At 71.6% G+C, this 55,768-nt stretch carries 54 protein-coding genes and 5 tRNA genes (1 of these 59 cut by a window edge); 32 read left to right on the forward strand and 27 right to left on the reverse strand.

The window, feature by feature from the left end; genetic code table 11:
• Positions 1–387 precede the first annotated feature (387 nt).
• Complete coding sequence (locus AB0N76_RS07860) at positions 388–2,115, reverse strand: hypothetical protein (protein ID WP_363554314.1); 1,728 nt, start codon at positions 2,113–2,115, stop codon at positions 388–390.
• 34 nt (positions 2,116–2,149) lie between these two features.
• Positions 2,150–2,878, reverse strand: a complete 729-nt coding sequence (locus AB0N76_RS07865) for a hypothetical protein (protein ID WP_363554316.1) — start codon at positions 2,876–2,878, stop codon at positions 2,150–2,152.
• A 274-nt stretch (positions 2,879–3,152) separates the two neighbouring features.
• Here AB0N76_RS07865 and AB0N76_RS07870 point away from each other — a divergent pair, with 274 nt between their 5' ends.
• On the forward strand, positions 3,153–3,419 hold the full coding sequence (locus tag AB0N76_RS07870) for a hypothetical protein (protein ID WP_363554318.1): 267 nt from the start codon (positions 3,153–3,155) through the stop codon (positions 3,417–3,419).
• A gap of 64 nt (positions 3,420–3,483) precedes the next feature.
• On the opposite strand, the gene AB0N76_RS07875 is transcribed toward AB0N76_RS07870, so the two are convergent.
• Positions 3,484–3,556, reverse strand: a tRNA-Lys gene (locus AB0N76_RS07875).
• Between the two features lie 184 nt (positions 3,557–3,740).
• Here AB0N76_RS07875 and AB0N76_RS07880 point away from each other — a divergent pair.
• On the forward strand, positions 3,741–4,322 hold the full coding sequence (locus AB0N76_RS07880; protein ID WP_363554320.1) for a hypothetical protein: 582 nt from the start codon (positions 3,741–3,743) through the stop codon (positions 4,320–4,322).
• Positions 4,323–4,461: 139 nt separating this feature from the next.
• Here the strand turns inward: AB0N76_RS07880 and AB0N76_RS07885 are convergent, their stop codons facing one another.
• Both AB0N76_RS07885 and AB0N76_RS07890 read right to left on the reverse strand, forming a co-directional pair.
• Entirely contained in the window at positions 4,462–5,628 is a 1,167-nt protein-coding gene (locus AB0N76_RS07885; protein WP_363554322.1) for a HAMP domain-containing sensor histidine kinase, read from the reverse strand.
• Positions 5,625–6,299, reverse strand: a complete 675-nt coding sequence (locus AB0N76_RS07890) for a response regulator transcription factor (protein WP_363554324.1) — start codon at positions 6,297–6,299, stop codon at positions 5,625–5,627. The genes AB0N76_RS07885 and AB0N76_RS07890 overlap by 4 nt, the downstream gene beginning before the upstream one ends.
• 145 nt (positions 6,300–6,444) lie before the next feature.
• On the opposite strand from AB0N76_RS07890, the gene AB0N76_RS07895 reads away from it, so the two are divergent.
• Both AB0N76_RS07895 and AB0N76_RS07900 read left to right on the forward strand, forming a co-directional pair.
• Positions 6,445–7,050, forward strand: coding sequence for a M15 family metallopeptidase (locus tag AB0N76_RS07895; RefSeq protein ID WP_363554326.1), 606 nt, complete (start codon positions 6,445–6,447; stop codon positions 7,048–7,050).
• A 146-nt stretch (positions 7,051–7,196) separates the two neighbouring features.
• Entirely contained in the window at positions 7,197–8,081 is an 885-nt protein-coding gene (locus tag AB0N76_RS07900) for an endonuclease/exonuclease/phosphatase family protein (RefSeq protein ID WP_363554328.1), read from the forward strand.
• Positions 8,082–8,099: 18 nt separating this feature from the next.
• Here AB0N76_RS07900 and AB0N76_RS07905 read toward each other — a convergent pair whose 3' ends face one another.
• Positions 8,100–8,678, reverse strand: coding sequence for a TetR/AcrR family transcriptional regulator (locus tag AB0N76_RS07905; protein WP_363554330.1), 579 nt, complete (start codon positions 8,676–8,678; stop codon positions 8,100–8,102).
• A 91-nt stretch (positions 8,679–8,769) separates the two neighbouring features.
• Between AB0N76_RS07905 and AB0N76_RS07910 the strand changes: the two genes are divergently transcribed.
• Positions 8,770–9,216 carry a DUF1772 domain-containing protein gene (locus AB0N76_RS07910; protein WP_363554332.1) on the forward strand — a complete coding sequence of 149 codons (447 nt, stop codon included), beginning with the start codon at positions 8,770–8,772 and terminating at the stop codon, positions 9,214–9,216.
• Between the two features lie 17 nt (positions 9,217–9,233).
• Here AB0N76_RS07910 and AB0N76_RS07915 read toward each other — a convergent pair whose 3' ends face one another.
• A complete protein-coding gene (locus AB0N76_RS07915; RefSeq protein ID WP_363554334.1) occupies positions 9,234–9,923 on the reverse strand; it encodes a nucleotidyltransferase domain-containing protein in 690 nt (229 codons plus the stop codon).
• Between the two features lie 120 nt (positions 9,924–10,043).
• Here AB0N76_RS07915 and AB0N76_RS07920 point away from each other — a divergent pair, with 120 nt between their 5' ends.
• Entirely contained in the window at positions 10,044–11,324 is a 1,281-nt protein-coding gene (locus AB0N76_RS07920; protein WP_363554336.1) for a crosslink repair DNA glycosylase YcaQ family protein, read from the forward strand.
• Between the two features lie 32 nt (positions 11,325–11,356).
• Positions 11,357–12,163, forward strand: a complete 807-nt coding sequence (locus tag AB0N76_RS07925; protein ID WP_363554338.1) for an SDR family oxidoreductase — start codon at positions 11,357–11,359, stop codon at positions 12,161–12,163.
• A gap of 16 nt (positions 12,164–12,179) precedes the next feature.
• Here AB0N76_RS07925 and AB0N76_RS07930 read toward each other — a convergent pair whose 3' ends face one another.
• Positions 12,180–12,638, reverse strand: a complete 459-nt coding sequence (locus AB0N76_RS07930) for a MarR family winged helix-turn-helix transcriptional regulator (RefSeq protein WP_363554340.1) — start codon at positions 12,636–12,638, stop codon at positions 12,180–12,182.
• Positions 12,639–12,806: 168 nt separating this feature from the next.
• Here AB0N76_RS07930 and AB0N76_RS07935 point away from each other — a divergent pair, with 168 nt between their 5' ends.
• Positions 12,807–13,535: a tyrosine-protein phosphatase gene (locus AB0N76_RS07935; protein WP_363554342.1), complete on the forward strand. Its 729-nt coding sequence runs from the start codon at positions 12,807–12,809 to the stop codon at positions 13,533–13,535.
• Between the two features lie 37 nt (positions 13,536–13,572).
• On the opposite strand, the gene AB0N76_RS07940 is transcribed toward AB0N76_RS07935, so the two are convergent.
• Positions 13,573–14,388: a hypothetical protein gene (locus AB0N76_RS07940; RefSeq protein ID WP_363554344.1), complete on the reverse strand. Its 816-nt coding sequence runs from the start codon at positions 14,386–14,388 to the stop codon at positions 13,573–13,575.
• Positions 14,389–14,625: 237 nt separating this feature from the next.
• Here AB0N76_RS07940 and AB0N76_RS07945 point away from each other — a divergent pair, with 237 nt between their 5' ends.
• The 4 genes from AB0N76_RS07945 to dcm all read left to right on the forward strand — a co-directional run bounded on the left by AB0N76_RS07945 (position 14,626) and on the right by dcm (position 20,064).
• Positions 14,626–15,345, forward strand: coding sequence for a hypothetical protein (locus AB0N76_RS07945; RefSeq protein WP_363554346.1), 720 nt, complete (start codon positions 14,626–14,628; stop codon positions 15,343–15,345).
• A 2-nt stretch (positions 15,346–15,347) separates the two neighbouring features.
• Positions 15,348–16,778 (forward strand): hypothetical protein, encoded by a 1,431-nt coding sequence (locus AB0N76_RS07950; protein WP_363554348.1) that lies wholly within the window; start codon positions 15,348–15,350, stop codon positions 16,776–16,778.
• Entirely contained in the window at positions 16,778–18,598 is a 1,821-nt protein-coding gene (locus AB0N76_RS07955; RefSeq protein WP_363554350.1) for a DEAD/DEAH box helicase, read from the forward strand. Before AB0N76_RS07950 ends, AB0N76_RS07955 begins: the two co-directional genes overlap by 1 nt.
• A 140-nt stretch (positions 18,599–18,738) precedes the next feature.
• On the forward strand, positions 18,739–20,064 hold the full coding sequence (gene dcm / locus AB0N76_RS07960) for a DNA (cytosine-5-)-methyltransferase (protein ID WP_363554351.1): 1,326 nt from the start codon (positions 18,739–18,741) through the stop codon (positions 20,062–20,064).
• Here the strand turns inward: dcm and AB0N76_RS07965 are convergent.
• From AB0N76_RS07965 to AB0N76_RS07975, 3 genes are read right to left on the reverse strand one after another with little or no spacing between them, the layout of a single operon-like run.
• Positions 19,996–20,457 (reverse strand): very short patch repair endonuclease, encoded by a 462-nt coding sequence (locus AB0N76_RS07965; protein WP_363554353.1) that lies wholly within the window; start codon positions 20,455–20,457, stop codon positions 19,996–19,998. The genes dcm and AB0N76_RS07965 overlap by 69 nt on opposite strands.
• A 54-nt stretch (positions 20,458–20,511) precedes the next feature.
• Entirely contained in the window at positions 20,512–20,970 is a 459-nt protein-coding gene (locus tag AB0N76_RS07970; RefSeq protein ID WP_363554355.1) for an RICIN domain-containing protein, read from the reverse strand.
• Between the two features lie 12 nt (positions 20,971–20,982).
• Positions 20,983–22,188 carry a low temperature requirement protein A gene (locus AB0N76_RS07975; protein ID WP_363554357.1) on the reverse strand — a complete coding sequence of 402 codons (1,206 nt, stop codon included), beginning with the start codon at positions 22,186–22,188 and terminating at the stop codon, positions 20,983–20,985.
• Positions 22,189–22,295: 107 nt separating this feature from the next.
• Between AB0N76_RS07975 and AB0N76_RS07980 the strand changes: the two genes are divergently transcribed.
• Positions 22,296–23,498, forward strand: a complete 1,203-nt coding sequence (locus AB0N76_RS07980) for a hypothetical protein (RefSeq protein ID WP_363554359.1) — start codon at positions 22,296–22,298, stop codon at positions 23,496–23,498.
• Between the two features lie 70 nt (positions 23,499–23,568).
• On the opposite strand, the gene AB0N76_RS07985 is transcribed toward AB0N76_RS07980, so the two are convergent.
• The 5 genes from AB0N76_RS07985 to crcB (AB0N76_RS08005) all read right to left on the reverse strand — a co-directional run bounded on the left by AB0N76_RS07985 (position 23,569) and on the right by crcB (AB0N76_RS08005) (position 29,177).
• Positions 23,569–24,414, reverse strand: coding sequence for a TIGR02452 family protein (locus tag AB0N76_RS07985; protein WP_363554361.1), 846 nt, complete (start codon positions 24,412–24,414; stop codon positions 23,569–23,571).
• Positions 24,415–24,571: 157 nt separating this feature from the next.
• Positions 24,572–26,950, reverse strand: a complete 2,379-nt coding sequence (locus AB0N76_RS07990; protein WP_363554363.1) for a DEAD/DEAH box helicase — start codon at positions 26,948–26,950, stop codon at positions 24,572–24,574.
• A gap of 259 nt (positions 26,951–27,209) precedes the next feature.
• Complete coding sequence (locus AB0N76_RS07995; RefSeq protein WP_363554365.1) at positions 27,210–28,034, reverse strand: hypothetical protein; 825 nt, start codon at positions 28,032–28,034, stop codon at positions 27,210–27,212.
• Positions 28,035–28,266: 232 nt separating this feature from the next.
• The gene (crcB, locus tag AB0N76_RS08000; RefSeq protein WP_363554367.1) at positions 28,267–28,641 is read right to left on the reverse strand and encodes a fluoride efflux transporter CrcB; all 375 of its coding nucleotides are present in this window, start codon (positions 28,639–28,641) and stop codon (positions 28,267–28,269) included.
• The gene (crcB, locus tag AB0N76_RS08005) at positions 28,638–29,177 is read right to left on the reverse strand and encodes a fluoride efflux transporter CrcB (protein ID WP_363554369.1); all 540 of its coding nucleotides are present in this window, start codon (positions 29,175–29,177) and stop codon (positions 28,638–28,640) included. Before crcB (AB0N76_RS08005) ends, crcB (AB0N76_RS08000) begins: the two co-directional genes overlap by 4 nt.
• A 70-nt stretch (positions 29,178–29,247) precedes the next feature.
• Between crcB (AB0N76_RS08005) and AB0N76_RS08010 the strand changes: the two genes are divergently transcribed.
• From AB0N76_RS08010 to AB0N76_RS08025, 4 genes are all read left to right on the forward strand, one after another.
• Positions 29,248–29,589, forward strand: a complete 342-nt coding sequence (locus tag AB0N76_RS08010; RefSeq protein WP_363554540.1) for a metallopeptidase family protein — start codon at positions 29,248–29,250, stop codon at positions 29,587–29,589.
• Positions 29,590–29,710: 121 nt separating this feature from the next.
• Positions 29,711–29,783: transfer RNA gene (locus tag AB0N76_RS08015), tRNA-Glu, on the forward strand.
• Between the two features lie 55 nt (positions 29,784–29,838).
• Positions 29,839–29,912, forward strand: a tRNA-Asp gene (locus tag AB0N76_RS08020).
• A gap of 28 nt (positions 29,913–29,940) precedes the next feature.
• Positions 29,941–30,014, forward strand: a tRNA-Phe gene (locus tag AB0N76_RS08025).
• A gap of 76 nt (positions 30,015–30,090) precedes the next feature.
• On the opposite strand, the gene AB0N76_RS08030 is transcribed toward AB0N76_RS08025, so the two are convergent.
• The 3 genes from AB0N76_RS08030 to AB0N76_RS08040 form a co-directional block, all read right to left on the reverse strand.
• Entirely contained in the window at positions 30,091–31,032 is a 942-nt protein-coding gene (locus tag AB0N76_RS08030) for a hypothetical protein (protein WP_363554371.1), read from the reverse strand.
• A complete protein-coding gene (locus tag AB0N76_RS08035) occupies positions 31,029–31,550 on the reverse strand; it encodes a SigE family RNA polymerase sigma factor (protein ID WP_363554373.1) in 522 nt (173 codons plus the stop codon). The genes AB0N76_RS08030 and AB0N76_RS08035 overlap by 4 nt, the downstream gene beginning before the upstream one ends.
• Before the next feature lie 150 nt (positions 31,551–31,700).
• Positions 31,701–32,069, reverse strand: a complete 369-nt coding sequence (locus AB0N76_RS08040; RefSeq protein ID WP_363554375.1) for a VOC family protein — start codon at positions 32,067–32,069, stop codon at positions 31,701–31,703.
• A 143-nt stretch (positions 32,070–32,212) separates the two neighbouring features.
• Here AB0N76_RS08040 and AB0N76_RS08045 point away from each other — a divergent pair, with 143 nt between their 5' ends.
• The 4 genes from AB0N76_RS08045 to AB0N76_RS08060 all read left to right on the forward strand — a co-directional run bounded on the left by AB0N76_RS08045 (position 32,213) and on the right by AB0N76_RS08060 (position 40,071).
• Positions 32,213–34,198 (forward strand): FAD/NAD(P)-binding protein, encoded by a 1,986-nt coding sequence (locus tag AB0N76_RS08045; RefSeq protein WP_363554377.1) that lies wholly within the window; start codon positions 32,213–32,215, stop codon positions 34,196–34,198.
• Positions 34,195–35,655, forward strand: a complete 1,461-nt coding sequence (gene pcaB / locus AB0N76_RS08050; RefSeq protein ID WP_363554379.1) for a 3-carboxy-cis,cis-muconate cycloisomerase — start codon at positions 34,195–34,197, stop codon at positions 35,653–35,655. The genes AB0N76_RS08045 and pcaB overlap by 4 nt, the downstream gene beginning before the upstream one ends.
• Before the next feature lie 313 nt (positions 35,656–35,968).
• A complete protein-coding gene (gene hrpA, locus AB0N76_RS08055; RefSeq protein WP_363554542.1) occupies positions 35,969–39,895 on the forward strand; it encodes an ATP-dependent RNA helicase HrpA in 3,927 nt (1,308 codons plus the stop codon).
• A gap of 102 nt (positions 39,896–39,997) precedes the next feature.
• Positions 39,998–40,071 (forward strand) — tRNA-Asp (locus AB0N76_RS08060).
• 389 nt (positions 40,072–40,460) lie between these two features.
• On the opposite strand, the gene bldC is transcribed toward AB0N76_RS08060, so the two are convergent.
• Both bldC and AB0N76_RS08070 read right to left on the reverse strand, forming a co-directional pair.
• Positions 40,461–40,667, reverse strand: coding sequence for a developmental transcriptional regulator BldC (bldC, locus tag AB0N76_RS08065; RefSeq protein ID WP_014137253.1), 207 nt, complete (start codon positions 40,665–40,667; stop codon positions 40,461–40,463).
• 490 nt (positions 40,668–41,157) lie between these two features.
• Positions 41,158–42,069 carry a hypothetical protein gene (locus AB0N76_RS08070; RefSeq protein WP_363554381.1) on the reverse strand — a complete coding sequence of 304 codons (912 nt, stop codon included), beginning with the start codon at positions 42,067–42,069 and terminating at the stop codon, positions 41,158–41,160.
• 254 nt (positions 42,070–42,323) lie between these two features.
• Here AB0N76_RS08070 and AB0N76_RS08075 point away from each other — a divergent pair, with 254 nt between their 5' ends.
• Complete coding sequence (locus AB0N76_RS08075) at positions 42,324–43,439, forward strand: Glu/Leu/Phe/Val dehydrogenase dimerization domain-containing protein (protein WP_363554544.1); 1,116 nt, start codon at positions 42,324–42,326, stop codon at positions 43,437–43,439.
• Between the two features lie 373 nt (positions 43,440–43,812).
• The gene (locus tag AB0N76_RS08080) at positions 43,813–44,076 is read left to right on the forward strand and encodes a DUF3073 domain-containing protein (protein ID WP_363554383.1); all 264 of its coding nucleotides are present in this window, start codon (positions 43,813–43,815) and stop codon (positions 44,074–44,076) included.
• Positions 44,077–44,272: 196 nt separating this feature from the next.
• On the opposite strand, the gene purM is transcribed toward AB0N76_RS08080, so the two are convergent.
• The 3 genes from purM to AB0N76_RS08095 form a co-directional block, all read right to left on the reverse strand.
• Positions 44,273–45,358: a phosphoribosylformylglycinamidine cyclo-ligase gene (purM, locus tag AB0N76_RS08085; RefSeq protein WP_363554385.1), complete on the reverse strand. Its 1,086-nt coding sequence runs from the start codon at positions 45,356–45,358 to the stop codon at positions 44,273–44,275.
• A 76-nt stretch (positions 45,359–45,434) separates the two neighbouring features.
• Entirely contained in the window at positions 45,435–47,018 is a 1,584-nt protein-coding gene (purF, locus tag AB0N76_RS08090) for an amidophosphoribosyltransferase (protein ID WP_363554387.1), read from the reverse strand.
• A gap of 311 nt (positions 47,019–47,329) precedes the next feature.
• Entirely contained in the window at positions 47,330–48,232 is a 903-nt protein-coding gene (locus AB0N76_RS08095) for a diacylglycerol kinase family protein (RefSeq protein WP_363554389.1), read from the reverse strand.
• Positions 48,233–48,358: 126 nt separating this feature from the next.
• Between AB0N76_RS08095 and AB0N76_RS08100 the strand changes: the two genes are divergently transcribed.
• Together AB0N76_RS08100 and AB0N76_RS08105 are read left to right on the forward strand one after the other, a co-directional pair.
• Positions 48,359–49,642: an adenylosuccinate synthase gene (locus tag AB0N76_RS08100; protein ID WP_363554391.1), complete on the forward strand. Its 1,284-nt coding sequence runs from the start codon at positions 48,359–48,361 to the stop codon at positions 49,640–49,642.
• Between the two features lie 118 nt (positions 49,643–49,760).
• Positions 49,761–50,363: a GNAT family protein gene (locus AB0N76_RS08105; RefSeq protein WP_363554393.1), complete on the forward strand. Its 603-nt coding sequence runs from the start codon at positions 49,761–49,763 to the stop codon at positions 50,361–50,363.
• Positions 50,364–50,366: 3 nt separating this feature from the next.
• Here AB0N76_RS08105 and AB0N76_RS08110 read toward each other — a convergent pair whose 3' ends face one another.
• Positions 50,367–50,492 carry a hypothetical protein gene (locus tag AB0N76_RS08110; RefSeq protein WP_363554395.1) on the reverse strand — a complete coding sequence of 42 codons (126 nt, stop codon included), beginning with the start codon at positions 50,490–50,492 and terminating at the stop codon, positions 50,367–50,369.
• On the reverse strand, positions 50,492–50,947 hold the full coding sequence (locus tag AB0N76_RS08115) for an ATP-binding protein (protein ID WP_363554397.1): 456 nt from the start codon (positions 50,945–50,947) through the stop codon (positions 50,492–50,494). Before AB0N76_RS08115 ends, AB0N76_RS08110 begins: the two co-directional genes overlap by 1 nt.
• A gap of 215 nt (positions 50,948–51,162) precedes the next feature.
• On the opposite strand from AB0N76_RS08115, the gene AB0N76_RS08120 reads away from it, so the two are divergent.
• The 7 genes from AB0N76_RS08120 to AB0N76_RS08150 form a co-directional block, all read left to right on the forward strand.
• A complete protein-coding gene (locus AB0N76_RS08120) occupies positions 51,163–52,059 on the forward strand; it encodes a helix-turn-helix transcriptional regulator (protein ID WP_363554399.1) in 897 nt (298 codons plus the stop codon).
• A 2-nt stretch (positions 52,060–52,061) separates the two neighbouring features.
• Positions 52,062–52,466, forward strand: a complete 405-nt coding sequence (locus tag AB0N76_RS08125) for a DUF397 domain-containing protein (RefSeq protein WP_363554546.1) — start codon at positions 52,062–52,064, stop codon at positions 52,464–52,466.
• A 68-nt stretch (positions 52,467–52,534) separates the two neighbouring features.
• Complete coding sequence (locus AB0N76_RS08130) at positions 52,535–52,729, forward strand: DUF397 domain-containing protein (RefSeq protein WP_363554401.1); 195 nt, start codon at positions 52,535–52,537, stop codon at positions 52,727–52,729.
• 422 nt (positions 52,730–53,151) lie between these two features.
• Positions 53,152–53,670, forward strand: coding sequence for a DUF6879 family protein (locus AB0N76_RS08135; protein WP_363554403.1), 519 nt, complete (start codon positions 53,152–53,154; stop codon positions 53,668–53,670).
• Complete coding sequence (locus tag AB0N76_RS08140; RefSeq protein WP_363554405.1) at positions 53,657–54,514, forward strand: helix-turn-helix transcriptional regulator; 858 nt, start codon at positions 53,657–53,659, stop codon at positions 54,512–54,514. Before AB0N76_RS08135 ends, AB0N76_RS08140 begins: the two co-directional genes overlap by 14 nt.
• A 107-nt stretch (positions 54,515–54,621) precedes the next feature.
• Positions 54,622–55,725, forward strand: a complete 1,104-nt coding sequence (locus tag AB0N76_RS08145; protein WP_363554407.1) for a radical SAM protein — start codon at positions 54,622–54,624, stop codon at positions 55,723–55,725.
• Positions 55,722–55,768, forward strand: the 5' end (the start) of a protein-coding gene (locus tag AB0N76_RS08150; RefSeq protein WP_363554409.1) for a hypothetical protein. 778 nt of this gene lie beyond the right edge of the window; 47 of the gene's 825 nt are visible here — the first part of the coding sequence; its start codon is at positions 55,722–55,724; the stop codon falls past the right edge of the window. Before AB0N76_RS08145 ends, AB0N76_RS08150 begins: the two co-directional genes overlap by 4 nt.

The raw sequence follows: 55,768 nt of genomic DNA on the forward strand, positions 1-55,768 counted from the left end.
GCCTCCTTGGCGGCGCCCCCCGCGCCGGCCTTGCCCTGGGCGGCCCGGCGGGCCTCGGCGCGGCCACCCGGACGTGGCTGGGGCACCGCCCCCTTGGACCCGCCGTCGGCCGTGAGCGCGCCGGGCGCGTCATCGCCGCGAGCCGGACCCTCGCCCCACTGACCTGACATGCGTGTACCTTTCACCACCGGACGCCGCGCCCCTACGGCCGGACGCACTGCACACAGAGAGACGGTCGAGACCGCCCCCAGGTTGCACATACGACGGTCGCAATAACCGACGAGCACCCCGGCTCCGCCCCCACCAGCCCCCACCGTGGGCCCGATGTCCCCAGTGGGCCCATTTGGATCATACAAACCGATTATCCGGTTCCGTCGACCCACGGGGTCAGCTGTAGTCCTCGCCCATCCGCGCGGCGGCGACGTTGGCGGACAGCCCCCAGCGTGTCCGGTGTTGCCGAACGCTGGGTTCCGGCGCCACCGGCTCGGGTAGCTCGGGCCCCTCCGGGGCGGCCGACCCCAGCACCGAACCGAGTCTCACCACCAGCCAGAACAGCCGCTGTTCCGCGCTCTCGGCGTAGACCGGCCGGCCGCTCTCCGCGAACTCCGCCAACTCCCGTACGGCGGCCGCCGCTTGGCCGGACTCCTCGCGCAAGTCCGGTCCCCCCGGGGGTAGCTCGATCAGTTCCGCCAGCAATGCCAGTTCGGTGGCGACGGCCTTCCCCGCGTGCAGGAGCGCCTGCGGACTGCCGGCCCGGCCCAGGGGCAGGGCTTGTGGCCCACCACCCCCGCCACCGGCGAACACCCGAGTGCGGGTCACCTCGCCGGCCAGCACCCGCACGGTGTCGAGCAACTCGTCCAGCAGCCGCTCGGGCGGTGCCCCGGACGGCACCGGGACCGGTCGGAGCCACCTCCACTCGCGGCCGGGACGGCGTCCGTGCTGGGCGTCCGGGGTCTCGGGCCACGGCGCGGCCCAGTTCCTGCCCCGCCCGAGACCGGTGTTCACGGGTACCCACCCCTCGGACCCGATGCCCAGCACCCGGTGGTCCGGGTCCATGAGCTCGGCGAACACCGGTTCCGGCAGCACGGCCAGTGGCCGCTGTCCGCCCCACCGGGCGACTCGGACATCCGTTGCGGCCGACCGTAGGCCACGCCGGCCGATGGCCACCAAGACCGCTTCCGGCTCCCCCGGCCCCCGGAGTCCGAGCCACATCGCCGGCCGGGTCGGCGAGAGGTGGCGGGGAAGCTCCGCCATCAGCAGCCGAAACCAGCCGCGCACCGACTCCGGGTCCGCGCGGTCCGGCAGGACGACCAGCATCCCGTCCCCCCGGTCGCGGGCCGGCCCGTCGCCCCAGCCGACCGACCGGGCAGCGGCCGCCAGGACCGCCTCCACCGTGCGACGGAGCACCTCCTGTTCGAAGCGTTCCCGCTCCCTGCCGAAGCCCTCCACGTCGAGCAGCAGGACCATGTAGTACGAGGCGTTCCTCTGACCCGGCACCGCTCGGCACCTCTCCCGCTGCGTCGCACGTTCTTTGATGACCGCCTGCCGCTGGACCCCGTGCAGCACGAACGGATGGGAGTACTGGCCCTCGTCGCGGACGGCCCGCCGGATCGTGCCGCCCCCGCCGGACGCGAGGAGCAGGTCCAGGGCCCGCGCGGCCTGCCGGTCACCCAGTTCCCCGAGGGCGCGGATCAGCACCACGACCGCGGCGGCGCAGCTCCACGCCGGGATCTCCCCGATACCCGGGAGGTCCACCAGGTACAGGGCGTCGGCGGACGGCGTCCGATCCCCGACGGCGGACCACTCCTCCGGCCCGTCCCATTCCTCGACGTCGTCGCCGACCTCCCAGGCGTACTGCTCCGCGCCGATCGCCGGCTCGATGCCGTCCGGGTCGAGGTCGAGGGCGAGCGAGGACTCCCCCAGGGTGATCAGGAAGGTCTGCAGTGCCGGGCTCAGCCCGCTGACGTCGACCTCGGCCGCGCCGTCGGGCGGCAGGCCGAGGGCGGTCAGCTCGTCCGCCCAGGTGCGGGACTCGGCGTCCGCAGCCCCCGAGAGGGCTGCCAGGGCCCAACGGATCAGGTCGCCGGTGACGGCCTCGGGCATGGGATTGGTCATGGGTGCGTCCTCCTCCGTTCTGGTCTGTCAGGCCCTACTGGCCGTCGTCGAGGCCCTTGCGGAACCGGGCCATCCGCATGGCCACCGCGTCCGCGCTGAGACCGAGCAGGTCGCCGATCTCCCGGTCCGTGAGACCGCAGGACCGTCCGTGTGCAATCTTCGCGAGCACCCGGCGCCGCTCCGGGGGAAGGCCGGGCCGCCGCTTCGCGATCATCTCCTCGGCCATCGCCACGCCGGCCTCCCCGTCGCGGAAGACCTCGTCCGCCGCCGGGCTGCTGCCGTACGCGGCCTCGGGCAGGCCGTCGCCGAGGAGCAGATCCATCTGCTCCAGCCGGTACCGGCGGTACCAGCGGCGGTGGACCTCGGCGAAGGCGAACAGCACCGCGCCGACGAAGTACGAGGCGAGCGTGGTGCCGCCCTCGCACTTCCAGCCGCCGCCGATCAGGGCGTGCTCACGGAAGCGGTTCCAGGCAAGCGTGACCGCCTCGCCGACCACCGACTCCCGCTCGTCCGCCCGCTCCCGCAGCTCGTCCTTCGCCCTCTGGTCGCGCTCCAACGAGCGGCCGACCTCGAAGCAGCGCCGGTAGATCTCGCCGCTGCCGATCCACTTGTGCAGCGCCTTCGTCCCGAGGTCGAGCAGCCGGGCCTCCAGCAGCACGTACTCGGGCCCGGCCCAGCCGCGCGCGGCCAGCCGCTCGACGAGCGCCTGGTCCGCCTTCCGCCGGACGAGCGAGTCCTCGGGCGGGCCCGGGGCGGTCGACAACCGCTGTGCGCCCCGATGTCTGCCCGATGGCGTCGGTTGCGGCAACGCGCCGCTCCACTCGACCTGCACCATCGACCCTCCTGCGTTCCGGCGCCGCACCGCGCTGCCCTCGGCCGGCGTTATAGGCACCGGCCCCCACGGAACCAACGGACGATCAGATTTCTTTTCTCCCAAGGTTTTTGTTCACCGGACCGTGGGCCGGGCGGCCGCCCCCGGCCTATGCCGGTGGCGACCGGGTCCGCCGGACCCGCCGCCACCGCGCAGGAGTACGACCATGTCTCACCAGCAGAACCCCGCCCCGGCCACGACGGAGCAGCCGGCGCCCGCCCTCCCGGTCGTCCCGGTCGTCCCGGTCCCGCTCGCGCCGGCCCCGACCGTACCCGCCGAGCCGCAGGACGGGGCGGCGACCCCGGTGCTGGACCTGCGGGTCGGCGGGGTGCGCCTGATGCTCGAAGTGCCCGCCCGCCTGCACGTGCTGGCCTCCGGCCTGATCACCTCGGCGATCGCGGGCGGCCTCGGCTACCTCTTCGCGGGCCGCTGAGCGGCGGCCCCGCCCATGCGAAAGGCCCGGGTCGGACGTCGTCCGGCCCGGGCCTTCGCCGCGGTGGGGCGCCAGGGGCTCGAACCCTGAACCTACGGATTAAAAGTCCGCTGCTCTACCCATTGAGCTAGCACCCCGTACACCGTGGACATCATGCCAGACCGGGCCGCCCCGTGGCGCCCAATACCGCGTCGGCTCCCACCCCCTACCCGGGTAGGGGGTCGGCGTTGGCTCCCCGGGTTGACGCCGCCCGGCCCGCCCGGCCCGTAGCTTTCCGGTCGTCGGCACAACGGCCCGACCCGAACCCGGAGGAACACGACCATGGCGATCACCGCTCCGCACCGCACCGGCCCCACCACGGCGTCCGGTTCCGCGCGTCGGGTCGCGCTCGGCTCCGCGCGCCGGGTCGGGTACGCCGCGGCGCTCCTCCCGGCCTCGCTCGTGACGATCGGCGCGGTGGCGACCGGGCGCGCGGACCGGGCCCGCCGCTGGTGGGCCGCGGCCGCCGGGCAGGACCCGCGGGCCGCCGCCCACCAGCCCGGTCCGGCCCGGCTGCTGGCCCACGCGCTGCTGTGCGTGCCGCTCGGCCTGCTGGCGCTGATCCCGATCGCGATGGAGGCGCTGTTCGTACTGCGCGGCGTCCTCTACCCCCTGGTCCAGCCCGGCCCCTACACCGACGCCTGGGGCGGTCCGACGATGGGCGGAGCCTGGCTGGCGCACTTCGGCGTCGGCCTGCCGACCGCGCTCGCCGGGCTGGGCGCGCTCTGGCTGCTCCACCGTCTGCACGCCCGGCTGGCGGGCGGCCTGTGGGGCCACCGGGTCGGCCTCGCCCCGGTGCTGACCACCGTCGCCCTGCTCGCCGGCGGCACGCTGCTCGTCAACGCCTGGCTGCACCAGCTCTGACCGCCGGACGGGCGGCACCGGATCGGCCGGGTGACGCCGTCGACCCCGCAGCCCCCCCGGCGACGCGCCACTCGGCACTACCCGGCCCCACCAGGCGTGACCACCACCCCGCCACCGCATCAGCGGCCGGGTGCCGCCGTCAACTCCCCGGCCGGTCCGGGCCCGTGGCGGGCGGAACGGCCCCGGCGGGCAGGTCGACGGTCACGTGCAGGCCGCCGGCCGGTTCGGGGGCCAGCCGCAGTTCGCCGTGGTGGGCCTCGGTGACGGCGGCGACGATCGCCAGGCCCAGCCCGTGGCCCCGGCGGGCCGGGTCGGTCCCGGCGGTGCGCCCGCGTCCGCGCAGGAACGGTTCGGTGAAGGTGGCCACCGCCGCCGCGGTGAGCAGCGGTCCGGTGTTGTCGACGGAGAGCCGGACCCGGCCCGGGCGTTCGGGGTCGGCCCCGGTGGTGACGGTGATCCGGCCACCGGCCGGCAGGTTGTGGCGCAGCGCGTTGTGCAGCAGGTTGACGGCGGTCTGGCGGAGCAGGACGGGATTGCCGGTGGCCGGGGCGGGACGCAGGTCGGCGGTGATGGTGACGCCGAGGGCGCGGGCCTCGTCGCGGACGGCGGCCAGGGCCTGCCCGGTGGTTTCGGCGAGGTCGAGGGGGCCGAGCTCGGGCGGGGTGTGGCCGAGCTCGGCGAGCTGGAGCAGGGCCTCGCTGATCTCGATGCCGCGCTGGTTGGTGTCCTGGAGGCGGCGGACGAGCTCGCCCCAGTCCTGGCCGGCCGGGTCGGCGGCGGCGACCTGGAGCATGGTGCGGGTGATCGCCAGCGGGGTGCGCAGTTCGTGGGAGGCGTTGGCGGCGAAGCGCTGCTGGGCCTCGAAGGAGCGCTGGAGGCGTTCGAGCATCTCGTCGAAGGCGTCGGAGAGGTCGGTGAACTCGTCGCGCGGCCCGGCGAGGGCGATCCGGTGCTCCAGGGCGCCGCTCGCGGCGGCGTGGGCGGCGCGGGTGATGTCCTGGAGGGGGCGCAGCACCCGGCCGGCGATCAGCCAGCCGCCGACCATCCCGACGGCGGTCAACAGGGCGAGGGCGTAGCCGGAGGCGGTGAGCAGCGAGTCGAGGATCTCCTGGCGGGACGGGGCGTCCGCGCGGTCGCGCGGGTTGGAGGAGGTCAGCGGGTAGTTGGGGACGTAGCGCATGCCGACGTAGACCACGGCGAGGGAGAGCGTGCCGGCGGCGACGGCGAACAGGGTGTAGCTGAGGGTCAGGCGCATCCGGGCGGTGAGCCGGCGGGGGCGTCCGCCGGTGCCGGACCGGCGGCTCATCGGGCGGGGTCCTCGGTGCCGAGGCGGTAGCCGACCCCGGGCACGGTCTGGATCACCCACGGATCGCCGAGGCGTTTGCGCAGGCCGGAGATGGTGATGCGGACGGCGTTGGTGAACGGGTCGGCGTTCTCGTCCCAGGCGCGTTCCAGCAGGTCCTCGGCGCTGATGACGCCGCCGCGGGCGGTCATCAGGACCTCCAGGACGGCGAACTGCTTGCGGGAGAGCGCGACGTACCGGCCGTCGCGGTAGACCTCGCGGCGGAACGGGTCCAGGCGCAGCCCGGCGTACTCCAGGACGGGCGGGGCGGCCTGGGCCGGGCGGCGGGCCAGTGAGCGCAGTCGGACGACGAGTTCGGGCAGGTCGAAGGGCTTGGTCAGGTAGTCGTCGGCGCCGAGTTCGAAGCCGGCCACCTTGTCGTTCAGCCGGCCGGCGGCGGTGAGCATCAGGACCCGACAGCCCAGGCCGCGCTCGACGATGCTGCGGCAGACGTCGTCGCCGTGGGTGCCGGGGATGTCGCGGTCGAGGACGACGACGTCGTAGTCGTGCACGGCCAGCCGCTCCAGCGCGGCGTCGCCGTCGGTGACGATGTCGCAGGCGATCGCCGCCAGCCGCAGTCCGGCCTGGACCGCCTCGGCGAGGTAGATCTCGTCCTCCACCACCAGGACCCGCACGTTCCGTTCTCCCGTCGTCCGCGTCGTTCGTCCCCCATTGGACCCGATGGGGCCTATCGAAAACGTATCGACCTGCGCAGACGCCCTCGCAACACCGCTCCTCCTCGAATGGATCCCGGCAACGGACCGACGACAGGAGGCAGGAATGGACGGGGTGCGGACGACGACGACCCGGGTCCGGCGGCGGCTGGCCGTGGGAACCGCGGCGGTGGCGGTGACGGCACTGGCCGGGGCGTGCGCCGCCGGGGCGCCGGGCACCGGGGACGTCCTGCGGACCCTGGCGGCCACCGCCGGCGCCGCCGCCTCCCCGGGGGCGGAGGCGGACGGGGAGATCCCCGACGGCACGGCACCGAGCCCCTTCGACACCGCCTCCCCGGCCGTGCGCAACCTCGACGCCCCGCTGCTGGACGCCCTGCGGCGGGCGGCCGGCGATGCCCGCGCCCAGGGCGTCGAGATGACGGTCACCTCGGGCTGGCGCAGCAAGGCGTACCAGCAGCGGCTGCTGGACCGGGCGGTGGCCAGGTACGGCGGTCTCGAACAGGCGCGGCGGCTGGTGAACACCCCGGAGAAGTCCGCGCATGTCAGCGGCAAGGCGGTGGACATCGGCCCGACCGCCGCGGACGACTGGCTGATCCGCAACGGCGCCCGGTACGGGCTCTGCCAGGTGTACGCCAACGAGATGTGGCACTTCGAACTGCGTACCCACCCGGGCGGGACCTGCCCGGCGCAGCTGCCGGACGCCGCCGGGTGAGCGGGCCCGTGGTGACCGCGGACGCGGGCTCGGGCTCGGGTGCGGCGGTCGGCCGCCCGGCGCGTGGCCGACGGCGGGCGGCGCGGTGGCGGTCGGTGCCCCGGTGGCGGTCGGTGCCCTGGTGGCGGCGCGGGCCGGTGCCTGCCGTGCTCGGGTCGTCCGCCGCGCTCGCCCTGGGCGGGCACCGGCTGGTACCGGACCTGGGCGTCGGCCTGGGGAGCCTGTGGGAGAGCGTCCTGCCGTGGAGCGGTCTGGCGGTGGTGGCGGTGCTGCTGTGCGCGGTCCTGCTCCGGGCGCCGGTGGCGGCCGGAGCGGGCGGCGTGCTGGCGGCGGTGTGGCTGGGGGTGTTCGGGCCGCTGCTGCCCTCCGGTGGCGTGCCCCCGGCGGGCGGGGCGGGGCTGACCGTGGTCACCCACAACGTGAACGCCCACAACCCGGACCCGGCCGGCACCGCCCGCGCGCTGCTGGCCGTCCGGCCGGACCTGGTCGCACTGGAGGAGGTCACCGACGCCGCGCTGCCCGCCTACCGGAGCGTGCTGGACGGGGAGCTGCCGCACCACGCGCGCAGCGGCACCGTCGCGCTGTGGAGCCGCTACCCGGTGACGGAGTCGCGGCGGCTGACCATCGACCCCGGCTGGAACCGTTCCCTGCGGGCCGAAGTCCAGGCGTCCGGTGGCCCGTTGGCCGTCTACGTCGCCCATCTCGCCTCGGTCCGGCCGACCGTCACCGGCTTCGCCACCGCCCACCGCGATCGCGACCTGGCCGCCCTCGGCCAGGCCTTGGACGGGGAGCCGCTGCCCCGGGTGCTGCTGCTGGGCGACCTCAACACCGCCGCCGACGACCGCGCGCTCGCCCCGCTCACCGACCGCCTCACCCTCGCCCGGACCGGCTTCGGCCTGACCTGGCCGGCCGCCTTCCCGCTGGTCCGGATCGACCACGTGCTCACCCGGGGGCTGCCTGCCACCGCCACCTGGCCGCTGCCCGCCACGGCCAGCGACCACCTCCCGCTGGCGGCCCGCACCGGACCGTAGCCCCCGGGGAGGTGGGCGTCAGACCACGGCGAGGCGGTCCACCAGCAGGTCCACCCGCCACGCGATGTGCTCCGGCGGCAGCCGTCCCGCCCTGGTCAGGGTGGCCAGGCCGTGCAGGGCCGCCCAGAACGTCTCGGTGAACAGGCCCGGGTGGACACCGTCCCCGGCGACCTCGGCGAGGCTCTCCAGCAGGGCCGCGAAGGCGTCCTTCAGCGGCTCCGGCGTGTCCTCCCGCGCGAACGCCAGGCCGCCGTCGAGCTGGAACATGGCGTCGTAGACCGCCGGGTTGCGCTCGGCGAAGTCGAGGTAGGCGCGGGCGAGCGCGGCGACCCGGCCGCGCGGGCCGGCCGCGGCCGCCGTCGCGGCCCGCAGCGCCACGGCCATCTCGGCGGCACCCTGCAGGGCGACGGCGCCGATGATCTCGCGCTTGCCGCGGAAGTGGCTGTAGAGGACGGGCTGGCTGTACTCGATGCGCTCGGCGAGCCGGCGGGTGGTGACCGCGTCCCAGCCCTGCTGCTCGGCGAGTTCGCGGGCCGTCGCCACGATGAGGCGCTCGCGGTCCGCCCGTTCGCGCTGCTTGCGTTCCTGTACCGACATGAGCCGATCCTAGCACCGCTAGACAATCGAGCGGCAGAAGGTCTAGCGTTGCCTCATCGCCTAGCAGCGCTAGATTCCCGGAGGGGGAGCCATGTTCGACGCACTTGAGATCGTCACCACCGTGATCACCGGCCTGATGGTGGGGGTGGAGTTCTCGGTCGCCTTCATCGTCAACCGGATCTTCAAGGCACTCCCCGAGGAGGCCGGCCAGGCCGGCCGCGCCCACGGCGGCCGGATGCTCGGCGCCCTGATGCCGTTCTGGTACATCACCTCGGTCGTCCTGAGCGGCGTCTGGGCCGTCGCCGGATGGGACCGGGAGGGCGCCGGCCTGGTGATCGTCGCCGCCGGGCTGCTGATCGTCAGCGTGCTGATGTCCGTGCTGCTGCTCGTCCCGATCAACAACCGGAGCGTGACGTGGACCCCCGAGAACCGGCCCGCGGACTGGAAGGAGCAGCAGGACCGCTGGGACCGCTACCACTACGCCCGGGTGGGCGTGATCGTCGCGGCCTTCACCCTGCTGGTCACCGCCATCGCCTAGGCCGTCTCTGCCACGGGCTACCCGGCTGCGGGGTAGTGGGCGGCGCGGACGCGGTGCAGCCAGGCGTCGGCCGGCCGCTCGTCGGGGCGGTCGGGCAGGACGCCGGGGCGGTCGAGCCGCTCCTCGGCCGCCGCGAGCAGCACCTCGGCGTGGGCCGGATCGTCGGCGATCCGCTCGCCGAGGGCGCGGACCCGCTCCGGCTCGGGCAACCGGACCAGGTTGTGGCCGGTCTCGTGCAGCCGGACGGCCTGGTCGAGCAGCCGGACCAGGTGGCGGGCGTGCTTGGCGGCCCGGGCCCGGGTGGCCGGGTCGGTGGTGTCGCGGGTCAGCAGCTTCCGGAACTGCTGGGTGGCGTAACCGAGATAGGCGTTGCGGACGGCCCGGGCGCTCAGAAACGAGCCGCGGATCGCTATCAGCTCCTCGCCGAGCGGGGTCCGGACCTCGTACAGGTCCTCCGGCAGCCAGACCAGTTCGGACGCGGTGGGGTTGCAGCTCAGCGCCAGCCGGCACCACTTGGCGGCCTCGTGCAGGGTGCGGTCCGGGGCGGTCGTGACGTGCGACTCGGCGGGGCGGTGCAGGCCGTGGAAGCGCTCGGTCGGGGCGGCGAACAGGCCGAGCCGGTCGATGTCCGAGCCGGCGTGGGCCAGCCCGTACGCGGTCGAGCCGACGATGCCGGACAGCAGGACGGTACCGGGGGTGCTGGACATGGGACGGGGCTCCTTCCACCGAATTCCTGTTCGTTCCCGGCAGGCAGTCTCGCCCGACCGGGCCGCGCCGGGCGAGCGAATTCCGGGGGTGGCGGGGCGGGCGGCCCGATACTGGGCCGCATGGCGAGGGCGAACGGCGAACACGGCCACGGGGTCGACCCGGCGAAGCTGCGGGCCTGGTGGGCGCACCGGCAGTGGCTGGACGGCGCCCGCGTCGGCTCCTCGGGCGGTTCCGCCCACGACCCGTCCGCCGACGGTTCCGCCCACGACCCGTCCGCCGCTGCCGGCCCGTCCGCCGCCGAGGTGCTGGCGGCCACCGGCTGGGCGCGTTCCGTGGGCGGCGCGGCCCCGTACCTGGGCCTGTTCGCCCGCGCCGGGCTGGGCCGGGCGGCGGTGGACGCGGCGGTGGCCCGGCTGGAGGTGCACGAGCTGCCGGCCGCCCGCGGCTGCACGTACGTCGTCCCGGCCGAGGACTTCGCGCTGGCCCTGGCGGTCGGGGCGGCGGCCCCCGAGGGCGAGGCGGCGGCCGCCGCGCGGCACCTGGCGGTGACCAGGGACGAGGTCGAGCAGCTCTGCCTGGCCGTGGACCGCGCGCTCGCCGAGGCGGGGAAGCCGCTGGACCCGGCGGCGCTCCGGGCGGCGACCGGCGAGGCGGTGCGGCAGCTGGGCGAGGCGGGGCGCAAGCGCGGACTGTCGACCACCCTGCCGCTGGCCCTCGGGCTGATGCAGTCGCGCGGCCAGCTTCGCCGGGTGCCGGTCAACGGCCGCCTGGACCAGCAGCGTTACGGCTACGCCCGGTGGGACCAGCCGGTCGCGGGCGGCGCGGCCGACCTCGCCCGGCGGTACTTCGGCTGGGCCGGTCCCGCCTCGCTCAAGCACTTCCGCTGGTTCTCCGGCTTCGGTGCCGCGACCGCCCGGCAGGCCGTCGCGGAGGCCGGCGCGGTGCCGGTCGCGCCCGGCTCCGAGCTGCTGCTGTTGCCCGAACTCGCAGAGGAGTTCGCCGACTTCACGGTGCCGGCCGAGCCGTACTACACGCTGCTGGCCGGCATCGACGGGATCCACCTGCTCCACCGCGACCTGGCCCGGCTGGTCGACCCGGCGGACGCGGCCCGCCCGCTCCCGGCCGGCCGGGCGGGGCGGAGTTTCGGGACCGAGGCCGACCCGCAGACGCACATCGTGCTGGACCGCGGGCGGATCGTCGGCTTCTGGGAGTACGACACCGAACGCGCCGAGATCGTCCACCTGTCCTTCGTGCCGCCGAACGCGGAACTGCGCGCGGCGGTGGCCCGGACCGAGGCGTTCGTCCGCGACGAGCTGGGCGACGCGCGCGGGTTCAGCCTGGACTCGCCGAGCAGCCGGGCCCCCAAGATCGCCGCGCTGCGGGCGAGTTCGGGCCGGTAGCGCCCCGACGGCGCTCGGGTAGGGTACGGACCATGTCGACCAGCAGCGCTCCCGCCGACCCGCACCGCGCCGGCCACCCCGGCGGCGGCCACCCCGGCGGCGTCGTCCTCGTCACCGGCGCCGGGCGCGGCATCGGCTCCGCCACCGCCCGGCTGGCCGGGCGGCGCGGCTACCGGGTCTGCGTCAACTACCGCGCGGACGAGGCCTCGGCGGCGGCCGTGGTGGCCGCGATCCGGGCCGAGGGCGGCACCGCGCTCGCCGTCCGGGCGGACGTCACCCGCAGCGCCGAGGTGGCCCGGCTGTTCGACACCGTCGACGCCGAACTCGGTCCGCTCGCCGCGCTGGTGAACAACGCCGGGACGCTGGAGAAGCAGGGCCGGCTGGAGGACATCGACGAGGACCGGCTGAACCGGATCTGGGCGGCCAACATCACCGGCCCGTTCCTGTGCGCCGCCCAGGCCGTCCGCCGGATGTCCACCCGGCACGGCGGGAGCGGCGGCGCGATCGTCAACGTCTCCTCGGCCGCCGCCCGGCTCGGCTCGCCCAACGAGTACGTGGACTACGCGGCGGCCAAGGGGGCCGTCGACGCGATGACCCGCGGGCTGGCCCTGGAGGTCGCCGCCGAGGGCATCCGGGTCAACGCCGTCCGGCCCGGGCTGATCCACACCGACATCCACGCCCTGGGCGGCGAGCCGGGCCGGGTCGACCGGGTCGCCCCCGGGCTGCCGATGCGGCGCGGCGGGCAGCCCGAGGAGGTGGCGGAGGCGATCCTCTTCCTGCTCTCCCCCGCCTCCTCGTACACCACGGGCGCCTTCCTGGACGTCTCCGGCGGGCGCTGAGCGGCACCCACCCGACTCAGTGGTGCCAGGCGCGGCCGCCGGTGTTGTGGATGAACCGCTGGAGGACCTTGAGGGTGGTCCGGTACTCCTCGTCGGAGATGTCCGCGTGGCGCTCGGTCCAGAGGTCGCCCTGCAGGGCGGCCGCCCGGTCGAAGAACGCCCGGCCCTCGGCGGTGAGGGCGAGCCGGCCCTCGGCGTCCTCGACGACCCAGCCCCGGTCGACGGTCGTGTCGATCTCGGCGGCCAGGGCCTCCGTCCCGGTGTCGAGGTAGTCGCGCAGGACCAGCGAGACCTCCTCCCGGGTGCGCGGGAGGTCCGAGCGGGCGAGCTGGGCGAGCACCCACCACTGCGGCTGGGTGGTGCCGAGCTCCGCCAGGGCCCCCCGGGTGCGGCTGACGACGGCCTTGTAGGCGGCCCAGCTCCAGTAGCCGATCGGCTGCTTCACCAGTTCGGCGTCGCTGTGCGAGTACTCCACGGTCGGTCCCCTCCGAGTGCTCCGGTGTCGATCACTTCGACGGGACCGACCCTAGGAGTTGAAGTCGACTTCAGGTCAAGCGTCGTTTCCGTCCCTTCCCTCCCCCGCCGCTTCCTTCCCTCCTCGTTTCCTTCCCCCGGCGACGGCCGCGACCGTACGGTGGGGGGCATGACCGACGACCTGCCGGACCGTGAACCCGACCTGCCGTCCGCCTTCCTCGACATCCCCGGGGTGCGCAACTTCCGCGACGCCGGGGGCGTCGGCTCGCTCCGCCGGGGCGTGCTGTTCCGCTCCGGCTCCTTCCACACCCTCGCGCCGGAGGGCGCCCAGCGGCTCAAGGCCCTGGGCCTGCGGACCGTGATCGACCTGCGGAGCCCGTTCGAGCTGGAGGTCTGGCCGGACGTGCGGCACGGCCTCGACCACGAGACGCTCAGCCTCCCCACCCTGCCGGCCAACCGGGAGGACACCGACCAGCCCTGGCCGGAGGGCCAGGCCGAGCTGTACCCGTTCATGGCCGCCACCGCCGGCCCGTCGCTGGTCGCCGCGATCCGCCGCCTCGGCACCCCCGGCACCCTGCCGGCCGTCGTCCACTGCGCCGTCGGCAAGGACCGCACCGGCCTCACCATCGCCGTCGTGCAGTCCCTGCTCGGCGCCTCCGAGGCCGACGTCACCGCCGACTTCCTGCGCTCCAACGCCGGCCTCGGGCTGCTCGACGGCCCCACCCCCTACATCGACGAGACCGGCACCGAACGGGTCTCCCGCCCGATCGCCGCCGAACTCCTCGCCTCCTCCTTCGCGTGGATCCGCGCTCACCACGGCACCCTCCCCGCCTACCTCCACGCCCACGGCGCCACCGAAGCCGACCTCGCGGCCCTCCACACCAACCTGTCGACCTGAGCCCCGAACCCAGGCCTGGGGGCTGCTTGCCGGCACCTCATCGTGCAGCAGCCCTCAGCACCATGCCGGCGTCGTGTGGGTGACCGTACTCATGGAGCTCCAACGCCACCTTGATGACGTCCCTGTCAGCTTGACCGCGGACGTAGATCTGGATCAGGTTCTCGGCGAGCTGATCCTTCTGCCGTTGACGGAGCAGTACCAGTGCCGCAGCACTCTCCAGGGGGCTGAGCACCTCCGAAACCTCCTGGAGCAACGCGGCCACGGCCACCAGATCTCCATCGCCATCCAGTTGCGCCGCGCGATCGGCCAGTTCCCGCGCAGCCGCCACCTCGTTCGCGCTCCGCTGCCGGTCCCCCTCTCCTTGGGCGACCGGCAGCGGAGAAAACTCGCTGCCGGTCGCCGTCTCCGCCGCCACCGGAACCTCTTCGTTCTCTTCGGAGCCGGCTTGCAAACCCTCCAGCCGCTCCACCTCCGCCCGAAGGTGGTCCCGCTCCTGGAGGAGACTGGGGCAGGCCTGACAGAGCGCCCCTTCAGCGCCTCTACTCCGCTCGGCATCGCCGTGGAGCTTGCGCAGCTCAACCTTGCTCAGACCGTCCGATGGTGTCGCTAACTCGGCCGCCAGGTCCTGCAGCAGCGAGACAAAGCTCCAGGGCGGAACCCGTTTGCCGTTGAGGTAGCGGGACAGCTCACCAGCGGTCGTCCTGCCGTACCCACGGTCAGCGAACAGAGCTGCTGCGCGCTCCAGCGTCATCTCAGGCAGGCGCTGATAAAGGCCGATGAGGGCCTCTGCCAGCCGGTACCTGCCCGGAGCCAGATCCTCGCTGAGCTTCGTCCCGACCTGTCCTGCCCGCATCTGACGCCGCACCCCTCTCAGCCCTGCCGCGCCGCCGCCTGGCCGCTGCCGCCCTTAACTCCAGTGTGCAACAGCACCACTTTGACTCATCTGCGCGCAAGATCCTTTCCCTATGGACCTTCCGCTTGCGAGGGTGCCCAATAGATCCATCTCCTGAAGCAGCAAGGGGTTTGCAGTGGCGTGCGGCTGCCGCCGGACGTTGTGCACCGTTCATAAGAATGGGAAGCGGAGGGGCTGATGATTCCGTTGCCGTCATGGCAGGACAAAGAGGCGCACAAGGGGGGCATGGTCCGGGCAGCACTCTGGCTTGAGTCCGAGGTCGGACTCGGCAATGTCTTCACCAGCGGCCAGCTCCGCCAGGCGTTCCCCGGCGAGGAACAGATCGGGCGGCGCCTCCGTGACCTGCGCGACCATGGCTGGCAAATCGACACGCACCGTAACGATCGCACGCTCCTTCAGGATGAGCGACGGTATGTCCGGAAAGGGATGGAAGTCTGGGTTCCTGGCCAGGCCAAGGCACCCGAACGCAAGGCAAGCCTGACTAGTACGCAGCGCGCCAAGGTCCTTGAGGGCGACGGATTCCTCTGCCGGACCTGTGGAATCGGTTCGGGCGAGTCCTACGGCGACGGGATCGAACTCTCGCTGCTGAACGTCTCCCGCCGCACGGTTCACCTTCCCGATGGGTCCTCGACAACCCAGCTGTTGACCGAGTGCAAGCGGTGCAGCACGGGGACGACCGACCGGGCGGTCGATCTCACCGAGTTGCTCGGCAGGGTCCTGACCCTTGCCTCACTGGAGCAGAAGGTGCTCGCCAAGTGGATCAAGGCTGACCGTCGCACGCCGAGCGAGCTTGAGAGCATCTGGGGGCTTTACCGGACGCTGCCGCAGGAGTCTCGCAATGCCATCGCCAGCGCCATGGACGCCGGCGTGAACAAGCACGAGGGGATGGGGAAGTAATCATGTTGCGGGAGTTCCCGCCGCCACCGCGCGCGGACGAGTTCAGCGAGCTGATCAGGAAGCGCCTGGAGGAGGTCAAGACCACAGGCAGTACTCGTGAAACGGTGACCGTTGACTGGAACAACAACCCGCTGCACGTCGAGGTCGTCGATCTGCCGCTGAACGGCCTCTACTTCAACCCTGGCACTCACCGGGTCCGGGCTCAGCGCAGCCACGACCCGGCGCGTGATGCTCTTCTCGACCGGGAGCCGTGGGGGGTCGAGGGACAGGACTACCTGAAATTCCTCCTCCAAGCCGAGCCGGCCGACCCGAGCCGCCGGGACACCGCTTTCGACAAGCTCAAGGAGAGCCTGCGCGACTTCGGCCAGAATGACCCGGGCCTCGTGACGCACCACGGTGTCCTCGTGAACGGCAACACCCGTGCTGCTGCGCTTCGTGAGCTGGGTGCCCGTTCGATGCGCGTCGGCGTTCTGCCTGAGTCCTTCACCTGGACGGACATCAACTCCGTTGAACTCGCCCTGCAACTGCGCAAGGACCACCGGCGCGACTACTCCTACATCAACTGGCTCCTGGCCATGGAGGAACAAGCTTCACTGGGACGCACCCCGGATCTCATCGCCAAGGAGTTCCGGATCAGGCCGGCCACCTATCATCAGGGCCGGTGGATCCTCAGCACCATCCGTGAGCTGATTGACCGCAGCAGGAGTGAGGGCGGGACGGCCCTTCGCATCCTCGACTTCGAGGACGACCAGGAGAAGCTCCGCGAGTTGCACCGGACCTACACCAACCTGGAGAGCACCGACCGGGACCAGGCAGAGATCCTCAAGGAGAACCGTCTGGCAGCAATTCTCCTCGGCTTCTCCAAGACGGATGTCCGGCACATTGACGAGGACTTCCTGAGGAACGGATACCTCAGCAAGTCACTGCCGGCTGGATTCACCGACGGGGTGAGCAACGCCGAACCCGAAGCCGTGACAGTGCCCGGTCTGGGGATCGAGATCCCAGCGGCATCGTCGCCGGTGGCCGCTGCTCGCGCCATCAATGACCAGATCCTCCGAGCCAAGGCAGCCGCCCGCAGCAACGGTCCGGAGCTCCAGAGCGCCACACAGCATCAGGCTCAGACGGTGTTCGAGGACGCCCGGACGGCCTTCGACAGCGCCATTGACGCCGCAGGCCGGGACGCTCGATTGCGGAAGCGCAAGCAGATGGCACCCGCCCGCATCGCCGATGCCTGCCTGGACATCGACCAGTCCGTCATCGACCTCGTCCAGGCCCGCTCCTCTGGCAGCTTCGATGAGGAGGCGTTCGACGATGCGGTACTGAAGCTGAGGGAGAGTCTCCGCAAACTCGCCCGCCAGGCCGGGCGCGGAGTCCCGGTCCCCGGCGAGGGCCTGGCGTGGTTGCTGGCCGCCGCGGCTACGGAGACGTCCTGATGGCAGACAGCACCGTCGAGGCGTCTCTCAGCCTTGCTCTTGACGAGAAGCGGACAAAGGTAATCCTGAGGACAACTCAGGGCCACCAGGCAGATCTCGTCCAGCTGGCCGCCCGTTTCCGTACGGGTGGCCAGCTCGGCCCGCTTGCCGCGAGCGTGGACCTGGATGACCTGCTGGCCGGCCTCGGCGAGATCAACCGATGGCCACACCACGCTGGTGTGGACTGGGATCCCCAGCTCAGCAAGCTGGTCCGCGGGGTCGTCCAGGACGCCGCCACAGTCAAGAAGCGGCTGGAGTCCCCGTCCGAACAGCTTGACAAGCTGTCACCCAGCGATGTCCAGACTCTGCTGGGGCTGGAATGGACAGCCGATCTCGGGGAGTTCCAGCAACGCGACATCACCAAGCTCCTCTCCCTCCAGCACGGAGCGAACTTCAGCGTGCCCGGGGCCGGCAAGACCCGCGCCGCACTGGCGGTCTACGCCGCGGAGCGGGAGGAGAAGAAGGTCAGCCGCCTGCTGGTGGTATGTCCCAAGTCGGCCTATGAGTCCTGGCAGTTCGAAACCGGCATGTGCTTCGCCCATCCGCTACGGACCCAGATCCTCGACCGGTCGCTCGACCCGTTCGCGGAGGTGCTCATCGTCAACTACGAGCGCCTCGACCGGTCTCTCCCTACCCTGGCCACGTGGCTCCAGGCCAGCCCGTCAATGATCATTCTGGACGAAGCCCACCGGATGAAGCTCGGCGCACGTGGCACCTACGGTGCGGCGTGCATGGCGCTCGGACCGCTTGCCCAGCGCCGTCTCATTCTCACTGGAACGCCTGCCCCCAACGGCTCCAAGGATCTTGAGAATCTACTGGGCTTCGTGTGGCCTGGGCACGGCCAGCGGACTGTCTCTCAGGCAGTGGCCGGCGGCGATCTCGCCCACGCCAGCAGGGTTCTCCGCCCTCTCTTCACCCGTACCACCAAGCAGGAGCTAGGCCTCCCCCCGGTGGACCTGAAAGTGCGGTACGTCGAGATGCCGCCGGTCCACAGGGAGCTGTACGACTCACTCCGGGGCGGTATCGCGAGCAGAACCGCCCGCGACGACCTGAGCGCGCTCGGGAAGACCGCGCTTCGTCTCCTGATGGCTGCGATCAGCCCTGCCCTTCTGCTTGAGGGCCCCAGCCGCTACGAGCCGCTTTCCTACCAGCTACCGCCGCTGGAGGTGCCGGAGAACGACTCACTGTTCACCCTCATGCAGAACCTGCCCAGCTACGAGCTCTCGCCGAAGTACAAGGAGACTGCGGCGATCGTGGCTGAGAATGCCCGAGCCGGCCGCAAGACCTTGGTTTGGACGACCTTCGTACGAAGCCTGACGACCTTGTCCAAGCTTCTTGAGGCCTATGGCCCCGCTACAGTCCATGGCGGCACCGTCGACCGCGATGAACAGATCCGGAGGTTTCGCGAGGATCCGGACTGCATGGTCCTTATCTCGAACCCGGCCACGCTGGGGGAAGGCATCAGCTTGCACCAGGTGTGCCACGACGCTGTCTACGTCGACCGTGACTTCATGGCCGGCCGGTTCCTGCAGAGCCTCGATCGCATCCACCGCCTTGGCCTGGCTCCCACGACGGAGACCAAGGTCACTGTGCTAGCAGCACAAGGCACGATCGACGGGGTGGTCGCGGCACGCCTCGAACAGAAGCTGGAGTTCATGGGCCGGATTCTTGATGATCCCACCGTCCAGCAACTCTCCGACCTGCAGGAAGAGCCTTCCATCGCCGCCGGTCTCGCGGAAAGCGACATCCGGGACCTCCTTCAGCACATAGGAAGAGGCTGACCTGCCCTCCCGTGTGCTGGCCCATCGCTCATGGGCCAGCACACGGGGTGACGGAGAGGCTGCCAGGGGACGCCACGGTTCAACAGAACCTCTGCGACACTTGAGCATCAGTTTCGCGTCATACCAGGAGGACCGTGCCCATGGGTGCCAGCCAGGGGAGACCGCAGACCTCCCGGCAGCTCACCTCGATCGAGATCTGCGCGGGTGCAGGAGGCCAGGCCGTTGGGCTGCACAACGCCGGCTTCGACCATCACGCCCTTGTCGAGCTCGACCCACACGCGGTGGCGACCCTTGGGCAAAATATCCGCAGCCACAAATGGTGGGGCTGGGATTCCAAGTGGAAGACTGGTCCGGAACGCATGGACGTCAAGGATTTCCGGGCATCCGATCTCCTGAAGAGTCTTGACCTCCGTCCTGGAAAGCTCGACCTGCTGGCCGGCGGCGTACCGTGCCCGCCTTTCTCGCTCGCCGGAAAGAAGCTGGGCGAGAACGACGAGCGCGACCTCTTCCCAGAGATGCTAAGGATTGTCGAGAAGCTACGCCCCAGAGCGGTAATGATCGAGAATGTCAGAGGAATCCTGGACCCCCCTGAAGTATTCATCGATTACCGCAGGCGAATCCTCGGCAAGCTCAAAAAACTCGGCTATGTTGTTCCCGATATTGACGAGCACTGGTCCGCCAGGCACCAAAACGACGCAATGAGGACCTCCTGGCGACGACTCGATGCTCGCAACTTCGGCGTCCCCCAGCTCCGCCCGCGCGCTATTCTCGTCGCAATCCATGAAAGCGAAGCCGGTGCCGCAAGTTTCGCCTGGCCTCGGCGGATCTCTGGCGGCCAAAAGACCGTCGCAGACGCTCTGAAAGAATCAATGCGCGAGCGCCTAGAGGAGTTTTGGAATAAAAAGAACAAACTATCCGACGGCAGAATCCGCACTGGCGAGGAAATCTACAATGACTGGCTCGATAAGGCGAGTGCCGACGTAGCGCCGACCCTCGTCGGCGGCTCGAAGAAGCACGGCGGCGCAGACCTTGGCCCGACCCGGGCAAAGGCAGCCTGGTCCGCACTCGGGGTGGACGCGAATGGAGTAGCGAACGACCCTGACGAGTGCGTCCCTGAGCGCGATCTCTTCCGCGCGGCCGGCCCAATGCTCACAGTCGAGCAGGCCGCAATCCTTCAGGGCTTTCCCAGGGACTGGAGGTTCAGCGGCGGAAAGACTGCCAAATACCGGCAGGTCGGCAATGCATTCCCGCCACCGGTTGCCGAGGCCGTTGGGCGGGCGATTGCCGCTGTCCTCTGCCCCGACAACCGGGAAGAGCTGCTCAAGCCCTATGTGATGGACACTGGCGAAGCCGAGCCCGGAGATCAGAGCGAGCCTTACCAGTCTGAGCTCGACTTCTCAGTTACCACCATTCGCCCGGCGCCGCGAAAGAACCGCAGCCGCGATCTTGTCAGCGCAGACGCCTGATGGCTCGTGCTCCCAGAATCGGAGCACGAGCCAGCCGGCGTCAGTGAGTCGGCGGTCCGTGTCACGGTCGCGCGCAATATTGCGCGCGACCTTTTCGGACCAGTAGCCGACATTCGTCCGCGGCGATACGTAATGCTCGGGGCACCCGTGCCAATAGCATCCGTCTATGAAGACGGCCACATGGGTCGGCCGGAAGACGATATCGGCCGTGCGGCGCAATTCAGCCAGCGGACGGGCGGCGACCCGGTAACGGAGTCCCCGGGCGTGCAGCAGCTGGCGGACCAGGCGCTCAGGCTTGGTGTCACGGGCCTTGATGGCCTGCATGTTCCGGCGTCGTGCGGCAGACGACGCCCACGATCCTGGCGGGGGTTGCCAGGCATCAGAGTCCGACATGTCTCCAGCTTTCCAGATTCCCCGGCGGGCGCGTTCCCTGGCCGAATGCCAGTACTACCGGCGTTCCAGGTGCCACCACTGGGTCGGGGAGTCGGTGTCCTCCCACTGGTGGACGGGGGGTGCCGGGTCGGCGGTCGGGTCGGCGGGGGCGGTGAGGGCCTTGCCGCTGATGAAGGCGGTGAGGGTGTAGGTGCCGGGGGCGTCGAGGTGGTGTTCGACCAGCCACTCCTGGGCGCCGAAGGCGTTGGCGGACCACTGCTGGACGGGCACGCCGTTCTCCGGGGAGGCGCCGGTGACGTCGAGGCGCTTGCCGCCGGCCAGGTTCTCGACGTGGAACAGCGCGCCGCCCGGGTGGACCGCGGTCAGCCGCCAGAGCTGCGCGTCCGAGCCGTCCTCCGCGGCGACCAGCACCTTGACGCCGCTGCGACGGCTCCCGCCGGGGACCTCCAGCAGCAGGCCGGTGGCGACGTTGCGGATCCGGTAGAGGCCGTCGGTGATCTTCTGCTCAGTCACGGGGCGAGTCTCTCACCGGGCGCCGACAGACCCCGGTTGCCGGTCTCCCCGGCTGTCCCGCTCCCGCCGCTCCCAGCCGAAGGCGGCGCCCAGGGCGAGCACGATGACCGCGACCTGGGCCAGGGCCGAGACCCGCGTGCCGAGCGGCACGGTGGCCGTGGCCAGCGCGGCGGCGGCCAGCCGCGGCAGGTTGGGGCCGAGCGCGAAGGTCCGGCGGACGGCGGCGTTGACCGCGAGGAAGACGGTCACCCCGCCGGCCAGCGCGGCCGCCTGGCCCGCCGTGATCGGCGCGCCCGGGTGGGCGACCGCCGACTTCACCCCGGCCGCGAACAGCAGCACGCCGAGCAGCAGCCCGTAGTGGCCCAGGTTGTAGACGCTGACGGCGACCTGGTTGCGCCGCTCGGACGGCAGCGCGGCCATGTGGTGCTCGGCGCGGGTGTCGTCGTCGTGGCCGAAGTACGCCCACCAGAGCCCGACGCAGACGGCCAGGCTCAGCAGCGCGACGGCGACCAGCGGGGCGGTGAGGTCGGCGGTGCCGGCGCCGACGCCGATCGCGATCACCGACTCGCCGAACGCGATGATCACCACCAGCCCGTGCCGCTCGACGAAGTGGTCCGCGCGGAGCTGGAAGCTGGGCAGGTCCACCAGCCGGGGGATCGCGAACTGGAGGGCGAAGGCGGCCGCCCAGAAGGCGAGTTGGACGGAGCCGGTGAAGTAGCCGCCGACCACCACCAGCGCGGTGTTCAGCAGGTTGAGCCCGCCCATCCGCAGCACCGGACCGAGCGCCACCCCGGACACCGCGAACATGCCGGTGTGCACGGCCACCACCAGCAGGTACGCCCAGCCGAAGGCCACACCGCTGCCTTCGAAGGCGTGCGGGACGGACAGCGAGATCACCAGGAAGCCGGCCATCGCGAGCAGCAGCAGGCCGCGCCGCCCGTGGGTGCGCGGCGGTACCGCGTTGGTCAGCCAGATGAACGCGTCGTACATCCACCAGATCACCGCCAGCATCACCAGCACCTGGGTGAGGCCGCCCGGGGTGAGGTGGTGGGCCAGACTGCCGGTCAGCTGGGTGACGGTGAAGACGAAGACGAGGTCGAGGAAGAGCTCCAGCGGCGTCGCCCGGAGCGCCGTCTCGGCGGCGGACTCCGGTGTGTCGGTAGCGGCCGGGACGCGGGTGGCGGCGGGGACGTTGAGATGGGCCTTGGACGCGGTCACCCGCGCGAGTATGGGGGACGGCGCCCCGGCCGCGCCGGGGTTTCCGTCGAACGGACGGCCGAACCCCGCGCGCGGCGCCCTCGGGGCGGGCCCCTATGCTGCGGCGAATGGTGTTCGACCCTCACTCCGCGCAGGACGGCCCGACCGGGCCGTCGAACCGTCAGCCGTCCGATCTCGTCCTGGCGGTGAGCGAATTCGAGGTGGCGGTGGCCGCCCTGGCGGACGGCACGGACGACGGCGAGCGCTTCGACGCGGCGCTGCGCCGGCTGGGCGGACTGCTCGGGCCCGCCGGCGAGCGGGAGTCGGCGGCGGTCGGACCGCGGCTGGCCGCGCTGCTCCCGGACGTGCCGGCGTTCCCCCGCGCGCACCTGGCGATGATGGTGGGTGCCTGCGTGGAGCGCGGCGCCGACCCGGTGGCCTGCGCCGACCACGTCCTCGCCGGGCTGCGCGAGGCGCTGACCGGGGCGCTGCTGCTGATCGAACGGTGGGCCGAGACCGGCGCGAACGGCACGACCGGCGCGAGCGGCACTGCCGACGCCGCCGGGTCCGCCGGGTCCGCCAGGGATGAGGAGCTGCCGGACCCCGACCGCGACGACCCCGGCCACGCCCACGCCCGAATCGCCGAGCCCGGACGCCTGGACGGCTGGCACGCCCACCGGGCGGTGGCCGGCTGGTGGACGCTCCAGCTGTGGCAGCAGGCCGCGTTCGCGCTCTGCACGCACGCCGCCGTACGCCGCACCGCCCGGGCCGCCGGGGTGGCCGACGTCCTCGTCGAGCTGATCGACCGTTACCGCGACCGCTCCGAGCAGCACGACCTCAAGGGCCTGCGGTACCTGACCGCCACCCTCGACGACGAGCCGCTGCTGGTCCTGCACCGCCCGAGCGGCACCGGCTACCTGCTCCGGATGGACGGCCTGACCGACAACTTCCAGCTGCATACGCTGCTCGCCGAGGTGCTGATCGGCGGCGGCCACCTGCCCGGCCCCCGCCCCGACCCGGAGGTGGTCGCGCTCAGCCGCACCGGCTGGCTGGACGGGCGCCGGTTCATCGCGACCGGCGCGTTCAACCTGGTGGCGCCGGACGGCGGCTGGATCTGGAACGAGGGCATGCCGGAGGACATCCCGGTGGTGGACGGCGTCCGCACCCTGGTGCTGGACCCGCAGCCGTACGAGCGGAGCTGGTCGGCCGGACGGTTCATCGAGCAGGTGCCGGGCGACCTGCGGCTGGAGCGGGTGCTGACGCCGGCCGAGGCGACGGCCCGGCTCGCCGGGGCCGCGCCGGCGCTCGCCTTCGAACAGGCGATGCGGTAGCGGCCTCCCCCGATCTGCCCCCCGATCTGCCCCCCGACCTGACCCCCGGAGCCGGTCCACGCGCCACGTCCTAACCCGGGAACCGGGCTTCGAAGGCGGCCCGGTTCGGCGAGACCGGCGTCCGGTCCCAGACCGCGAACACCACCCGGTCGAAGGCCGCGCCGTACCGGGTCAGCGCGCCCTCGAAGGCCTCCGCGACCTCGGCCGGGTCGTTGCGGAACACCCCGCAGCCCCACGCCCCCAGCACCAGCGCGCGGATCCCGTGCCGGGTGGCCACCGCGAGCACCCGCTCGGCCCGCTCGGCGAGCACGCCCCGGACGTCGACGGCCGCCCCGTCGCCGCCCGGCGCCGCCGCCCGCAGCGCCAGCTGACCGGCGTTGGGCGCGGGCGAGGTCAGGAAGGTCACCGGGAACGGCCGCGCCGACAGCTCGCCGCCGTCGCCCCGGATCACCGGCACCTCGGGCGAGAGGATCACCCGGTGGCTGTACCGGAGGTCGGTGGAGGCCCGGTGCGCCTCGTAGTAGTCCGGCGCCTCCAGCAGGCAGGTGTACAGCAGGGCGCTGCGGCAGAGGTCCTCCTCCTGGGCGCGGGCGCCGCGCAGGTAGCCGCCGCCCGGGTTCCGCGCGGAGGCGAAGTTGAGCACCCCGACCGGACCGGCCCCGGCCTCGACCAGCCGCCGGGCGGCCTGGACGCTGCCCTCGGCGGTGACCTCGACGGTGCCGGCGTCCGCCGTCGGCCCCGGCCCGCCGCCCGCGACCAGCGCGTCCAGCCCGGCCGGGTCGTACGACACCGTCCCGGCCCGGGCCGCCGCCAACCGCTCGGCCAGCTCGACGAGTTCTCCCCCGGACGCCCGGTAGCTCCCCCGCTCGACGATGCCCTCGTTCACCGCCGCCACGTCACGCATTCTGCTGCTCATGCCGCCGACCGTAGGGGACGGCCCGGGGTCGGCGCCACTGGTTATTCTCAGCAGCAGAACAACACCGGTCGGGGCCCGGGAACGACGACGGGCCCGCCCCACCGAAGTGGAGCGGGCCCGTCACGGGTACGTCAGGTGCTACCCGGCGTCAGTCGCGTCAGTTCTTCCAGCGCGGCTTGCGGTCGTCGCGGTTGAAGCCGGAGTTGAAGCCACCGGAGGAGCGGCCACCGCGGTCGTCGCGGTCACGGTTGAAGCCGCCACCGGCCTGCGGGCGGCCACCGGAGCGGTGGTCGTCGCGGCGCGAGAACGGACGGCTGTTGCTGCCGCCGCGCTCGTCGCGGTCCCGGCCGAAGGACGGGCGGTCACCGAAGGAGCGGGCCGGACGGTCGCCGAAGCCACCGGAGCGGCCACCGCGGTCGTCGCGGTCACGGTCGCCACCGAAGGAGCGGCCACCGCGGTCGTCACGGTTGAAGCCACCGGAACGGCCGCCACGGTCGTCACGGTCACGGTTGAAGCCACCGCGCTCACGGTCGCCGAAGCCACCCGAGCGGCCGCCGCGGTCGTCACGGTCACGGTTGAAGCCGCCACGGTCACGGTCGCCGAAGCCACCGGAACGGCCACCGCGGTCGTCACGGTTGAAGCCACCCGAGCGGCCACCGCGGTCGTCACGGTCACGGTTGAAGCCGCCACGGTCACGGTCGCCGAAGCCACCGGAACGGCCGCCACGGTCGTCACGGTTGAAGCCACCCGAGCGGCCACCGCGGTCGTCACGGTCACGGTTGAAGCCACCGCGCTCACGGTCGCCGAAGCCACCGGAGCGGCCACCGCGGTCGTCACGGTCACGGTCGCGGTTGAACGACGGGCGCTCGCTGCGCGCCTCGCGGTACGACGGGGCGCGGTCCTCGGTCACCGCGGCGGTCGCGGTCGGCTCGGCGGCGGCGGTCGGCTCGGCGGCGGTCTCGGCGCCCTCGGCCTCGGCGGCCGGGGCCTCCTCCTCGATGCCCAGCTCGGCCCGCTCGCGCGCGGCCCGCGCGGTCAGCCGGTCGGCCTCCTCGCGCAGCTCGTTGGCGCGGCGCTGCGCGCGCTCCAGCTGGCGGGTCATGTCGGCGACCTCGCGCTCGGCGGCACCGGCGATGTTGGCCGCGCTCTCCGCCTGGACCTCGACCAGCGAGCGGGCGCCAGTGATCTTGGCGACCTCGGCGTCGAAGGCGTGGTCGAGGATGTGGCGGCTGGCGTCGACGCCCGCGTCCTCCATCAGGCGGAAGACGCCGCGGCGCTGGTGCGGCAGCACCAGGGTGACGACGGCGCCGGAGCGGCCGGCCCGGGCGGTGCGGCCGGAGCGGTGCAGGTAGTCCTTGTGGTCGCCGGCCGGGTCCACGTTGAGGACCAGGTCGATGCCGTCGACGTGGATGCCGCGGGCGGCGACGTCGGTGGCGACGACGACGTTGACGTAGCCGTCCTTGAAGTCGCCGAGGACGCGGGTACGGGCGCCCTGGGTCATGCCGCCGTGCAGCGCGTCGGCCTTCACACCGGCCTCGATGAGCTGCTCGGCCACGCGGTCGGCGCCCATCTGGGTGCGGACGAAGATGATCGTGCGGCCCTTGCGGGCGGCGATCGCGTTGGTGATCGGCGCCTTGTCCTTGGGCTTCACCACGAGGATGTGGTGGGTCATGGTGGTGACCGCGCCGGCCGACGGGTCGACCTCGTGGGTGACCGGGCTCTTCAGGTAGCGCTTGACCAGGGTGTCGATCTCGTTCTCCAGGGTGGCGGAGAACAGCAGGCGCTGGCCGCCGGCCGGCACCTGGTCGAGGATCTCGGTGACCTCGGGCAGGAAGCCCATGTCGGCCATCTGGTCGGCCTCGTCGAGCACGACGGTCCGGACGTCGGCGAGCTTGGCGCTGCCGCGGTTCAGCAGGTCACGCAGACGGCCGGGGGTGGCGACCAGGATGTCGACGCCGCGCTCCAGCGCGTAGATCTGGTTCGACATCGAGGTGCCGCCGCAGACGACCTTGAGCTTGAGGCCGAGCACCGAGCCGAACGGCTCCAGGGCGTCGGCCACCTGCATGGCCAGCTCGCGGGTCGGGACCAGGATCAGGCCGCGCGGGTGCTTGGGCTTGGTGCGCTCGCCGTCGGCGAGGCGGGTCAGCAGCGGCAGGCCGAAGCTGAGGGTCTTGCCGGAGCCGGTGCGGCCGCGGCCCAGCACGTCCTTGCCGGCCAGGGCGTCCGGGATGGTCGCGGCCTGGATCGGGAACGGGGTGGTGACGCCGCGCTTGGCGAGGGCGCGCACGACGTCGTCGTGCAGGCCCAGGTCGCCGAAGGTGATGGTCGGCTCGGCGGCCTCCACCTCGGTGTCCTCGGCGGTGGCGTCGTCCTCGACGGCGTCGACGGCGGCGATCAGCTCGGCGTCGGCCTCGACCGCGACGGCGTCGGCGGCGACGGTGGCCTCGACGGTGTCGGCGGTCGGCTCGGTGGTGGTGACATCGGCGGCGGACTCGTTCGCGGGCATGGCGAAGCGGGCGTCGTCAACGAGAGACATTCAAAACCTTCCGGAAGTGGCACGCGCCAAAGTCCGGGGTTCTGTTTCACAACCGCCTCTATGCGGTCAGCCACGGATCGCCGGTACGCGCCAAGGGCGCCAGATGGGAGTAGGGCGCCAGACAAATGATTCAAACGAACGATCTACCACCATAGCCGAACCTCGGGATCAGAGGCAAATGTGCTGGCCGGACCGGGAAAGCCGAGGTCAGGAGCCCGACCCGCGCACCGCCCGACCCTGCCGCTCCGGCCGCCCCGCGTCACTGGCCGCCCGCCCCCGAGCTGGGCGCCGCCGAGGTGGTGGCGGCGGGCGTGGGCTCCGGGGCCGGGGTGGCGGTCGGCGCGGGCGTGGTGTGCCCGGGCTCCGGGGAGGACGGCGGGCGCCCGGTCGGGCTGGCCGCCGGGGTGGACGCCGTCGCGCCCCCGGAGCGCCCGTCCCCGGTGCCGCTGCCGGTGCCCGTGGTGGCCCCGGTGCCGCCCGTGCCGTGGCCCGTCCCGCCGGCGGCGCCGGTCCCCGCCGTCCCGGTCCCGGCGGGGCCGCCGGTGGCCGTCCCGGTGCCGCCCGGTCGGGGTGCGGGGCTGGCGCTCGCGCCCCCCGCGGTTCCGCTCGCGCCGGGCGCGGGCTCGCCGGGGGCCGCCACCGGTACCGGCTCCACGCCCGCGGGCGCGCCGTTCACGCCGCCCGCACCGCTCGAACCACCCGCCCCGTTCGCCCCGTTCGCGCCGGCGGCCGACTCACCGGGCACCGCGTTCATCCCGCCCGCGGGCGCGTTCTGGGCCTGCGCGCCCCCGGCGCGCTCCGACCGCCCGGACGCACCACCCGGGTGCCCGCCGCCGCTCGGCGAGGCCGACGGGACGGCCCCCGGCTTGGTCGGCGTCCCGGCCTGGCCGACCGGCACCGTGCCGTGCTTCTCGTCCGCGCCCGGCCCCACCGACATGCAGCCGGTCAGCCCCAGCCCGGCCACCGCCAGCACCGCCGCCGCCCGCACCACCCGGGTCCGCACCGCCGCCGCACGCGGCTCGGCCCGCCGCTCCACCGCCTCGCGCACCACCCGCGTCACCCGCACCGAACGCACCTCACGCACCGAACGCACCTCACGCACCGAACCCACCGCTCGCACCGAACGCATCGCCGCCACCGAGTTCCCTCTCCCGCAGCCGCCCCACCCGGGCCGTCCACCCACCGCGCACGGCCACCATGTCTGGTGTCCAACGCGCGCCCCCGGCGCACGGACACGGGCGAAACCACCGAAAGCACTCGAACGAGCGCCGGGCACCCACCGGCCCTCGTCGGGCACCCACCCGGCCGCGGGCGGCTCAGCCCCAGAACGCCGAGGCCAGCCCCGCCCCCGCCCACACCGCCGCCAGGCCCGCCAGCACGCTGCCCAGCACGTTCGCCAGCGCGTACCGCCCGGCCCCGCTCTCGGCCAGCCGCAGCGTCTCGTACGAGAAGGTCGAGTACGTGGTCAGTGCCCCGCAGAGCCCCGTCCCGAGCAGCAGCTGGACCTGCGAGGACGCCGCCCCCGCCGCCACCGCCCCGGTCACCAGCCCGAGCACCAGGCAGCCGACCGCGTTCACCGTGAACGTCCCCCACGGGAAGACCGAGTCGCGCCGGGACCGCACCGCCCGGTCGGTCAGGTACCGCAACGGCGCGCCGACCACCGCGCCCGCCACCACCAGCAGCCAGTTCACGCCCCGCCCTCCCCCGCCGCGCCCCCGCCGCCGCCCCTGCGGGCGGCCCCGCGCAGCAGCAGACGGCGGGTCACCCCGGCCGCCGCCCAGACCGCCAGCAGCGCCGCCACCGGGGTCACCCCCAGGTACGCCAGCCCCGCCCCCGGCCGCCCGTCCAGCACCAGCCGGCGGACGTCCACCGCGTAGGTCGAGAAGGTGGTGAACCCGCCCAGCACCCCGGTCCCGAAGAACGGCCGCAGCAGCGGGTGCGCCGGCCGCCCCTCGGTGACCACCACCAGGAACACCCCGATCACCGCGCAGCCGACCACGTTGACCAGCAGCGTGGTCCACGGGAACGCCGCCGGGCCGGCCGGCCACAGCAGCCCCGCCCCGTACCGCGCCGCCGCCCCCAGCGCCCCGCCGACCGCGACCACCGCCACCGCCGGCCCCTGCCCGCGCAGCACCGGCGGCCGCCGCCGCGCCGCGCCGCCCTCCCCCGGACCCGCCACCGGGCCGTTCACCGGGCCATCCGCCACCAAGCCCTCCGAGGTCGCCATGGGCCCATGAAACACCGGCCCGCACCACCTGGCACGCCGTCACCCCAGACCCGACAATGAACCGGTGGAGATGACCCCGGAAGAGTTCGAGGTACTGGTCAGCGACGCGCTCGACCTGATCCCCCCGCGGCTCGCGGCGATGATGGACAACGTCGCGGTCTTCGTCGAGGACGAACCCGACCCCGCCGACCCGGAACTCCTCGGCCTCTACGAGGGCACCCCGCTCACCGAGCGCGGCGAGTGGTACGCCGGCGTCCTGCCCGACCGGATCATCGTCTACCGCGGCCCGACCCTCCGCTACTGCGAGGACCGCGCCCAGGTCGTCGAGGAGGTCCGCACCACGGTGATCCACGAGGTCGCCCACCACTTCGGCTTCGACGACCACGAGCTCGACGAACTCGGCTGGTCCTGACCCCCGGGCCCCCGCCCGGCCCCCGCCACCCACCCGGTCGAAAGCCGTTTTGGCGTTCGGCCCGACATCCCATATGCTTCTCGACGTCCCCGAACGCCGGAAACGGCGGGACAGGCCGCAAGCCCTCATCGTCTAGTGGCCCAGGACGCCGCCCTTTCAAGGCGGTAGCACGGGTTCGAATCCCGTTGGGGGCACGCAGTACCGTAGTAAAGTGCAGTGACGCAAGACCTAAGTGGTTCGCCACTACAAGGTCCCGTGGAGCAGTTGGTTAGCTCGCCACCCTGTCAAGGTGGAGGTCGCGGGTTCAAGTCCCGTCGGGATCGCTCGTCTCGTCAAGAGACGGTGCAGTACGGCCAGGTAGCTCAGTTGGTACGAGCGTCCGCCTGAAAAGCGGAAGGTCGCCGGTTCGACCCCGGCCCTGGCCACAACCCCGAAGGCCCCGGAGAGATCATCTCCGGGGCCTTCGTCGTATGCCCGGAGGATCCGGGCGGGGGGGGTGGGTCAGCCGTCGATCCAGGTCCGTTCGCTGGCGAGGAGGGAGCCGTCGGCCTTGTAGAGGCGGAGTTCGGCGGTGACGCCGCGGCGGGCGACGCCGATCCAGCGGACCTCGGAGTCGCCGAGGGAGACGATGGGCGGCTCCAGGGTGGTGCCGTCCGCCCACTTCACCTCCGCGCGGGCGACGTCCGGGCTGATCTTGCCCAGGACCACCCACGGGGCGCCGTACAGCGGGTCGCTCTCGCCGGTCTTGGCGGAGGGGCCGATGTACATGTTGGGGAAGTCGTTGTACTTGGAGTAGTCCTTGTACTCCAGGTCCAGCGGGGTCCCCGGGACGGGCAGGTCGCCCTGCATCGAGCGCGTCATCCGCTTGCCGTCCCGGACGAAGTAGAAGACCACCCGGTCGGTGTCCGTGCTCACGTAGCGGTCGACGAACTCCGTGGTCGGCGCCGCGTCCGTGGAGCCGGCGGCGGCGTCCTCCTCCCAGATCCGGCGGGCCTGCTCGTGGACCTTCTCCTTGCCCGGGGCCGGCCACAGGGCCGCCCAGACGGTCCACGGCTTGCCGTCCTTGGTGCCCGAGGCCACCTGGGCCCGGACCGGGGTGAACGGATCGCGCGGGCCGGCGGACGGCGCGGCGGACACTGCGGCGGGGCCCGTGGCCGGGCCCGGGGCGGCCGCGGCGGCGACGGTGGTCACCGTCGCCTCCGTGCCCGGCCGGGCCGGGCCGCCGTTGACCGCCGCGACGCCGCCGACGGCGGCGACCACGGCCAGCGCCAGCGCCCCGGTCAGCGCGGTGCGCCGCCGCACCACCCGGCGGCGCCCGCCGGCCCGGACGGCGTCGTACGGCACCGGGCCGACCTCCACCGTCTCCACCAGCCCGGACAGCGCCCGGGCCACCTCCTCGCCGCCGTCGACCGCCGTGTTCGCGGGCGTCCCGTCGCGGTTCATGCCGCACCTCCGATGCTCGTCATGGTGATGAGTGAGGAGAGCTCGCGCAGCTTGGCGATGCCCTTCGACGCCTGGCTCTTGACCGTGCCCACCGAACAGCCCATGGCGGCCGCGGCCTGGGTCTCGCTCAGGTCCTCCCAGTACCGCAGGACCACCGCCTGGCGCTGGCCGGGCGGCAGCGTGCCGAGCGCCTGGAGCAGCGCGGCCCGGTCGTCCAGCCGGGCGAAGCCGTCCGGGCCGGTGCGTTCCGGCACGGCGGTGACCAGCTGTTCCGGCACCCGGCGCCGGAAGCGGCGGGCGTGTTCGTTGATCACGATCCGGCGTACGTAGGCGTACGGCTCGTCGGCCCGGGTGACCTTCGCCCAGGCGGCGTAGGTCCGCTCCAGCGCGGTCTGGACCACGTCCTCGGCCAGGTAGCGGTCCCCGGTCAGCAGGAACGCCGTGCGCATCAGCCGTGGCCAGGCCCCGGCCAGGAACGCGTTGAACTCGGCGTCCCGCTCGTCCTTCTTGGCTCCCATGAGCACCTCCTCGCCCTCCCAGAGCCCGGGTGGGCCGCCAACCGTTGCCCGGGGGCGAGGGGACGGGCGGGGGAACGGGGGAAACGGTACGCCGGGGCAGCGGCGGGCGGCCCATCGGGCAGACGCGCCGGCCGGCGGTGGCCAGGACGGTCAGGCCCGGGTCATGATCTCCAGGTTGTGGCCGCTCGGGTCCTCGAAGTAGGCGCCGCGGCCGCCGAGCCAGTCGTTGGTGCGGCCGGGGTGGCGGTGGAACGGGTCGGCCCAGTAGGTGAGGCCGCGGGCCCGGACGCGGTCGAGGATCGCGTCGAACTCCTCCTCGTCGACCAGGAAGGCGTAGTGCCCGACGGGGACCGGCCCGTCGACCCGCAGGAGGTCGAGGGTGACCTCGTTGCCGAGCCGGACGGCCAGGAAGGGCTCGCTGCGCACCGGGTCGGCGAGGCCGAGGACCTCGGTGAGGAAGCGGGCGGACTCCGCCGTGTCGCGGACCGGGACGATCGTGTGGTTCAGCCGAACGGTCATGGGACGTCTGCCTCCTGGGGCTGCGGGATGTGCCGCCGAGGCTAGGAGGTGAAGTCGACTTCAAGTCAAGGTCCGAACGTGTACGCACGCTTCTTAGACCTTTTCATCATCGGATCATCACAACTACGATGCGGCGCGTGGGCATGATCGACCGTCATCTCCGGATCTGCGTCATCGGCGCGGGTCCGCGCGGCCTCTCCGTCCTGGAACGGCTCTGCGCCAACGAACGGACCTCCCCCGCCGGGTGCACCGTCACCGTGCACCTGGTCGACCCGGCCGCCCCCGGCCCGGGCCGGGTCTGGCGCACCGACCAGTCCCGGCACCTCCTGATGAACACGGTGGCCTCGCAGATCACCGTGTACACCGACGACAGCGTCCGGATCGAGGGTCCGGTCGAACCCGGACCGAGTCTTTACGAATGGGCCCGGTCGCTGGCCAAGGGCGAGCACCCGGCCGGAGACGAGCAGCCGGCCGGGTACGACGACCAGACCCTCGCCGAGGCCGCCGACCTCGGCCCGAACTCCTATCCCACCCGCGCCTTCTACGGCCACTACCTGCACGACGCCTTCCGCGCCGTGCTCGCCGCCGCCCCGCCCACCGTGACCGTCCGGGTGCACCGCTCCCGGGCCGTCGCGATGACCGACGCGCACGGCGCCCCCGGCGGCCCGCAGGGCGTCCGGCTGGAGGACGGCACCCGGCTCAACCGGCTGGACGCCGTCGTGCTCGCCCAGGGCCACCTCCCCGCCCGGCCCACCCCGCGCGAGGCCCGCACCGCCGCCCTGGCCCGGACCCACCACCTGACCTACGTCACCCCGGCCAACCCGGCCGACCTCCGGGTGGCCGCCCGGCCCGGCCAGGCGGTGCTGCTGCGCGGCCTGGGCCTCAACTTCTTCGACCACATGGCGCTGTTCACGCTCGGCCGCGGCGGCCACTTCGAGCGGGTGGACGACGCCCTGGTCTACCGCCCGTCCGGCACCGAGCCGCGGCTCTACGCCACCTCCCGGCGCGGCATCCCGTACCACGCGCGCGGCGAGAACGAGAAGGGCGCGTCCGGGCGCCACCTGCCCCGGCTGCTCACCCCCGAACTGGTCGCCGGGCTGCGCGAACGCGCCCGCCGGGGCGAGCCGGTCCGGTTCGGCGCCGACCTCTGGCCGCTGATCTCCCGCGAGGTGGAGGCCGTCTACTACGGCGCGCTGCTCACCGCCAAGGCGCGCGGCGCCGAACGCCCGGCGTTCACCGAGCGGTTCCTGACCGCCGCCGACCCGGCCGCGCTGCTGGACGCGTACGGCGTCCCGGAGGCCGAGCGGTGGAGCTGGGAGCGGCTCTCCCGGCCGTACGCCGGACGGGAGTTCACCGACCGGGCGGACTTCCGCGACTGGCTGCTCGACCACCTGCGCCGGGACGTCGCCGAGGCCCGGGCCGGCAATCTGAGCGGCCCGCTCAAGGCCGCCCTGGACGTGCTGCGCGACCTGCGCAACGAGATCCGGCTGGCGGTCGACCACGGCGGACTGGAGGGCGGCTCGCACCGCGACGACCTGGAGGGCTGGTACACCCCGCTGAACGCCTTCCTGTCGATCGGCCCGCCGGCCGAGCGGATCGAGCAGCTGATCGCCCTGGTCGAGGCCGGGGTGCTGGAGCTGCTCGGCCCCGGCACGGAGATCCGGATCGACCCGGTCGACCCGGCGTTCACCGCGCGCTCCACCGCCGTACCCGGCCCCTGCGTCCGGGCGTCGGTGCTGGTCGAGGCCCGGCTGCCGGAGCCCGACCTGCGGCGCACCGAGGACCCGCTGCTGCGGCACCTGCTGGACACCGAGCAGTGCGCCGCGTACCGGATCGGCGGGGATCACGGGAGCAGTTACGAGACCGGCGGCCTCGCCGTCACCGAGCGGCCCTACCGGCTGCTGGACGCCCGCGGCCGGGCGCACCCGCGCCGGTTCGCGTACGGCGTCCCGACCGAGTCGGTGCACTGGGTGACCGCCGCGGGCATCCGCCCCGGCGTCGACTCGGTGACCCTCGGCGACTCGGACGCCATCGCCCGCGCGGTGCTGGCGCTGCCGCCGGCGACCGAGCCGCCGGCCGTGGTCCGACCGCGGTCGGCCGAGACCGAGCTGAGAGGCGTCGTGATATGACGGAGAGTCACACCAGGCCGGACGGAACCGGGCCGGACGGACCAGGGCCGGCCGGAACCGGACCGGACGGGGCCGGGCCCGACTCCGGACTGCTCTCCCCCGTCCGGGCCGGCACCCCGGTCGAGGCGGCCGTGGCCGACCGCGCCTGGCTGCAGGCCATGCTGGACGCGGAGGCCGCGCTGGCCCGCGCCCAGGCCGGGCTGGGCACCGTGCCCGCCGGGGCGGCCGCCGCGATCACCCGGGCCGCCCGGGCCGAGCGGTTCGACGTCCGGGAGCTGGCCCTGGCCTCCCGGGAGACCGCCAACCCGGTGGTCGGCCTGGTCCAGGCGCTGACCCGGGTGGTGGCCGCCGAGGACCCGGCCGCCGCCGAGTACGTGCACCGCGGCTCGACCAGCCAGGACATCTTCGACACCGGCGCGATGCTGGTCGCCGCCCGGGCGCTGCGGCTGATCCGCGCCGACCTGGACCGCACCGCCCGCGCGCTGGCCGCGCTGGCCGCCGGGCACCGGGACACCGTGCTGGCCGGGCGCACCCTCGCCCTGCAGGCGGTGCCCACCACCTTCGGCCTCAAGGCGGCCGGCTGGCGGCAGCTGGTGCTGGACGCCGACCGCCGGCTGGCGGCCGTGCTGGCGGACGGCCTGCCGGTCGCGCTGGGCGGCGCGGCCGGCACCCTGGCCGGCTACCTGGAGTACGCGCGGCTGGACGGCCCGGACCCGGACGTCGAGGCCGGCGGCTACCTGGACCGGCTGGTGGACGCCTTCGCGGCGGAGACCGGGCTGGCCCGGCCGGTGCTGCCCTGGCACGCGCTGCGCACCCCGATGGCCGACCTGGCGGCGGCGCTGGCGTTCACCGCCGGCGCCCTCGGCAAGATCGCGGTGGACGTGCAGTCGCTGACCCGGACCGAGGTCGGCGAGGTGGTCGAGCCGGCCGTGGCCGGCCGCGGCGCCTCCTCGGCGATGCCGCACAAGCGCAACCCGGTGCTGGCCACCCTGCTGCGCAGCGCCGCCCTGCAGGTGCCGGTGCTGGCGGCCGGGCTGACCCAGTGCCTGGTCACCGAGGACGAGCGCTCGGGCGGTGCCTGGCACGCCGAGTGGCTGCTGCTGCGCGAGTGCCTGCGGCTGGCCGGCGGCGCCGCGCACACCTCGGTGGAGCTGGCCGAGGGGCTGCTGGTCCGGCCGGAGCGGATGCGGGCCAACCTGGAGCTCACCGGCGGGCAGCTGGTGTCCGAGCGGATCGCCGCCCGGCTGGCGCCCAAGCTCGGCAAGGCGGTGGCCAAGCAGCTGCTCACCGAGGCCTCGCTGACCGCCGACCGGGAGGGCCGGCCGCTGGCCGAGGTGCTGGCCGGGCACGCCGAGCTGGCGGGGCACTTCACCGCGGCCCAGATCGCCGCGCTGTGCGACCCGGCCGGGTACACCGGCGCGGCCGGCGCCCTGGTGGACCGGGCCGTCCGGGACTGAGCCCCGCCCGATCGTCCCCGCCCGGTCGTCCCCGCTCCTCCCCGCCCGATCACCCCCGCTCTTCCCCGGCGGACGGCCCCCGCGCCGTCCGCCGGGCCCGGCTCCCCCTCCCGGCGCCGCGGCTCCCCCTCCCACCTCCCGGTTTCCCCCGGGACCGGCGTTGGCAGCGGACCGCCGTCCCCTGTGACACTGGAGGCGCTCGAAAACCGAGGTGCGCGCCGCCGCATCTCCTTGCGAACCTAGAGGGATGCCCGCCGTGAGTTCTCCCGCAGTCCAGTCCGCCGACGCAGCCGCCCCGGACGACGGGCCCGGCATCGGCGACCTGGCCGCGCGCCTGCCCGAGCTGACCCTGCGCGACCAGGTGCGGATCGGCCGCCGGCTGGACGGCGCCCGCCGCGTCCGCAAGCCCGAGGCCCGCGCGAAGATCGCCGCCGAGATCGCCGCCGACATCGACAAGGCCGAGCTGCTGGTCGAGCGCCGGCGCGGCGCCGTCCCGGCCATCCGCTACCCCGCCGAGCTGCCGGTCAGCCAGAAGAAGGACGAGATCCTGGCGGCCATCCGCGACCACCAGGTGGTGATCGTGGCGGGCGAGACCGGCTCCGGCAAGACCACCCAGATCCCGAAGATCTGCCTGGAGCTGGGCCGCGGCGTGCGCGGTCTGGTCGGCCACACCCAGCCCCGCCGGATCGCCGCCCGCACGGTGGCCGAGCGGGTCGCCGAGGAGCTGGACAGCCCGCTCGGCGAGGCGGTCGGCTGGAAGGTCCGGTTCACCGACCAGGTCGGCCCGGACACCCTGGTCAAGCTGATGACCGACGGCATCCTGCTCGCGGAGATCCAGACCGACCGCGAGCTGCGCCAGTACGACACCCTGATCATCGACGAGGCGCACGAGCGCAGCCTCAACATCGACTTCCTGCTCGGCTACCTCAAGCAGCTGCTGCCCCGCCGTCCCGACCTCAAGGTGGTCATCACCTCGGCGACGATCGACCCGGAGCGGTTCGCCCGGCACTTCGGCGACGCCCCGATCGTCGAGGTCTCCGGCCGCACCTATCCGGTCGAGGTCCGCTACCGCCCGGTCGTCGACGAGGACGCGGCCGACGAGGACGCCTCCGACGCCGACCGCGACCGCGACCAGATCCAGGCGATCTGCGAGGCCGCCGAGGAGCTCCAGGCCGAGGGCCCCGGCGACATCCTGGTCTTCCTCTCCGGCGAGCGCGAGATCCGGGACACCGCCGACGCGCTCGGCAAGCTGAAGCTGAAGTCCACCGAGATCCTGCCGCTGTACGCCCGGCTGAGCTCCGCCGAGCAGCACCGGGTCTTCCAGCGCTCCGGCTCCCGCCGGATCGTGCTCGCCACCAACGTCGCCGAGACCAGCCTCACCGTCCCCGGCATCAAGTACGTGATCGACCCGGGCACCGCCCGGATCTCCCGCTACAGCCACCGCACCAAGGTCCAGCGGCTGCCGATCGAGGCGGTCAGCCAGGCCAGCGCCAACCAGCGCAAGGGCCGCTGCGGCCGCACCTCGGACGGCATCTGCATCCGGCTGTACTCGGAGGAGGACTTCCTCTCCCGCCCCGAGTTCACCGACGCCGAGATCCTGCGCACCAACCTGGCCTCGGTCATCCTCCAGATGACCGCCGCCGGCCTCGGCGACATCGCCGCCTTCCCGTTCCTGGACCCGCCGGACTCCCGCAACATCAAGGACGGCGTCAACCTGCTGCACGAGCTGGGCGCGCTCGACCCGGCCGAGAAGGACGTCCGCAAGCGGCTCACCCCGCTGGGCCGCAAGCTGGCCCAGCTCCCGGTGGACCCGCGGATGGCCCGGATGGTGCTGGAGGCGGACAAGAACGGCTGCGTCCGCGACGTCATGGTGATCGCCGCCGCGCTGTCCATCCAGGACCCGCGCGAGCGCCCGGCGGAGAAGCGCCAGGCCGCCGACGAGCGGCACCGCCGGTTCAACTCGGAGACCTCCGACTTCCTCTCCTTCCTGTCGATGTGGCGCTACGTGCGGGAGCAGCAGCGGGAGCTCTCCTCCTCGGCGTTCCGCCGGATGTGCAAGGCCGAGTTCCTCAACTACCTGCGGATACGGGAGTGGCAGGACATCTACTCCCAGCTGCGGACGGTCGCCAAGCAGCTCGGCGTCACCATCGAGGAGGCGCACGAGGACGCCGAGCCGGACGCCGACCGGATCCACCAGTCGCTGCTGGCCGGCCTGCTCTCCCACCTCGGCCTGTTCGACGTGGAGAAGCGCGAGTACGGCGGCGCGCGCGGCGCCCGGTTCGCGGTCTTCCCCGGCTCGGGCCTGTTCAAGAAGCCGCCGCGCTGGGTGATGTCCGCCGAGCTGGTGGAGACCTCCCGGCTCTGGGCCCGGATCAACGCGAAGATCGAACCGGAGTGGGTCGAGCCGCTGGCCGAGCACCTGGTGAAGCGCAGCTACAGCGAGCCGCACTGGGAGAAGAAGTCCGGCGCGGTGCTGGCGTACGAGAAGGTCACCCTCTACGGGGTGCCGGTGGTCGCCCAGCGCAAGGTGAACTACGGCCGGATCGACCCGGAGCTCTGCCGCGAGCTGTTCATCCGCAACGCGCTGGTCGAGGGCGACTGGGAGACCCACCACAAGTTCTTCGCGGAGAACCGGAAGCTGCTCAGCGAGGTCGAGGAGCTGGAGAACCGGGCCCGCCGCCGGGACATCATGGTCGACGACCAGACCCTGTTCGAGTTCTACGACAGCCGGCTGCCGGAGGACATCGTCTCCACCCGGCACTTCGACTCCTGGTGGAAGAAGGCCCGGCACGAGCAGCCGGACCTGCTGAACTTCGAGAAGTCGATGCTGATCAACGACGCCGCGGACGGCGTCACCGAGGCCGACTACCCGGACCACTGGCAGCAGGGGAAGCTGCGGTTCCAGCTGACCTACCAGTTCGAGCCGGGCAGCGACGCGGACGGCGTGACCGTCCACATCCCGCTGCCGGTGCTCAACCAGGTCACCGCGGAGGGCTTCGACTGGCAGATCCCGGGGCTGCGCGAGGAGCTGGTCACCGCCTGGATCAAGTCGCTGCCGAAGGCGATCCGGCGCAACTTCGTGCCCGCGCCGGACTTCGCCAAGGCGGCGCTGCGCGAGCTGAAGACCCGCCAGGAGCCGCTGCTGCCGACCCTGGAGCACGTCCTGAAGCGGATGACCGCGATCACCGTGCCGCCGGAGGCCTGGGACGAGGAGCGGGTCCCGGACCACCTCAAGGTGACCTTCCGGGTGGTGGACGGCCGCAAGAAGCTCGCCGAGTCCAAGGACCTGGAGGAGCTGCGGCTGCGGCTCAAGCCGAAGCTGAAGGAGACGCTCTCCTCGGCCGCCTCCGGGCGGGGCATCGAGCAGTCCGGGCTGACCGCCTGGCCGGCCGGCCTCCCGGTGCTCCAGCGCACCTTCGAGCAGCGTTCGCGGGGCCACTCGCTGCGCGCCTACCCGGCGCTGGTGGACGAGGGCGACTCGGTCGCCGTCAAGCTGTTCGACACCCCGCAGGCGCAGCAGCGGGCGATGTGGGAGGGCACCCGGCGGCTGCTGATGCTGAGCACCAACTCGCCCGCCAAGTCGATCCAGGGCCGGCTGGGCAACCAGGCCAAGCTCGCGCTGTCGTACAACCCGCACGGCTCGATCCCGGCGATGTTCGAGGACGTGGTGGCCTGCGCCGCGGACCGGCTGATGACGCTGGCCGGCGGTCCGGCCTGGGACGAGGCGGCGTTCGGGACGCTGCGCGACAAGGTCCGGGCCGATCTGTACGAGCTCTCGGCGGACACCACGCTGAAGACGGCCACCGCGCTGATCGCCTTCCACAAGGCGTCGACCCGGCTGAAGTCGGTGAGCAGCCCGGTGCTGCTGAACGCGGTGAACGACGTCCGGCTGCACCTGGCCTCGCTGGTGCACCCGGGCTTCGTCACGGCGACCGGCTGGCAGCGGCTGCCGGACCTCAAGCGGTACCTGCTGGCGGTGGACCGCCGGCTGGAGGCGCTGCCGAACCACCCGCAGCGGGACGCCCAGCAACTGCTGAAGGTCCAGCAGGTGCAGCAGGCCTACGGGGAGCTGCTGGCGGCCGTGCCGGCCGGGCAGCAGCCGTCCGCGGAGGTGCTGGCGATCCGCTGGATGATCGAGGAGTTGAGGGTCAGTTTCTTCGCCCAGGGGCTGGGGACGCCGTCGCCGGTGTCGGAGAAGCGGATCATGAAGGCGATGGAGGCGGCCCGGGCGACCCTCTGAGCTGGGGGCCTCCGGGGGCCGGTTCGACCTGGAGGCCCACCATGGGCTAGAGTCTGTCTTGTTCGCAGCGCGGCAAACGAAGCGAACGGATCAGAACACTCTGGTCCCGTGGAGCAGTTGGTTAGCTCGCCACCCTGTCAAGGTGGAGGTCGCGGGTTCAAGTCCCGTCGGGATCGCCGTAGTCGAGAGGCCCGGAACCGTTTGGTTCCGGGCCTCTCGCGTTTTTCCGGGGCACCCCTTTACCCCGAACTAGGTCTAGACCACAAGTGACTGTGCGTGTGATGGTCGTCACCCGTCCCTTTCGGGAACCGACCGTTCGAACACCCTGCCCGATGGGCACTAATTTAATATGTAAAATTGTACTGCTATTCACAGTAAATCCCCCCCACCCCTTCCCCCTCAAATCGTTATCCGGAGTTCAACATTCCGGCAGATCGCGCAGTGGTTCGACAAGTCTGTAGAGATCGCCGCGGAGACGCCGGCGGAGACGACAAAGGGGCCGCTTACCGGACCCGGCGGAGTCCGGTAAGCGGCCCCTTTCAAAGAGCCTTGAGCGTGGCCCCTGTCAGGCCTCGGTACGCTGCGCCGGAATACCGGCCAGCAGGGCACGCACCTCCGCCTCACGGTAACGGCGGTGCCCGCCGAGCGTGCGAATCGACGTGAGCTTGCCGGCCTTGGCCCAGCGCGTCACGGTCTTCGGGTCCACGCGGAACATGGTGGCGACCTCTGCCGGAGTCAGCAGAGGTTCGGCATCGGGGGTACGAGCGGTCATGAGCGGCCTCCTCGGGAGAACCGAACCAGGGCGGTTCTATCCTTCAAATTCTGCACCTTGGCCCGCGATGCCCGAAATGGCATAGACGGGCCGAGTCGGTTATAGGACGAACGGCTTGTCCTGGTGTCTACAACTACACCATCCGTCCAGCCCTATCGACCAAACCGCCAAAATTGACCCCTCACGGGTTCAAGGCCGACGGATGGCGATGGACCACCCCATAACGGGCGGTCACCTTATAGTGACATTCGGTTACGAGGGGACCAGACCCGCAGTTTTCCCGCAAAGCACGCATCGACTCCAGAACCACCCAAAAGTGGGCACGCTCACGTGAAGTTGGGCTGGTTGTCCCATTTTTGCACATAGGGGTTAGTTCGCGTCAACGGTGAGTAGTGTCACGTTCGACAGCTATTGACCCGAACCAGGACCTTGGTCATACGGTTCGGGCCGTAGGACTCTTACAGTCTTACAAGCCCCTGCCGACACCGGGTCAGTTCGCGTGGCGCAGCGCCAGCACCTGCCGCCAGCGCACCGTCAGCGCCTCGTACGCCCGCAGCGCCTCCGCCGCGTCCCCCGCCCGCAGCGCCCGCAGCCCGTCCTCCAGCTCCCCCGCCGAACGGTCCGCCGACAGTCGCTCAGGCCCCAGCAGGTGCACCAGCCCCCCGTAGTCCAGCTCCACCAGCGATCGCGGATGGAACTCCTCCAGCCACCGCCCGATCTGCTCCGCCCCCCGCACCAGCTCCCCTTCCGGCACCGCCTCGCGCAGCGCCCGGTACGCCCGGGCCACCCGGCGGCGCGCCTGCGCCATCGGCGTCAGGTAGAACAGCGACGCCTGGTCCCCCCGGACCCCTTCCCCACCCTTCTCCCCCTCCCCTGCGGGAACGAAGCATCGATCCTCGTCCCCGAACGGCAGGAACCAGCGGACCGGCACCTCCCACCGGTTCGTCAGGATCCACGGCCGGGCGTCCGGATGGTCCGCCCGCCAGCGCTCCCGGTCCGCCTCCGCCGCCGCCCGGGTGGCCGGCGGCAGCGCGGTGTCCAGCAGCGCCACCGGCGCCCCCTCCCGCAGCTCGTCCAGGGCCTGCCAGCTGCGCAGCCTGGTCGCCCACGGACAGACGTACAGCACCCCGTCCACGACCCGCACGAAGGCCCGCTCGCTCTCCCGCTCCGGCAGCGCCCGCGGCGTCCGGCCGACCAGCTCGGCCAGCGCCGAGCGCTGCTCCGCCAGCACCGCCGCCGCCACCGAGCCGCCGGCCTCCGCGGCGTCCGGGCCGTGCTCGGCCGCGTAGGCCTGCCAGCGCGCCCGCTCGGGCTCCGGGTAGGCGGCCAGCGGCTCGTAGACCCGCAGGTGCGCGGCGTAGGGCGGCAGCACGGAAGTACGGACGACGGTCACGTCCTGCATCGTCGCACGCACCCCCCGTCGCCCGGGAGAGGTCCGTTCGCGGGCGCTCCGGGAAGGGGTGAACGCACTGTTCCGGGGCGTCCCGTCTCACCCCTCGGACAACCGGCCCGAGCTTCGCCGAGGGGGCGGATCGCCGGGCGGGGCGCGACTACGCTTCGCCTTAGGCGCCCGCACCACAGCAGCGGGCCTCGAATACTGGAGTCACCACAGTGACCGACGTACAGACCGCATCCGCCACGCACCCCGCACCCGGCGTGCTCGGCCGGATCTTCGGCACCTCCCAGGACGGCGCCACCGGCGACGGCCACGAGCAGGTCGTCCTCTGCCACGACCGCTCCTCCGGGCTCAAGGCGATCATCGCCATCCACTCCACCGCGCTGGGCCCCGCCCTCGGCGGCACCCGGTTCTTCCCGTACGCCTCCGAGGAGGCGGCGCTGGAGGACGCCCTCAACCTCTCGCGCGGCATGTCCTACAAGAACGCGCTCGCCGGCCTCGACCTCGGCGGCGGCAAGGCCGTCATCATCGGCGACCCGAACAAGGACAAGAACGAGGCGATGCTCCGCGCCTACGGCCGCTTCGTGCAGTCGCTGCGCGGCCGCTACATCACCGCCTGCGACGTGGGCACCTACGTCCAGGACATGGACGTCATCGCGCGCGAGACCGAGTTCGTCACCGGCCGCTCGCCCGAGCACGGCGGCGCCGGCGACTCCTCGATCCTGACCGCCTTCGGCGTCTTCCAGGGCATGCGCGCCTCGGCCCAGGCCCGCTGGGGCCAGCCGACCCTGCGCGGCAAGCGGGTCGGCGTCGCCGGCGTCGGCAAGGTCGGCCACTACCTGGTCGGCCACCTGGTCGCGGACGGCGCCACGGTCGTCGTCACCGACCCCTTCGAGGCCGCCGTCAACCGGGTGCGCGCCGCCCACCCGGAGGTGGAGGTCGTCGCCGACACCACCGCCCTGCTCCAGGCCAAGCTGGACGTCTACGCCCCCTGCGCGCTCGGTGGCGCGCTGACCGACGACGTCGTCGCCGCGCTGGGCGAGTTCGGCACCTCGATCGTCTGCGGCGCCGCCAACAACCAGCTGGCCCACACCGGCGTCGAGAAGGACCTCGCCGACCGCGGGATCCTCTACGCCCCGGACTACCTGGTGAACTCCGGCGGCGTGATCCAGGTCGCCGACGAGATCGACGGCTTCAACTTCGACCGGGCCAAGAACAAGGCGACGAAGATCTTCGACACCACCCTGGAGATCTTCACCCGGGCCGCCGCCGACGGCGTGCCGCCGGCCGTCGCCGCCGACCGCCTCGCCGAGAAGCGGATGCGCGAGATCAGCGCGCTCCGCTCGGTGCTGCTGCCGGGCGCCCGCCGGGGCTGATCCGGACCGCGGTGCGCGGGGGGCGGCGGTCGGCCGTCCCCCGCGCATCACAATGTGGAACCGGATTCTCACTTCTGCACCCGATCGGGTGATCCAAGACCCCCCTTGGGGGGATAATCGATCCCGGAACGACGGACCTCAGATACCTCCGGACGGCGCGCAAACTGCCGCAAAACCTCCCGTGACCTGGGAAGACCTGGTCTCGGGTGCGGTCGGTGCGCGCCACGTCACACCGACGACGTACCGTCCAGCGGCAGAAACAGGTACCGTTAATGCTCCAAGGGACGGTCCTCCCCATTCGGGCAGGCCGCTCCTGATCATGAACACGTGTCAGACTCGGGGCCGTGAGCCCCATCGTTGAGGGGGTCGACCCATGGGGCGCGGCCGGGCCAAGGCCAAGCAGACGAAGGTCGCCCGCGAGCTGAAGTACAACAGCGGCGGGTTCGACGCCAACCGTCTGTCCAGCGAGCTGGGCGTATCGCCCTCCACTTCCCCGATCGAGCCGGAGCCGATCGAGGAAGAAGAGGAGGACGACGACCCCTACGCGGAGTACGCGGCTCGGTATGCCGCCGACGACGAGGACGACGACGTGGACTCGGACACCGGGTCCTCCTCGCAGACCCGCCGCCGCGCGTAACAGCACGACGCAACAGCCGTCCACCGGTCCAGGCGCCCCGAGCGCCGGGCCGGTTTTCGGCGTTCCCGCACGCTTCAGCTCGCCTCCCGCACGCTTCGGCCGGTGACGGTTCCGGCGCGGGTACGGGAAGGGCCCTTCCGGCGGCTGCCGGAAGGGCCCTTCCCGTTGCTGGTCGTGCTGATCGACAGCCGGCCGGTCAGACCGTCGTGAAGCCCTCGTAGGCGTTGTAGAGCGCCGCGCCGCCGTCGTGCTCGTCGGTCCGGTCCACGATGTCGCCCAGCAGCCACGCCTCGACGCCACGGTCCTCCAGGATCGCCAGCACCACGTCCACCGACTCCGGCGGGACGACCGCGACCATGCCGACGCCCATGTTGAGCGTCTTCTCGATCTCCAGGGTGGCCACCCGGCCGACCTCGGCGACGGTCCGGAAGACCGGCAGCGGGGTCCAGGTGCCGCGGTCCAGGCGGGCGTGCAGGCCGGCCGGGATCACCCGCGCGAGGTTGGCCGCCAGGCCGCCGCCGGTGACGTGCGAGAAGGCGTGCACCTCGGTGGCCCGGGCGAGCGCCAGGCAGTCCAGCGAGTAGATCCGGGTCGGCTCCAGCAGCTCCTCGCCGAGCGTGCGGCCGAACTCCTCGACCTTGCGGTCCAGCTTCCAGCCGGCCTCGTTCAGCAGCACGTGGCGGACCAGCGAGTAGCCGTTGGAGTGCAGGCCGGAGGCGGCCATCGCGATCACCACGTCGCCGGCCCGGACGCGCTCGGCGCCCAGCAGCGCGTCCGCCTCGACGACACCGGTGCCGGCGCCCGCGACGTCGTACTCGTCCGGCCCGAGCAGGCCCGGGTGCTCGGCGGTCTCGCCGCCGACCAGGGCGCAGCCGGCCAGCGCGCAGCCCTCCGCGATGCCCTTGACGATCGCGGCGACCCGCTCCGGCACGACCTTGCCGACGCAGATGTAGTCGGTCATGAACAGCGGCTCGGCACCGCACACCACCAGGTCGTCGACGACCATGCCGACCAGGTCGTGGCCGATCGTGTCGTGCTTGTCCATGGCGGCGGCGATGGCCACCTTGGTCCCCACGCCATCGGTGGCCGAGGCCAGCAGCGGCCGCTCGTAGTTCTTGAAGGCGGACGCGTCGAAGAGCCCGGCGAAGCCGCCGAGGCCGCCGACCACCTCGGGCCGGTTGGCCTTCTTCACCCACTGCTTCATGAGCTCGACGGCGCGGTCGCCCGCCTCGATGTCGACGCCGGCGGCGGCGTAGGTGGCGCCGTTCTGGTTGCTGGTCACTGCGTGCGGCCCTCTCGGGTCAGTGGGGGTCGGAACAGCGGTGGGGCCCCGGTTCGCGGGACCCCACCGTGGATCGTTACGGGCGGCGCAGCGCGTCGGCCGCGCCCGCTCCGCCGAGCAGCGACTGGACGCCGTCCAGGTCGCTGCCGCTGGTCGGCTTGCCGCGGACCGCGGGGGCCTGCTGGCCGCCCTTGATCTCGGCCTCCAGCAGGAGCTTGCCGAGCAGCGCCGGGTCCGGCAGCTCCATCGGGTACTCGCCGTCGAAGCAGGCCCGGCAGAGCTTGTCCTTCGGCTGCTTGGTGGCCTCGATCATGCCGTCGATCGAGATGTACGAGAGCGAGTCCGCGCCGAGGGTGCGGCCGATCTCCTCGATGGTCATGCCGTTGGCGATCAGCTCCGCGCGGGTGGCGAAGTCGATGCCGAAGAAGCACGGCCACTTCACCGGCGGCGAGGAGATCCGGATGTGGACCTCGGCGGCGCCGGCCTCGCGGAGCATCTTCACCAGCGCGCGCTGGGTGTTGCCGCGGACGATCGAGTCGTCCACCACGACCAGGCGCTTGCCGGCGATGACCTCGCGCAGCGGGTTGAGCTTGAGCCGGATGCCGAGCTGGCGGATCGTCTGGCTGGGCTGGATGAAGGTGCGGCCCACGTAGGCGTTCTTCACCAGGCCGGAGCCGTACGGGATGCCGCTCGCCTCGGCGTAGCCGATCGCGGCCGGGGTGCCGGACTCGGGAGTGGCTATCACCAGGTCGGCGTCGACCGGGGCTTCTTTCGCCAGCCGGCGGCCCATCTCCACCCGGGAGAGGTGCACGTTGCGGCCGGCGATGCTGGTGTCCGGGCGCGCCAGGTAGACGTACTCGAAGACGCAGCCCTTGGGCTTGGCCTCGGCGAAGCGCGAGGTGCGCATGCCGTTCTCGTCGATGGCGATCAGCTCGCCGGGCTCGACCTCGCGGATGAAGGAGGCGCCGCAGATGTCCAGCGCCGCCGTCTCGGAGGCGACCACCCAGCCGCGCTCCAGCCGGCCCAGCACCAGCGGGCGGATGCCCTGCGGGTCGCGGGCGGCGTAGAGCGTGTGCTCGTCCATGAAGACGAGCGAGAAGGCGCCCTTGACCTTGGGCAGCACGACCTTGGCCGTCTCCTCGATGGAGAGGTCCGGGTGGCCGGCGAGCAGCGCGGTCACCAGGTCGGTGTCGTTGGTCGCGGCCGTCCGCCCGGAGCGGGAGACGTGCTCCTCACCGGGGAGTTCGGCGACCATGGCCGCCAGTTCGGCGGTGTTCACCAGGTTTCCGTTGTGCCCGAGGGCCAGCGAACCGTGAACGGTCGCCCGGAAGGTCGGCTGGGCGTTCTCCCAGACCGAGGAACCGGTGGTCGAGTAGCGGGCGTGTCCGACGGCGATATGCCCGTGCAACGACCCCAGGGAGGCCTCGTCGAAGACCTGGGAGACCAGTCCCATGTCCTTGAAGACGAGAATCTGGGAGCCGTTGCTCACTGCGATGCCCGCGGATTCCTGACCGCGGTGCTGCAGGGCGTAAAGGCCGAAGAACGTGAGCTTGGCGACCTCCTCGCCGGGAGCCCAGACACCGAAGACGCCGCAAGCGTCCTGGGGGCCTTTCTCACCGGGAAGAAGATCGTGGTTGAGTCTTCCGTCACCACGTGGCACGCCTTCGAGTCTAGGGCAGTTGGCACAGGCTTCCGGAATCCGGGCGAGCGGGATTGTCCGGCGGTCCATCGGTAACGCGCGTAGACAAAACCCCTTACCCGGTGCGGATTTCGGCGCTATTCCGATCGCCGGGGACGCGCTTGGCCTTGTGGTTCGCGCCCGTTGACGCATTCCGTGCACGGACGGCCCTTCGCCGCGCGTTCGGCCGCCGTTCGCCCAACGTGAGCCTGCTCACCCGGCGGGCGTCGTCGCCCTGTGCTGCCCCTCGGCTACGGAGCGGGCGGTTTCCGGCGGCCGGCGGGTGCTCCGCGCTACGCGGCGGGCAGCAGCAGGCCCCAGCAGCCGGGGTGGACCGTCCACGTGCGGGCCCGGACCGGGCCGACCGCGTGCCCGTCCGCCTCGTAGCCGAAACCGCGGCCGACCACCGAGACGCTCGCCGCCCGGGCGCGCAGCAGCGCACCGGGGGCGCGGACCACGATCTCCATCACGCCCTCGCCGACCGCCTCGCCGGAGGGCAGGGTCACCTGGACCACCCGGACCGGGCGGTGGACGTCGGCGAGCAGCCGGCCGTCCGCCTCGACCCGCAGCCGGGGGTCGGCGCGTTCCGCCCGCGCGGGGCGGACCGCATGATCGGTCTCCCGCCCGCGCTCCGTGTGGTCTCCGTGTCCCGGAGTGAGTGCGGTCCCCTGCTCGGCCGCAGCCAGTTTCGCCCATAGCGAACGCCACCCGCTCGGACGGCCCACCGTGCGACGCGTCCCGCCGCCCGAGATCCGCACCCCGCCGAGCGCCACCCCGCCGCCGTCGTCGACCAGCAGGTCCAGCTTCCGGGCCGCCCCCGCCAGCACCGCGCGGGCCGCCGCCACCGGCGCGGCCGGCACGCCGAGTGCCCGGGCCACCGCCAGCTCGTCCGCCCGGCCGACCGGAACCATGCCCACCGGGTCTGCCCCCAGCTCACGTTGGCGGTACAGGGCCTGGAGCACCCGTTGCAGGGCGAGGTCATTGCCGATCACCACCGGTCGTCGCCGACCCCGGTGCGAAAGCAGCCGATCAAGCTCGGACGGGCTCTCGGGGTAGGCCACCTTGACGTCCGCCCCACCCGAGAGGACGTCCTTCGCGATCCGCACCGACTCGCCGTCCGACTGCCGGGCCGCCGGGTCGAGGAGCAGGAGAAGCGGCTCCGGGCCGCCGGTTGCAGGCGTGGACAGGGACGACACAACCGGTCCTTCCTCAGGTAATCTCTCGGTGCAAGAGCCCCTTGCGCTATTGCGCCAGGGGCTTCGTCTATCTCGGGGCAGACTGCGGCCTACGCAGGATGCCCCAACCGGAAGGGGTGTACGCCTGTGCCGGCACTCGTGCTCGTTGGCGCTCAGTGGGGAGACGAGGGCAAGGGGAAGGCGACCGACCTCCTCGGCGGCTCCGTCGACTACGTCGTCCGCTACCAGGGCGGCAACAACGCCGGTCACACGGTGGTCATCGGCGACCAGAAGTACGCGCTGCACCTGCTGCCTTCCGGCATCCTCAGCCCGAACGTGACGCCGGTGATCGGCAACGGCGTCGTCATCGACCCGGGCGTGCTGCTCTCCGAGCTCAACGGCCTGAACGAGCGCGGCATCGACACCTCCAAGCTGCTGATCTCGGGCAACGCCCACCTGATCACGCCGTACCACCGCACGCTGGACAAGGTCACCGAGCGCTTCCTCGGCAAGCGCCGGATCGGCACCACCGGCCGCGGCATCGGCCCGACCTACGCGGACAAGATCAACCGCGTCGGCATCCGGGTCCAGGACCTCTTCGACGAGTCGATCCTCCGCCAGAAGATCGAGGCGGCGCTGCACGACAAGAACCAGATCCTGGTCAAGCTCTACAACCGCCGCGCGATCCCGGCCGACCTGGTGCTGGAGGAGTACCTCGGCTACGCGGACAAGATCAAGCCGTTCCTGGCCGACACCACCCTGGTGCTGGACGAGGCGCTGAAGGCCAACAAGGTCGTCCTGCTGGAGGGCGGCCAGGGCACGCTGCTCGACGTCGACCACGGCACGTACCCGTTCGTGACGTCGAGCAACCCGACCTCGGGCGGCGCCTGCACCGGCGCCGGCATCGGCCCCACCAAGATCAACCGGGTCATCGGCATCCTGAAGGCGTACACCACCCGCGTCGGCTCCGGCCCGTTCCCGACCGAGCTGCTCGACGCGGACGGCGAGGCGCTGCGCCGGATCGGCGGCGAGCGCGGTGTCACCACCGGCCGTGACCGCCGCTGCGGCTGGTTCGACGCGGTGATCGCGCGCTACGCGACCCGGGTCAACGGCCTCACCGACTTCTTCCTGACCAAGCTCGACGTGCTCACCGGCTGGGAGCAGATCCCGGTCTGCGTCGCGTACGAGATCGACGGACAGCGGGTCGACGAGCTGCCGTACAACCAGTCGGACTTCCACCACGCCAAGCCGATCTACGAGACGCTGCCGGGCTGGAACGAGGACATCAGCAAGGCGAAGACCTTCGCCGACCTGCCGAAGAACGCCCAGGCGTACGTGAAGGCGCTGGAGGAGATGTCGGGCGCCCCGATCTCCGCCATCGGCGTCGGCCCGGGCCGGGACGAGACGATCCAGATCAACTCGTTCATCTGAGCCTGATCACCGAAGGGCCCCGCGGGTTCGCTCGCGGGGCCTTTTCGCTGCCCTGACTCATTTGCACTAAGGCAATAACCCATTGCACCTAGTGCATTCTCGCGCTACCTTCTCGATCATGACTGCGAAGCTCCCCACCCCCGTCACCCTCACCGGCCGCCACGTCCGCCTGGAGCCGCTGGAGCGCCGACACCTCGCCGACCTCTGGGCCACCGTCGGATCGGACCCGGAGGTGTGGCGCTGGATCCCGTTCGCCGCGCCGACCAGCGAGGAGGAGCTGGGCGCGATCATCGACTTCCGGCTCGGTGAGATGGCGGCGGGGAACGCCGTGAAGTTCGCCGTGATCGAGCTCGCGTCGGGGCGGGCCGTCGGCATCACCGGCTACTACGACTTCAGCGCGGAGGACGAGCTCGTCGAGATCGGCGGCACCTGGTACGCGCGGTCGGTGTGGCGCACGGCGGTGAACTCGGAGTCGAAGCTGCTGCTGCTCATCCATGCCTTCGAGGAACTGGGCATGGGGCGGGTGTTCTGGAAGACCGACGCGCTCAACGAGCGGTCGCGCAACGCGATCCAGCGGCTGGGGGCTTCGTACGAAGGGATCCACCGCCGGGAGAAGAGGCGGGCCAGCGGGGTGTGGCGGGACACGGCGTACTTCTCGATGCTGCGGGACGAGTGGCCGGCCGCGCGGGCGCGCCTGGAGGAGCGGCTCGCCGCCGGCTGACCGCTACTTGTCCGCCAAGTCGCCCCCGCTGGAGCGTCTTTCCCGCGGCTGACGGGTCGCGATGATCTGCGCCACCACCCCCACGAAGACCACCGATACGAGCAGGCCCGTCAGCAGCACGACCGCCATCAGTGATCGACCGCCGCCACGGCCCAGACCGCTTTGCCACACACCCCGATGAGTTCCACACCCCAGTCATCGGCCAAAGCGGCGACGAGGTCAAGCCCCCGCCCGCATGTTCGAGCCACATCCGGCTCCCGACGGACGGGCGCGGCAGTCGACCCGTCAGCAACCGCGATATAGAGCTGCCCACAACGGAGTTCGAGCACGACGGTCGGCGCCCCCTGCCCGTGCAGTAGGGCGTTGGTCACCAGCTCGGAGAGGATCAGGCAGGGCCCGTCGGAGTCGGCCCCCGCCACCTTGAGCATCTCGCTCAACAGCCGCCGCAACACCCCCACCATCTCAGGCGCCGCCGGCGGGAACAGATCGAGCCTGAATTCTCTGACGGGATCGGCATCGAGGGGGCGGAGAAGAGGAAGCAACATCGACTGTCTCCAGTCCAGTTGAGGGATGAGGTCGAACACCCACAAAGGCCCACCACCCGTGGCCTGCCCCGGCTCACCCGAGGTGCACTTCGGGAACGCTGATCAACCATCAGTGAGTGACGCGCTACTCAAGGTAGGCTCATCCCTTCATTAGTGCAACCACTCGAAAGGGTGATCCTGCTGATCTGCCCTCAGCAGGTGGCGCGGGACCACTCCCGCGCGCAACACTGCGGTTGCCACGGGAAGGGACGACTTTGGCTCTACGAGCGCACATCAGCGAGCGGCAGCGACGGTACGGCGCCGAGATCCGCAGGCTTCGACTGGATGCCGATGTGCCGGTCCAGGTGGCCGCGGCGCACGTCGGGATGCGCGGCCCCCAGCTGAACCACATCGAGGCGGCACGCACCGGCCTCGACGAGGAGCGCATGCGCTCGCTCGCGGCCTTCTACGACTGCACGGATGAGGAGTTTCTCCATACTCTCGCGGCGCTCGGCGCCAGCGACGGCAAGGGCTGGTGGAACCGCCACAAGCGGAAGGTCCCCACCTTCGCCCTCGACCTGGCCGAGTTGGAGCACTGGGCCACCTCGGCCTACCTCAACTTCGAGACCTTCTTCATCCCCGGTCTGCTCCAGACCGAGGAGTACATCCGGCGGACGTTCCACAACAGCGAGACATCGCTGACTTCCGCCCAGATAGAGGACTCCATCGCCTTCCGCCTCGAACGGCAGCACGTACTCGACGGTCCCGCCACGTTTCGCTTCGTCATCCACGAAGCCGCATTGCTGATGTCGTTCGCCGGCAAGGACGCCATGCGACAGCAGCTCGCACACCTTCTCGAAGTGTGGGAGAAGCCGAACGTGACCATCCAGGTCTTCCCTTTCAGCGTCAGGGCCACGCTGCCCTACACCGGCCCGTTCCTCATCACCGAGCCGCCTTCACGCGCCCTCTCCACCGTCGTGGTCGACCACCCGGGCGCCTCCGAGTTCACCGACTCACCGGCTTCCGTGGCGACGTATCGCGAGAGGTTCGAAGACCTCAGCCGGCTCGCCCTCCCTTCCGGAGACGCGGCCACCTCCGCTCTGCCGCACTCCGGACGGGACTCCTGGGGACTGGTCCAACACATCAAGCACGGCCTGGAATTGGAAAGGTGAGCATGTCGCAGCAGTGGCAGAAGTCGACCAGCAGCACCCAGGACGGCGGCAACTCCGTCGAGGTCTCCACCACCACCGAAGGCCTCATCGAAATCCGTGAATCCGACACGCCCGACTCGACGATCACCACCACGCCGAAGACGTTCGCGCTCTGGATCGAGGACGTGAAGCGCGGCGAGTTCGACGAACCTGGAAGGCTGGCAAATCCCATGAGCGACTGGCAGAAGTCCTCGATAAGCGGCAACAGCAACCAGTGCGTCGAGGTGCGGAGCACCGATGAAGCGGTCGAGATCCGCGAATCCGACTCCCCCAACTCGACCATCCTCACCACGCCCAAGAAGTTCGCGCTCTGGATCGAAGGCGTGAAGCGCGGCGAGTTCGACCACTTCACCACCCCCGCCACCTAGCCGAATCGTTCCGGCGGCCCCTCGCGCCCCGCGAGGAGCCGCCGGCCAACTCCGGAGGAACCCGCCCCATGGACACCGACTGGCAGAAGGCCGCCCCCGGCGGCGAGGGCGAGAACGCCCTCGAAATCCGCACCTTCAACGGCATGGTCGAGATCCGCGACCCCAACAACCCCGACGGGATCATCGTCCGCACCACCCCCCGCAAGTGGGAAGCCTTCGTCCTCGGCGTCAAAGCCGGCGAATTCGACCACTTCGTCGAGTAGCGACCCCCAACTCCCCTGCACAGGAAGTCGGCCCGCCCGACTTCCTGTGCAGGCACACCAGATAGTTCCGCCGCCCCTCGCTCCACGCGAGGGGCGGCGGGGCTCAGTGCAACAGGTCGAATCTATGCAGGAACGCGACTCGAAGACCGACAGCCCTTGCTCCCGAGACACCACGGTCCGTAGCTTGTCGTGCACAACCTGCTGAGGGGGCGCTGTGAGGCTGACCTTGATCGCCGGAGGACCGTGCGGCACTGCCGACAACGGGAACGGAAGCGGCGGTGACTGCGACTCCGGAGACTGTCCGACGGTCTACCTGACCGATCGGGGCACGATTGCGGTCCAGGGGTACGACGTTGAGCACACCACCCCGGCCGGCGAGTCCATCGTCGAGATCCCCGAGTCCGTACTGAAGGAGGCGTTTCGTGCTCTTGGATGGTGATGCCTGGCAGGGCCACTTCCGGGACTTCAAGCGGTCGGCCTGGCGCCTGGAGGTTCAGCCGACCTACACGATGCCGGCCGAAGCGGAGAGCCTGGCCCGGTTCCTCCGAGGGGAGCCCAAGCCGGACGACCACAACGCACCCTGGCACGTGACCGTGCGAGCCGCTGTCACATCCGGCAAGGCCATCGGTCGGGTCCGTGTGGTCCGCGAGCCGCTCACCGACTACCAGCGGTACCAGCTCGCATGGGGCATCCCGGGCAATGTGGCCGCCGGCGAGGACATCCGGATTCTCGACCTGACCGGTCGGGCGCTCGACCTCCCCGACCAGGATTTCTGGATGTTCGATGAGTCCACCGTCGTGCACCTGAACTACCGCCCCGACGGCACTCAGATCAACCGGGTGCTGATCGAGACTCCCGCGCTGGCACAGTACCTTCGCTGGCGAGACCTCGCTCTGGCCGAATCCGTAAGCCTTACAGAGTGGAACAGTGCTCGACCCTGAACATCACGGACGCCAGAGAAAGGACCTTGCGGAGGCCCTTCGAGACCTCCGCAAGGCTTCTGGGCTGTCCGGAGAACGGCTGGCCAAACGCTGCAACATGAGCCAGTCGAAGATCAGCCGCATAGAGACCGGGAGGATCCTTCCGACGGTACTCGACGTGGAGTTGATCCTTTCGGCTTTCGACGGCATTCCGCAGGAAGTAGAGAGACGGCTGCTCGAATTAGCCCGGGCAGCCAACGTCGACTACACAGCCTGGCGCACCTACGCCAGGCTTGGCCTTTACCACAAACAGGCAGAGCTGAAAGCCCTTGAAGAGTCGTCCTCACTGATAAGGCATTTTCTGCCCGCCGTACCGACCGGCCTCCTACACGTACGCGAGTACGCAACGGCAACGCTCACCCCTGCCGTCCGCAGCGCCCCCGCCAGGAATGTCGCCAGGGTCGTTCAGGCCCGCCTGGAGCGGCAATCCATCCTCGATGACAGGTCGCGCCGTTTCGTCTTTCTCATGACCGAGCAGGCCATCAGGTGGAGACGCGCCGGGGCCGAGGTCATGGCGGCTCAAGCGTTGCACATGGCCACCCTTTCGGAGAAGCCCAACGTCGAGATGGCCATCATCCCCCAGGGCAGCGCCGTACCTGGGACGCCGATGAATATCTTCGTGATCTATGACGAGCGACTCGTCACCGTCGAGCTTTTCTCCGGCGAGGTCGTCCTGCGTGACCCTCAGGACATCAATCACCACATCGAACTGTTCGACCTCTTCCTGAGTCACGCCCTGGCCGGAGAAGCCGCCTCGATCTTCCTCCGCGAGCGCGCCGATGAGTTTATGCGAGAGCTCGACTGAGCGCCGGAAAACGACTCCAGGAGACCTAACCTGGTGCCTCGCCAATAGATCCACGATCTACCGGATCGCATCATGCCTGCTGCGATCCGGTGAAAGGCAGAGGCGTCATGAAGGTGATGGACAACCGGTACTCGCCGGGCATGCGCAAATGGAACCTCAGGTTCGGAATCACCTCCCGATGCAACATCCGATGCCGGTACTGCCTCCCCGAGGGGAAACAGGGCGTCATCGTCCAGCCGTCACTGGAGGAGGCCATCGAGGTTCTCCAAGCCGCACACGACATCGGGTTCACCCGAGTCCACTACACCGGTGGAGAGCCGACCGTACGGCGCGACTTCGTGGACCTGTTGCGAGCCGCGAAGGAAATCGGCTTCACCCAACAGATCGTCACGACCAACGGCTACCGCCTGCACCACTTCATCGAAGAGGCCGTCGACGCCGGCCTCACCCGCGCGATCATCAGCATCGACACCCTCGACGGGCAGCGCAATCTGTTCATCACCCGTCGGGGCTTCCACTGCGACACTCTGCGGAGCATCGAGCGGTCGGTCGAACTTCTGCCCACCCTCACCAAGATCTCGTGCGTCACCATGCGCGACACCCTCCACGAGCTGCCGGCCTTCATCGACTACGCCCACCGGCTCAACAGCAGCGGTGGTGCCGGCCAACTGGCGATCAAACTGAACCAGTTCTTCCCCTCCAACCCGGCCCAGCTCGGTGCCGAGGGTGAGGCGTTCTGGAAGGACCAGTTCGTCGAGGAGCCGATGATCCTTGCCTCCCTCGCCAAGGCCGGCGAGCTCAAGCCCGTCCGGCGAGAGGACATCGAGGGCGACAACCCCAGCTACAACTACTACGAGATCGGCGACACCGGGGTGAAGGTTGCCGTGCTGGCGATGTTCTCCTGGGACTATCCCTGCGGCGGCTGCTGGAAGCTTCGCGTCAGTCCCAACGGCATGGCGACGATCTGCATCAGCCAGAAGAACCCGCCGCTCCTGTGGGGAATGACGCTGGACGAGAAGCGTGAGACGTTCAAGCGGATCACCGGCTATCGCGACAGCGAACAGTTCGACATCGACAACCCCGACCGCAAGCACTACCGCGACCAGTTGGGCGAGCTGCGCTTCGACAAGGTGGTCGGCGAGCAGAAGACGATCGCCCACTTCCGCACCATCCTCACCCGCGAGCAGATGGAAGCCCGGGAACGGACATGACCGCCGGGCTGGACCGCCTGTGCTTCGGCACGTCCACCTTCGT

It is taken from the genome of Kitasatospora sp. NPDC093806 (assembly GCF_040683335.1).
Taxonomy (GTDB): Bacteria; Actinomycetota; Actinomycetes; order Streptomycetales; family Streptomycetaceae; genus Kitasatospora.

Bases quoted from the DNA above. Each gene is read 5' to 3' on its own strand.
- AB0N76_RS07860 (WP_363554314.1), bottom strand. From the start codon at position 2,115: ATGACCAATCCCATGCCCGAGGCCGTCACCGGCGACCTGATCCGTTGG.
- AB0N76_RS07870 (WP_363554318.1), top strand. From the start codon at position 3,153: ATGTCTCACCAGCAGAACCCCGCCCCGGCCACGACGGAGCAGCCGGCG.
- AB0N76_RS07880 (WP_363554320.1), top strand. From the start codon at position 3,741: ATGGCGATCACCGCTCCGCACCGCACCGGCCCCACCACGGCGTCCGGT.
- AB0N76_RS07885 (WP_363554322.1), bottom strand. From the start codon at position 5,628: ATGAGCCGCCGGTCCGGCACCGGCGGACGCCCCCGCCGGCTCACCGCC.
- AB0N76_RS07895 (WP_363554326.1), top strand. From the start codon at position 6,445: ATGGACGGGGTGCGGACGACGACGACCCGGGTCCGGCGGCGGCTGGCC.
- AB0N76_RS07905 (WP_363554330.1), bottom strand. From the start codon at position 8,678: ATGTCGGTACAGGAACGCAAGCAGCGCGAACGGGCGGACCGCGAGCGC.
- AB0N76_RS07910 (WP_363554332.1), top strand. From the start codon at position 8,770: ATGTTCGACGCACTTGAGATCGTCACCACCGTGATCACCGGCCTGATG.
- AB0N76_RS07915 (WP_363554334.1), bottom strand. From the start codon at position 9,923: ATGTCCAGCACCCCCGGTACCGTCCTGCTGTCCGGCATCGTCGGCTCG.
- AB0N76_RS07920 (WP_363554336.1), top strand. From the start codon at position 10,044: ATGGCGAGGGCGAACGGCGAACACGGCCACGGGGTCGACCCGGCGAAG.
- AB0N76_RS07925 (WP_363554338.1), top strand. From the start codon at position 11,357: ATGTCGACCAGCAGCGCTCCCGCCGACCCGCACCGCGCCGGCCACCCC.
- AB0N76_RS07935 (WP_363554342.1), top strand. From the start codon at position 12,807: ATGACCGACGACCTGCCGGACCGTGAACCCGACCTGCCGTCCGCCTTC.
- AB0N76_RS07940 (WP_363554344.1), bottom strand. From the start codon at position 14,388: ATGCGGGCAGGACAGGTCGGGACGAAGCTCAGCGAGGATCTGGCTCCG.
- AB0N76_RS07945 (WP_363554346.1), top strand. From the start codon at position 14,626: ATGATTCCGTTGCCGTCATGGCAGGACAAAGAGGCGCACAAGGGGGGC.
- AB0N76_RS07950 (WP_363554348.1), top strand. From the start codon at position 15,348: ATGTTGCGGGAGTTCCCGCCGCCACCGCGCGCGGACGAGTTCAGCGAG.
- AB0N76_RS07955 (WP_363554350.1), top strand. From the start codon at position 16,778: ATGGCAGACAGCACCGTCGAGGCGTCTCTCAGCCTTGCTCTTGACGAG.
- dcm (WP_363554351.1), top strand. From the start codon at position 18,739: ATGGGTGCCAGCCAGGGGAGACCGCAGACCTCCCGGCAGCTCACCTCG.
- AB0N76_RS07965 (WP_363554353.1), bottom strand. From the start codon at position 20,457: ATGTCGGACTCTGATGCCTGGCAACCCCCGCCAGGATCGTGGGCGTCG.
- AB0N76_RS07980 (WP_363554359.1), top strand. From the start codon at position 22,296: ATGGTGTTCGACCCTCACTCCGCGCAGGACGGCCCGACCGGGCCGTCG.
- AB0N76_RS07985 (WP_363554361.1), bottom strand. From the start codon at position 24,414: ATGAGCAGCAGAATGCGTGACGTGGCGGCGGTGAACGAGGGCATCGTC.
- AB0N76_RS07990 (WP_363554363.1), bottom strand. From the start codon at position 26,950: ATGTCTCTCGTTGACGACGCCCGCTTCGCCATGCCCGCGAACGAGTCC.
- crcB (WP_363554369.1), bottom strand. From the start codon at position 29,177: ATGGCGACCTCGGAGGGCTTGGTGGCGGATGGCCCGGTGAACGGCCCG.
- AB0N76_RS08010 (WP_363554540.1), top strand. From the start codon at position 29,248: ATGACCCCGGAAGAGTTCGAGGTACTGGTCAGCGACGCGCTCGACCTG.
- AB0N76_RS08030 (WP_363554371.1), bottom strand. From the start codon at position 31,032: ATGAACCGCGACGGGACGCCCGCGAACACGGCGGTCGACGGCGGCGAG.
- AB0N76_RS08035 (WP_363554373.1), bottom strand. From the start codon at position 31,550: ATGGGAGCCAAGAAGGACGAGCGGGACGCCGAGTTCAACGCGTTCCTG.
- AB0N76_RS08040 (WP_363554375.1), bottom strand. From the start codon at position 32,069: ATGACCGTTCGGCTGAACCACACGATCGTCCCGGTCCGCGACACGGCG.
- AB0N76_RS08045 (WP_363554377.1), top strand. From the start codon at position 32,213: ATGATCGACCGTCATCTCCGGATCTGCGTCATCGGCGCGGGTCCGCGC.
- pcaB (WP_363554379.1), top strand. From the start codon at position 34,195: ATGACGGAGAGTCACACCAGGCCGGACGGAACCGGGCCGGACGGACCA.
- bldC (WP_014137253.1), bottom strand. From the start codon at position 40,667: ATGACCGCTCGTACCCCCGATGCCGAACCTCTGCTGACTCCGGCAGAG.
- AB0N76_RS08070 (WP_363554381.1), bottom strand. From the start codon at position 42,069: ATGCAGGACGTGACCGTCGTCCGTACTTCCGTGCTGCCGCCCTACGCC.
- AB0N76_RS08080 (WP_363554383.1), top strand. From the start codon at position 43,813: ATGGGGCGCGGCCGGGCCAAGGCCAAGCAGACGAAGGTCGCCCGCGAG.
- AB0N76_RS08105 (WP_363554393.1), top strand. From the start codon at position 49,761: ATGACTGCGAAGCTCCCCACCCCCGTCACCCTCACCGGCCGCCACGTC.
- AB0N76_RS08110 (WP_363554395.1), bottom strand. From the start codon at position 50,492: ATGGCGGTCGTGCTGCTGACGGGCCTGCTCGTATCGGTGGTCTTCGTG.
- AB0N76_RS08125 (WP_363554546.1), top strand. From the start codon at position 52,062: ATGTCGCAGCAGTGGCAGAAGTCGACCAGCAGCACCCAGGACGGCGGC.
- AB0N76_RS08130 (WP_363554401.1), top strand. From the start codon at position 52,535: ATGGACACCGACTGGCAGAAGGCCGCCCCCGGCGGCGAGGGCGAGAAC.
- AB0N76_RS08145 (WP_363554407.1), top strand. From the start codon at position 54,622: ATGAAGGTGATGGACAACCGGTACTCGCCGGGCATGCGCAAATGGAAC.